Below are 41,633 nucleotides of genomic sequence, written 5' to 3'. Positions count from 1 at the left end.
GCGACGGCCGCGCCCGCCTTGGCGAGCTCGAGGGCGATTTCCTTGCCGATGCCGCTCGCGGCGCCCGTGACGACTGCGGTCTTGCCATTCAGGTTGCTCATGTTCGAATTCCCGTGATGAAAGGTTTGACAGGGAGAAAGGACTGCGGACGTGTTACTTGGCCAGGTAATCGTAGACGACTTCGCCGAGGCCCAGCGTCAAATCGGCGACCAGGTGCCGGGCCTCGACGATTTCGAGCACGGGCAGGTCGGCCACGGGCGCAAGCGCATGCGGCGCCAGTTCGAGCGACGCGGGGCCCGTCCACGCGCCCTTCATCTTGATGTCCTGCATGTAATAGCGCACGAGTTCGCAGACGCGCGCGGTGCCGTCGACGTGCGGGATGATCTTCAGCAGGAAATTGGGGCCGGCGAGCCGCTTCGTCTGCTCGTCGATGTCGAGTTCCTTGTGCTTGTAGCCCATCGTGCCGGTGGCGACGCGCACCTTGCCGTAGTCGAGCGTGCCGAGGATGTGATCGGTGTTCACGTGCAGCGTGGGCGACGCGAGCTTCTTCGGGAAGCCCCACAGCTCGCGGCCGCCGGCGATCGGCGGGTGATCGTCGAGATACATCGCGAGCGTATAGCCGCCCGGCTGGCCGTTGTATTCGACGGGGATGACTTGGCCGCTTTCGGTGTAGTCGCCGAAACCGGTCGAATCGGCCATGCGAATGAATTCGTAATGCACGAGCGGCTCGGTAACCTGCAGCGGCTCGGGGACAATTTCACGGAGACGGTCCGGATCGGTGCGATACGTGATGATCAGAAACTCACGATCGACGAAACGGTACGGACCCATCGGGAAGGCAGGGCTGGTCAACGGCATCGCAAACGCTTTCGATCGGACATCGCTGGCTTTCATGCGGACTCCTTGTTGTTGATCGCTTCGTGGATGAGTGCTCGTAATCGTATGCCTGTGCGTTGCCGTTGTGCGATGCCGCATCTGGAATTAATTGTTGCCGATTTCGAATGATTTGCGGCGTAAATATTGAGATGAACGATACCAACGGCGGGGAAGGCGCCCGGCGGTCCGATGGTCGCACGCGCCGATGACACCACGATGTGAAAAAGGTGAGCCTTTTCGGGAGGCGGGGTGAGCCTTTGCGGGAGACGGTCGCGCGGGAATATGACAATTGTGTGAACTTGTGTTGCGGTGCATGCTCTAAGTGCGTTCGCCGCGGCGGCCTTCGCCCCGGCGGCGAACGCATTAAGCATCGCTTAAGCGGGCGCGCCCTAGCATCGTTCGTATCAGGCCGGGCAACCGGTCGTTTTTTTGCCCCACGCAACCGGATTCATGCAGAACCTCAATCTCACCCTCTTTTCCGCCCTCAACGCCGGGGTTGCGCCGCAGCCGGGCGTCGCCCGCCTCGCGATCTTCGCTGCCGACTGGCTGGTCTATGTGCTGCCGGCGATGCTGCTGCTCACCTGGATCTTCGGCGCGCGCCCGACACGACGCCAGGCGATCGAAGCCGGCGTCGGCGTGTGCGTGGCGCTCGTGCTCGCGCAAGTGATCGGGCATGTCTGGTTCTCGCCGCGCCCGTTCATGGCCGGCGTCGGCACGCAACTGATTCCGCACGCGCCGGACAGCTCGTTTCCGAGCGATCACATGACGTTTGCGTGGAGCATGGCGGTCGGTCTGATGCTCGGCGGCACGACCCGCGTCACCGGGTTCGTGATGGTCGCGCTGGCCGTGGTGATTGCATGGGGGCGCGTGTATGCGGGTGTGCACTGGCCGTTCGACATGGCAGGCGGCGTGCTGGTCGGTACGGCCGGCGCGCTGGCCGCGCACCTGTGCGGGCAACGCGCGATCGCGCTGCTCGAACGGATCGGCGATTCGGTACACGCGGTCGTGATGGGGCGCCGGCACGCGCCCTGAATGAACGGAAATCGGGCAGGACGGCGTCAGCCGGGTGTCTTGGCCGAATCGGCCGACGCGGACGGGCCGCCGCCCGCATCGTGCAGTTCGGACGTATCGGTCGGGTGCTGAGCGGCATCGCGCTCGAGGGCGCTTTCCTTCAGGATCGCGCACATCGCGACGAACAGCGCGAGCACTACCGCGGCGAGGCCGCAATAGCCGACGATCTTCAGGTGGCGAAGGAAAGGCGAAGCGTGGCTTTCTTTTGTCATGACCGGGCGCTCCTGGGCGGGCTGCGGCGGCTGTCGCCTGACAGCGGCGTCGCAGATACAGATATATACCAGCCGCGATACCGGTGCCAAGCCCGCTGGTGCGCGGACGCCACGATTGTGTCATCCGCCGGTCGACCGGGTGCCCGTTTACCGGGTACCCGCCCCCGTCAGTCTTCCAGCGTTTCGTGCACGGCCGCCGCGCCGCGCTTCCAGTAGGCCGCCGCGCGGATGCGCGACTTGTCGACGCCGCGCTCGCCGGTCAGGTGCTGGCGGACTGCCCGCATCGACAGCGCTTCGCCGGCCGCCCACACGTAGCCGTCGCCGGACGACGGCAACGGCAGGTCGCGGACGGCATCCAACAGCGCATCGCCGTCCGCCGCGTCGGCTTCGGCGCGGAAGCGCCAGACTTCATGCACGTCGGCGCGCGTGTCGAACGAGATTTGCGCGGCACGATCGGCGACTTCCAGCACGACAGCCGCACGCGCACCGGCCGGCAATTCCTCGAGACGCCGCGCGACGGCCGGCAGCGCCGTATCGTCGCCGATCAGCAGATGCCAGTCGAAACCGGTCGGGATGACGAACGAACCGCGCGGGCCGCCGATGCCGAGCCATTGGCCGACACGTGCCTGCGCGGCCCATTGCGACGCGGGGCCCGGATGGTTCAGCACGAATTCCAGATCGAGCTCGCGGGCGGCGCGATCGAAGCGGCGCGGCGTGAAGTCGCGCGCGACCGGCTTCGGTTCGCCTTCCGGAAACTCGGGGCCGTTCGCGCCGAGCGTTGGCATCGCGGGCCGTTCCGCACCGGGCGGGGGAAAAACACCTTCACGTGATCGTCGAACGACGCGGACTCGAAATCCGCGAGATCGGGGCCGCCGAGCGTGACGCGCAGCAGGTGCGGCGTCACGGCACGCACGCGCAGGACCTGCAGCAGGCGGAACTTGAGGGTATGGCGCACGCGGGTCACGGTGCGTTCGGATGTGTTCTGCATCAATCCGTTCTCCTTGAGGTTTGACGGGGCGGCGCGGATCACGCGCCGGAGCCGCCTTCGATTTCGGCCGTCGCACGGCGCATGATGGCCGCGATGCGGCGTTGTTCGTCGGCGTCGGCTGCGCTCTTGTGCAGCAGCGCCCGCTTGAGCGCGAGGCGCGCCTCGACGAACTCCGGCAGCCAGCCGGCCTGCGATTCGTCCGGTGCTTCGTTGCCCGCCGATTCCCCGGCGAACGCGCGGCGCATGAATTCCATCTTGCGTGCGAGGTGCGTGAGGCGAGCGAACAGCGTGTCGACGCGTTCGCGCTGCGCATCGAGATGCGCGCGGCCGGCGTCGGTCAGCGCATAGCGCTTGCGGTTGCCTTCCGCCTGCGATGCGACGAAGCCGACTTCTTCCAGATACGTGAGCGCCGGATACACCATGCCGGGGCTCGGGCTGTAGAAACCGTTGGAACGCGTGTCGAGCGCCTTGATCAGCTCGTAGCCGTGGCTCGGCTGTTCGGCGACCAGCGCGAGCAGCAGCAACTGGAGATCGTCGGAGCTGAACTGGCGGCCGCGCGGCATACCGTCGTCGCCGAAATCGCCAAAGCCGCCGCGCCCGCCCCGGCCGCCGAACGGGCCGCCACCGAACATGTCGTGGCCGCGGCGGTGGCGGCCGATCGCGTACCAGAGACCGGCGAACCAGTCGGGGCGGGCATGCGCACCATGACCGTCGCAACGGTCATGGCCGCGGAAGTGATTGTGTCGCATGATCCTGTCCTATATATCGAAAAACATATCTAAAGATATATATCGAAAGATAGGGCGTCAAGGGGATTTATTTGGGGTTGGATTGGGTCGGTGAGGGGGACGCCGTGCATCGCGCGATGACCTCCCGCACCGTCGCCCATGTCAACAATGGTCAATTCCGATGCCGGTGTGTTGTGGTCCGTGCACTCAGTGGCGACAATCGGCGCGCTCGCCCGGACGAGCGCGCTTGAGAAGCGGCTCTCGCTTTCCGCGCCCTGGAAAATTCGAATGACGTTCATCCTGCCGCACAATCCACGCCAAGACCGGCGTCAACGCGCCGACGCGCTGCTGCTCGAGGCGGCCGCGGATGACGCATTCGTCCGCGAATCGTTGCGTATCGTCGCCGAGGCCAGGCAGCGCATCGAGGATTCGCGCGTGTTGACTACCGGTGCGGCGCCGCGTGACATGCACGACGGCGCCGATGTCTCGTAAGAGGTCGCCGACCATGGGATCGAAAGCCGCGAACCGTACGTGGCAGGTCGCGCTGGCGCTGGTTGCGCTGGCGGGCGTCGCATGGTTCGCGCTCGGCATGCGCATCCACTTCGGCTACTACGCCGACGACAGGCAGGCCGCGCTTCGGGCGGAAGCGTTGGTCGTGCAGCGCTTCAACGCGCAGGCGTTCGACGCGATCTACGACGACGCGGCCGACGCGATGCGCGCGACCGTATCACGCGCGCAGGCCGTCGACGCGATGCGTGCGATGCTGAAAGCGTACGGGACCATCGTCGAAGACAACGAAGGCGCGACGACCTGCTTTCCCGATCAGGTCCGCATGGTGCGCTGGCTGAGGTCGTCGAACGGGACCGACCTGACGCAGGTGAGCCTGTGGTCGACGCCGGGCGGCGATGCCAAGCTGGTGATGATGCGGATTTCGCCGGGGCGCGTGAGCGTCGATCCCGAGATCGTCCACCGGAATCGCTGCGGTGCGCGGTGAGCGGCAGCCGAACGACGCGCCGCGGGCCGGCGCGTGTGCCCGTTTCCTTCAGATGCCCATCCGCTCCGCCACCCCGTCGCGATCCACGAACTTGTGCTTCATCGCGGCGCCGACGTGCAGGGCCAGCAGCAGGCCGAGCGTCAGCACCAGCGCGCGATGCAGCGTATCGGTCAGGAGTCGCAACGGTTCGTCGCGGCCGACGAGCATCGGCAGGTCCGTGATGCCGAAGAAGCTGACCGCGTGCGCACCGGCGAGGCGGTGCACGTAGCCGGTCAGCGGCACGAGAAGCAGCAGCAGGTACAGCACGCCGTGCAACGCACCGGCGATCCGCGCCTGCCAGGCCGGGACGTTGTCCGGCAGCGGCGGCGGGGTGTGCGTCGCGCGCCAGGCGAGGCGCGGCACGGTCAGCATGAAGATCAGGCTGCCGATCGACGCGTGATAGAACAGGATGCCGTTGAACTGCGGCGAGTTGTGCGGAAACGTATCCATGTAGAGCCCGATCGAGAGGTTCAACAGGATCAGGATCGCGATCGACCCGTGCATGGCGATCGCGAAGCGTGCGTAGGCGGCGTGGTTGGGCTGTGACATGAGCGGTCTCGCAGATTCGGGTAGGGTGCCGCGCACCCGCGCGTCCGGCGCAGCGAACGGCGTGGCGACACCCGATGTACCGGGACCGGGCCGGATTTATTCCCGATGCATGCGTCGCTTGCCGTTGCACCGTATTTTCACGGCAGACGGAAGGGGCAGCTTCCCCCCTCCAGCCCCCGCTGTCAGAACCGCGTACTGAACCCGATCCGCGCGATCGACTGCTGGGCGCCGCTCGATGCGCCGTCCGCATCCATCACGCCGTTGATCTGCGCGTTGCTGCCGTGGCCGGTGCGCTGATGCACGCCGGCGACATACACCATCGTGCGCTTCGACAGCCAGTACTGGACGGCGGCCAGGAATTGATGCGCATGCGCGTTGTCGAGCGTGTCGTTGCCCTTCATGTAGGTATAGCTCGCGCCGACGACCCAGGCGGGCGACGGGTGCCATGCGGCACCGGCTTCCGCCGACCATGCGCCCGCGCCGTTCTGCGCGTTGTGCACGGTCGTGAAGAGCGCCTTCCCCGTGACCGTGCCGACCGTGTAATGCAGGCCCGCGCCCCAGTTGCGCACGCTGGTGGGCGGCAGTCCGCCGACGGCGCCGTATTTCTGGTTCGTATAGGCCGCGCCCGCGCCGAACGGGCCGTTGTCGTAGCTCGCACCGACGCTGACCGTGTTGTTCGCGCCGATCGACCCCGCGACGTTCCCGAAGCCGTACAGCGCACCGAAGGTCAGGCCCGACAGCGACGGGCTCGTGTACTTGACCGAATTCGCGACGCGATTGCTGCCCGCGACGCGGTCCCAGTCGAACGCGCCCGTCGGGTTGTTCGGCAGCGCGAGCTTGTCGAACGGTCCGTTGCGGAAGCCGTACAGGCCGACGAGATCCTGCGCGATCTCGTTGCCGCTGGCGGCCAGCGAATCGACCATGAACTCGTACTGGTTGCCCAGCGTCAGCGTGCCGTACCGGTCGTTCTGCAGCCCGACGTAGGCGGTGCGCGCGAACAGCCCGCCGCCGATGATCGAGCCGTTGCCGAGCGAATACTGGTTCACGAGCCGGAAGATCGCGCGCGTGCCCGCACCGAGATCCTCCTTGCCCTCGAAGCCGAGCAGGTTCGGAAAGAAGATGTTGTCGTCGAATTTCGCGGCGCCGTGGCCGCCTTGATTGCTGACATAGCTGATGCCGGCGTCCATCAGCCCGAACATCGTCACGCTGCTCTGTGCAAACGCCGCAGCCGGAAGCGTGCAGGCCGCGAGTGCCAGTAAGGTCTTTTTCGTCATCTCCAATGTGCTCCTCACATGTTTCCGATCGGATCGGATATTTTTTGATCGGACTACTGATTGATATGAACAAACCCGAACCGGGAGAATCCCGGTTCGGCGGCAACGGAAGAGAGCCGGCCGCGCGACGGGTATCGGCGGGTTTCGCGAATCCGCCGATGTCCCGCGCGCCGAGCGCTAGACCGTCGAGTACCCGCCGTCCACCGGCACGACCGCGCCGGTCACGAACGACGCGCCGGGCGAGCAGAGGAACAGGATCACTTCCGCGACCTCGTCGGCCGTGCCCCAGCGCCCGAGCGGCGTGCGCTCGAGGATGCGGCGCGACGCCTGCGCGTCGGCCTTCAGGCCGGTACTGAGCGGCGTGTCGATCCAGCCGGGCGCGACCGCGTTCACGCGGATGCCGCGATCGGCCCACGCCTGCGCGAGCGAGCGCGTGAGCTGCGCGATGCCGCCCTTGCTCGCGCTGTACGCGGGCCGGTCCTTGCTGCCGAAGTACGTGTACATCGACGCGATATTGACGATGCTGCCGCCGTGTGCCGACAGCGCCGGCCGGGCGGCGTCGGACGCGCGCATCACCGACGTCAGGTTCACGTTCAGCACGAGCTCGAACTGGTCCATCCGGTATTCGTCCGCGTGCCGGCTGATGCCGACGCCGTTGACGAGCACGTCGAGCCGCGGCAGCGCCGCGATCGTACGCGTGAGCGCATCGCTGTCGGTCACGTCGAGCGCCACGCAGCGGATGCCCGCATGCACGGGCGCATGCGGGCCGGCGGCGTCGAGCCCGAGTGCGACGACCGACGCGCCGGCTTGCGCGAACCGCAACGCGGTGCGCGCGCCGATGCCCGACGTGCCGCCCGTCACGACGACGGACTGGCCTTCAAACGCCCACTGACGACTCATGCTCGGCACTCCCGGTGAGATGGGCGCGACGGGCGGGCCGTTGCGCGGGTGAAACGAGAATCTTGATCTGCGTGCGGTCGGCGAGCAGCGCATCGAAGCCGTCGGCGACGGCGTCCTCGAGCGACACCGTGCGCGTGACGATCGACGTGAGATCGAGCGCGCCCGACGCGACGATGCGCAGCAGGTCTTCGTACGCGTGTCGGTAACCGACGCTCGCGGTGAACGTCAGCTCGTCGTTGACCGCGCGGAACGCGTCGAAGCCCGCATGCGGCATCAGGCCGACCATCACGAGGCGGCCGCCCTTGCGTAGCGCCTGCATCGCCGACTCGAACGTGGCCGGCAGCCCGGCCGCCTCGAAACTCGCATCGACGCCGAGCCCGCCTGTCGCCGTGCGGATTGCATCCTGCAACGTGCCGGCGTCGAGCGCACGCGCGTCGAACGCATGCGTCGCGCCCACGCGCGTGGCGGCCGCGAGCCGCTCGGGCGACACGTCGACAGCCACGATCGTCGTCGCACCCTGCAGCTTCGCGAGCATGATCAGCAGCAGGCCGATCGGTCCGAGCCCGAACACCGCGCAGGTCTCGCCGAGCCGCAGTGCGCCGCGCCGCAGCGCATGCAGCGCGACGGCGGCCGGCTCCATCACCGCGGCCTGCTCGAGGCTCACGCCGTCGGGCAGGCGATGCAGCATGTAGGCCGGCACGACCGCGAAGTCGGCCATCCCGCCGTCGCCCATCAGCCCGGCGAAGCCCATCGACACGCACAGGTTGTACGACCCGGCGCGACAGTACGCGCACTGGCTGCAGCGGTACTCGGGCTCGACCGCGACGCGGTCGCCCGCGCGCAGCGCCGTCACGCCTTCGCCGACTTCGACGACGGTGCCGCAGAACTCGTGGCCGAGCGTCAGCGGCGCGGTGCGGCGCGACAGCGGGTGCGGCGCGTCGACGGGAATCGCGTGGGGGCCGTCCGCATATTCGTGCAGGTCACTGCCGCAGATCCCGCAATACGCGATCGCGATGCGTACGTCGCCGGGGCCGACGCGCGGCGTGTCGATGTCGACGAGACGGACGTCGCGCGGGCCATGCCATTGGAGTGCCCGCATGTCAGCGTCCTCCGAGGTTTGGCGTGTCGAGGCGGCTGGCGGCGGCACCGGCGAGCGCGCGCTTGCGCAGCACGGCCGGCGCGGTTTCGACGAGGCCGAACGACAGCACGCACGCGAGGATCGCGCCGGTCGCCGACGTCCACATCGCGAACTGCAGGCCATACCTGTCCGCGGCAAAGCCTGCGACAGTGGGCGCGACGAAGCCGCCGATCAGCTCTCCGGCGCCCATGATCAGCCCGAGCGCGCTGGCGATCGCGCGCGGCGGCACCGTTTCGGCCGGGATCGTCGCCATGAACAGCGTGAAGCAGCCGAGGCCCGTATAGGTGACGAACACGAGCGCACCGAGCGCCCAGACCGACCCGACATGGATCATCACCAGCGGGCACACGGCCGCGATCAGCGCGAACACGATCATCGTCGGCTTGCGGCCGATCCGGTCGGAGATCGCCGGCACCGCGAAGCCCCAGAACACCCACGCGGCGCCGAGGCAGGTCATCACGATGCCCATGTCGGACGGCGACAGGTGGCGGCTTTCCACGAGGAAGACGGGCGCGAACGAGATGATCACGACGAACCACGTGAGGAAGAAGCAGCTGATCAGCACGCAGAGCAGGATGTTGCGTTCCTTCAGCAGCGCCCAGCGGTTGATCGCCGCGCCGCTCGCGGCCGGCGCGCCGGTGCCGTCGGCCTGCACGTGCCGCGCGCCGCCGGGCGGCACTTCGCGCACCCAGCGCCAGATGCAGAACGCGATCAGGAAGCCCGGGATGCACGACACGTAGAACGCCTCGCGCCAGCCGTACGCGGTGGCGATGCCGATCACGACCGGCGGGCCGATCATCGCGCCGAGCAGGCCGGCGGCCGAACCCTGCAGCAGGCCCATGTTCAAGCCGCGGCGGCTCGGCGTCGAGCTTTCGACCATCAGCGATTGCGACAGCGGCAGCACGGGGCCTTCCGCAATGCCCATCAGCGCGCGGAACGCGATCAGGCTCGCGAAGCCGCCGACGAGCCCGGAGAGTGCCGAGCACACGGAAAAGCCGAGCACGGCGGCGATCAGCAGCGGCTTGCGCGTGCCGCGCGCATCGGACCATGCGCCGGTCGCGGCGCCCGACAGCGCCCACGTGAGCGCCAGTGCGGACGACACCATGCCGAGCTGCGTGTTCGTCAGGTGCAGCTCGGCCGACATGAACGGGAACAGGAACGACAGCGCGAGGCGGTCGAAGAAGACGAAGCCGAACGTCATGAACAGGATCAGCAGCAGCCTGTTCTCGTACGTCCAGGGGGACCGGGAGGAAGACGGGGATGTCATGGGGCGCCTCGTCGTGCGTCAGCGGAACAGCTTCTCGATCGCTTGCGCGCCGAGGCCGACCTTCTCGTAATGCGCCTTGCACATCGCGATGTACGAATGCACGTCGAAGTAGCCGTCGGGGTTGCCTTCGTCGTCGAGCCAGATCAGCGGCCCCTTGACGATGAAGAACGCGCGCATCGGCTCGGGGTGATCGAACGCGACGAGCGTGTGGCCTTCGCCGGGCGTTTCGTACACGAAGTCGCCCTTCGTCGCGGTCCATTCGTGTTCCAGGTAGCCCCATTTGCCGGACAGCGTGTACGCGAACACCTCGTGCGGGTGATAGTGCCGGTTCACGAGCCCGGCTTCCTTGGCCATCAGGATGTCGCACCATTTGTTCTGCGACGGCGAGATCCACAGCGGCCGGGACGAAACCGTTTCGGTGAACGGAACGTAATAGCGTTCGTCGTCGGTGGCCGCGTTCGGGATGTACGCTTCGGGCAGCGCATCGGGCTTGAACGGATTGGCAATCGCCGGAATGTTTTGCCAGAATTCGGATACGGCTTGGTCGACCACGGTTTGTCTCCTTCTATGGGTTGTCGTGGGCTCGACTTTAGCCAGCCGGTGCGCGCCGCTCTTGACTGGGCTGGACGAATTGCTTGACCGCGCCGGACATTGCATCGCACCAAAATCCAGACGAACCATCCCCCAATCCGTGCCGCTCCGCGCGGCGGGCGCCCGCAGGAGGCGACGTGACGAATTCGACCGTTTTTTCACGCACGCGAGGCTCGACGGCCGACGTGCCGGCGCGCGACAGGATGGCGTACTGGGATGCGTTCAATGCGGCGACGCTGGTCGGGCTGCGCTGCTCGTCGCTGTCGCCGGCCGGGCTCGAGGTCGAGAAGACCGATATCGCGCTGCCGGGCCTCGGCATCGCCGACATCAGCGGTCAGGATCACGTGATCGAGCGCAGCCCCGCGCTGGTGCGCCAGCTGCCGAAGGAATCGCTGTTCGCGTGCCAGATCCTGAGCGGGCGCGCGTATTTCATCCAGCGCGACCGGTGCCTGCTCGCGGAAGCCGGCGATGTCGTCGTCTACGACACGCGCGTGCCCTATCTGTTCGGATTCCTGACGCCGATGCGGCAGCTGCTGATCGACATGCCGGTCACGTCGTTCGACGAGCGGCTCGACGCGGAGCTGGCCGCGCTGCCGCTGCGGATCGCGCCAAAACCGGGCGCGGGCGCGATGCTCGGCGCGACGTTGCGCGCGAGCGTCGAGCGTTTCATGAAGGATCCGGTGGCGCACGATGCCGCGCGGTTCGTCGAGCATACGCGCACGCTGATCGCGGAACTCATCGACACGGAAGTCAACGGCGCGGGCGCGTCGCGTGCGTCGCTGTCGTACCTGCTGACCGCGAAGCAGTACATCGCGACGCATCTCGGCGAGCCGGAACTCGGGCCACAGGCCGTCGCGGACGCGGTCGGGCTGTCGCTGCGGCATCTGGGCCGGCTCTTCGCGGCCGAAGGCGAGTCGATCACGCAGCACATCTGGTCGGAGCGGCTGTCGCACGCGCATCGCGAGCTGACCGACGCGCGGCTGCGCAAGACGAGCATCGGCGAGATCGCGTTTCGCTGGGGGTTTTCGAGCCAGGCGCACTTCAGCCGCGCGATCCGCGAGCGCTACGGCGCGTCGCCGATGGCGCTGCGCGATGCGGCGCGTGCGGCCGGGGGCTGAGGCCCGGCTTTCGCAGGTTCGGCGGCGCGTGGGTCACGCGCCGCTTTTGCTTTCGGCGCGGTGCCGCATGCCGCACGCGCGCCGCGTCACTCCGCCAGCATGAACTCGGCGCAGCGCTCCGCGATCATGATCGTCGGCGCGTTCGTGTTGCCGGACACGATGCGCGGCATCACCGAGGCATCGCAGATCCGCAATCCGTCGACGCCCCGCACGTTGAGGTGCGGCGTGACGACCGCCTCGTCGTCGTTCCCCATGCGGCACGTGCCGGCCGGGTGATAGACGGTTTTCGCGCGGCGCCGCACGTAATCGGCGAGCGTCGCGTCGCTCAACGTCTCGGCTTCGCGGACGATGCGCGAGAGCGACGGTGCGCGGATGATCCGCCGCGCGAGCGCGACACCGCGCACGAGGCCGTCGACATCGGCCGGATCCGACAGCGCACCGCTGTCGAACAGGATCGGCGCGGCCGGATCGTTGCCGCGCAGTTGCACGGAGCCGCGCGAGCGCGGCCTGAGCAGGCACGGGTTGATCGACAGTCCGTGGCCGGGCAGCGGCGCGCGGTCGACGTCGCCGACGAGCGTCGGCAGCACGTGGAACTGGATGTCCGGGCGGCCGCCGCCCGTCGTATCGACGAACGCGCCCGATTCGACCACGTTCGACGTCAGCAGGCCCGTGCGGCACAGCATCCACTGCAGCCCGTGCCGCAGCGCCTTCAGCCCGCGATCCTCGCCGAGCAGGCTGACCGGCGCGTGGCTGCGGCCGTAGATCGACACCTCGAGATGATCCTGATAGTTCGCGCCGACGTCACGGCTGTCGTGCAGCACGTCGATGCCGTGCGCGCGCAGGTGCGCGCCGGGCCCGATGCCCGACAGCATCAGCAGCTTCGGCGTGCTCAGCGCGCCGGCCGCGAGCACGACGTCGGCGCGTGCGGCGGCCGCGCCCGTTGCGCCGCCTTCGGTGCGCCATTCGACGCCGGCGGCACGCCGCCCGTCGAACCGGATGCGCGTCACGCGGCAGCCGGTCAGCACGCGCAGGTTCGGATGGCCGAGCGCCTCGGCGAGATAGGTGGCCGCGGTGCTGCCGCGCTGCCCGTCGAAGATCGTCGTGTGATAGAAGCCGACGCCGTGCTGCGCGGCGCCGTTGAAGTCGTCGTTGTACGCGATGCCGGTTTCCTGCGCCGCCTTCACGAACGCGAGGCTCAGCGGATGCCGGAAGCGCGTGTCGCCGACTTTCAACGGCCCGTCGGTGCCGTGGAACGGCTCGGACAGCCGCAGGTGCGATTCGGCGCGCTTGAACACGGGCAGCACGTCGTCCCAGCTCCAGCCCGTGCAGCCGAGCGCGGCCCAGTCGTCGTAGTCGTCGCGCGTGCCGCGCACGTACAGCATTGCGTTGACCGAACTGCCGCCGCCGAGCGTGCGGCCCTGCGGCACATAGGTCTTGCGGCCGGCCGCGCCGGGCTGCGGCTCGCTCTCGAACGTGACCGTGCGCCGTGTGCCGAGCACGCGGATGAACGTCGCCGGAATCCGGATGAACAGGCTGTCGTCCTTCGGGCCGTCCTCGAGCAGCAGTACGCGCCTGCCGGCCGTCACCAGCCGATGCGCGACCGTACAGCCGGCCGAACCGCCGCCGACGACGATGTGGTCGTACGTCTCCATCCCGCTTCTTCTCCTTGTTGTCGGGCGGCGGAACGCGTGCCGCCGCGCAGGAAGCCAGCTTAGCGAACGGGTTGCGGCCCCATTTGACCGGGACGGCCGCCGTGCTTGCCTCGCCCGGACACGGCGGCGGGTGGCGGCGCGCGAACGGGCGCTAGCGGGCGTCGGCGGGTGCGCGCGACGCGCTCGGCGTCTCGCCGAATCGCGCGCGGTAGCTGCGGCTGAAGTGCGCGCTGTTATTGAAGCCCCAGCGGAACGCGATTTCGCTGACCGTCAGGTGCTTCAGCGACCGGTCGCGCAGGTCGGCACGGCACCGTTCGAGCCGCCGCGCGAGGATGTAGCGCGTGAGCGGCATCCCTTCGATCTCGAACACGCGCGCAAGCTGGCGCGGCGACAGGTTGATCGCACGGCTCACCGATTGGCTGTCGAGATCGTCGTCGGCGAGATGGCTGTCGATGAAGGCCTTCGCGCGCGACAGCGTGTGGACGGTCGACTTGGTCGGCGACGTGTCGCCGTCGCGTAGCCGCAGCATCGACTGCACGAGATCGAGGAGCGCGGCGGCGCGCCGTTCGCGCGCGTCGGGCGTCGGCTCGTGCGGCGCGGCGAGCAGCCCGACCACCTGCCGCACGGCCCACGACGTCACGCCGTCGTCGCGATCGATCTTGACGAGGCTGCGGTAGCGCCACGGGCCGACGCGCGCTTCGAACACGTCGCGCGGCACGTCGAGCACGGTCATCGCCATGTCGGCCGGAAAGCCGTGACCGTACGGCATCGACGTGTCGTACAGCACGAGGTCGCCGGGCGCGTGCTGCATGCAGTCGACGTCCTGGAACGTATAGCCCTGCCCCGCGTGCATCAGGCAGATGAAGATGGCGTCGCGCTGATCCGTGTGGATGTTGTGCGGCGTGCGCACGACCGCATGCCGGTTCGCGACGATGTCGCATGCGCGGAACAGCCCGAGATCGCGCGTGCGCATCGACGCATCGATGCCTTCGGACGACTTTCCGCTGCATTCGATCCGCACGAGCGTGCGCGCGACATGGTCGACCCAGAAGTCGACGCGCTCGGCGCCGCGTACGGCGCGCGTCGAGACCGTGGCGATCTCCGTGCTGGTATCCGGCATGACGTTCTCCCAATGACCGCCCGAGCGGCGCAGTCTCGGGCACGTCGAACGGCGCGGTCAATCCGTGAAAGACCCGGGGCCGGCGCGTCACGCGCTTGCAGCGGGGCGCGGCGGGCGGTTGCGCGATCGATGTCCGGCCGAGTCAACGGAAGCGGCCGTACGAGTCAAGACACGGCCGTGATTTTCGGGCAGCCGGCGCGGGCTCACTTCGACGAAGACGAGGGCAGCCCGAGCGGCACGTCCCGCTCGTCACCCATCTTGCCGCCGCGGAACGCGACGCTCACGTAGCCGGCACGCCGTGCGTCGGTGACGTTCGCGTAGATCGACGTCATCAGCATCCCCGCGTCGCAGCCGAGCGCGATCGTGCGGTCGACGCGGCCGGTCGCGACGTTCACGGCGCGCAGCGACCGCATCGCGATGCCGCACGTGTCGGACAGCGCATAAACACCGACCAGCATGTGCGTCCTGGTGCGATACCACATGGGGATATCGACCACGCCGTCGAGCTGGAGATGATCCTGGTCGTTGTCGTTCAGCCGTCCGACTTCGTTCAGCGTGATCGGGAAGGTGTGGCGGCCGTCGTCCCACGTGCCGGTCACCGTTTTGCCGGCGAGGTTCAGCGCGATCGGGCAAGGCTTCGGCCGCGTGGGCGACGCGGCCGGCACGACCGGCGAGTCGGCCGTCGACGCGGGCTGCGATGCTTCGCACAGCGTCATGTGGCCGTCGGGCGTGCGCCGACCCTGCAACGGGATCGGCTTGCGGTGCGCGTCGTAGTAATAACTGCCGTCGACGCGCCAGCGGCCTGCGTCGTTGCGGTTGATGGCGTCGTAGGTCTGCAGCGATACGTGAACGGGTGCGTGGCCGATCGTGCCCGTGTAGTTCGCGATTTCGTACCAGCCGGCGACGGACAGGGCCGGCGCGCAGCCGAGCAGCGCGGCGATCGCCGCGGCGAGCGGGCGGGAGAATCGGGCGCGGCGCGGGATGCGGGTCATCGGCGGTCCGGGTGCGTGGGATGGGTTCGGGCGCGAGGGATGCGCGCCATTGTATCCATCCGTGATTCCGCGATTGTCCGTGTCCGCGCGGACGGTGATACCGGCGTACATATGTCACAGGCCGGCCGTGCAACCGCGCGAATCGCGCGACTTCTCCGGCCGGCCTGCTGCCGCCACGGGTCTCAGGGCGCGCTGGCCTCGTCGATCTGGCGGATATCGTCCTGATCGAGTTGCAGGCGGATCGCCTCGCCGAGCAGGTCGAGCTGCGCGAGCGACGTCGCGCTGGCGATCGGCGCGGTGATCGTCGGCCGCGCGATCTGCCACGCGAGCGCGATCGCGGCCGGCTGCGTGTGGTGCTTCGCCGACACGGCGTCGAGTGCCGCGAGGATGCGCAGGCCGCGTTCGTTCAGATAGCCGGCGACACGATCCCCGCGCACGCTCTTCTTCAGGTCGGCCTCGCTGCGGTACTTGCCCGACAGGAAGCCGCTCGCGAGCGCGTAGTAGTTGACGACGCCGAGCTTCAGGTCGCGCACGACCGGCTCGAGATCGCGTTCGTAGCCGGCGCGGTCGATCAGGTTGTACTCGGGCTGGATCACCTGGTATGCGGGCAGCCCGTCGCGCTGGCTGATCGCGGCGGCTTCGCGCAGGCGCGCGCCGCTGTAGTTCGACGCGCCGATGATGCGCACCTTGCCGGCGTCGATCAGCGTCTGATACGCGCCGAGCGTCTCCTCGAGCGGGGCCGTATCGGCGAGATCGCGATGCGAGAAATACAGGTCGATATGGTCGGTCTGCAGGCGGCCGAGCGAATCGTCGACGGCTTTCAGGATGTTGTCCTTCGTCAGCCCCGCGCGCGCGGCCAGCAGGCCGACCTTGGTGGCGATCACGACCTGCTCGCGCTTGCCGGAGCGCTTGAGCCACTTGCCGATGATGGTTTCCGATTCGCCGCCGCTGTTGCCGGGGACCCAGGCCGAATAGACGTCGGCCGTGTCGATGAAGTTGATGCCGGTGTCGGCGAGCGCGTCGAGCAGCGAAAACGACGTGCTTTCGTCGACGGTCCAGCCGAAGACGTTGCCGCCGAACGCGAGCGGCGAAACCTGGATGGTCGATGTGCCGAGGGTGCGGTATGCCATGTTCCTCTCCGATAACTGCGGGTGACGGGATTGAACTGCGGATGGGGCGATACGAATGCGGCGGGACGGCGGCGTGCGCGATGCGGTTCCGCCGTTGTCGCGGGACACCGGACATTCTCGCCGATCGCTCCGGTTCGTGCAGCCGGTGCGTCGCCGCGATGATGGATGGCTCGCGGCAGATGGCGGATGCGCCGTCCGTTACGTGAGCGTTTCGTGCGGCTGCGTTCGATCGGGAGCGAATTTTTTACGGCGGCGTGTGCGACGAGGAGGCAGGCTGCGCGGGCGGGGTGCCGGCGCGGTGGGAAAGACGGGCGGCAGTCGGCCGCCCGTCCGGGGGGAGCCGTCAGCGCAACTGCACCGCCGCGAGAAACAGCACCATGCTGCCGATCGCGCCGTCCAGCACGCGCCACGCAACGGCCTTGCGGAACCACGGCGCCAGCAGGCGCGCGCCGTAGCCGAGCCCGAGGAACCACACGACGCTGACCGTCATCGCGCCGATCGCGAACGCGAGCCGTGCGCCTTCCGGTTCGCGTGCGCTGGCCGTGCCGATCAGCAGGAACGTGTCGAGATACACGTGCGGGTTGAGCCACGTGAACGCGAGCGTCATCAGCACGATCGCGAGCCCGCCCTGCGACGGCGGCGCGACCGCGTCGCCGCGCACGTCGAGCGTGGCGTAGCCCGGCTTGAACGCGCGGCGCAGCGCGTTGATGCCGAACCAGGCGAGATACGCGAGCCCGACATACAGCACCGCATGGACGAAGGCCGGATAGCGTTCGACGAGCACCGATGCGCCGCCGACGCCCGCGCCGATCAGGATCATGTCGGACAGCGCGCACAGCAGCACGATCTTGCCGACGTGCGCGCGCATGATGCCCTGGCGGAGGACGAACGCGTTCTGCGCGCCGATGGTGACGATGAGCGATCCGCACAGGGCGGCGCCGTGGGAAAAAGCGAGCCAGTTCATGATGATGGGCAGCGGGATGGGCAGTAGACGAATGAATCGGGTAGCGCTAGTCTGCGGTCAGCATGAAGATAAGAGAAGCTAATTCACCTAATGCGGATTAAGGAAATCTAATGCTCGACTACGCGTTGCTCGATGCCCTCGCGGCCGTGATCCGGCATGGTTCGTTCGAACGGGCGGCCAAGGAGCTGAATGTCACGCCGTCGGCCGTGTCGCAGCGCGTGAAGCTGCTGGAGGAGCGCGTCGGCAGCGTGCTCGTCAAGCGCGGGCAGCCGTGCGTCGCGACGACGTCGGGCGCGCTGCTGTGCCGGCATACCGAACGCGTGCAGTTGCTCGAGGCCGAACTGGGCGGCCGGATGCCGGCGCTGCCGGGCCAGATCGCGAGTGCGTGGCCGACGCTGCGCGTGGCCGTCAACGACGACAGCGTCGCGACGTGGTTCATCGATGCGGTCGGGCCGTTCTGCACCGAGCGCGAGACGTTGCTCGACCTCGTGATCGACGACCAGGATTACACGGCGTCGCGCATTCGCGACGGCAGCGTGCAGGGCGCCGTGACCGCGCAGGCCGAGCCGATCCAGGGATGCCGGTCGGAACGGCTCGGCCGCATCCGTTATCGCGCGGTGTGCTCGCCGGCGTTTTACGACCGCTATTTCAACGCGGGCATCACGCGCGACGCGCTGCGCCGCGCGCCGTGCGTGATGTTCAATCCGAAGGACGGGCTGCAGGCGCGTTTCATCCGGCGCGTGACACGCGCGGATCTCGATCCGCCGCAGCACTGGATACCGCACGTGGCAGGCTATCTGCGCGCATGCGAAACGGGATTGGGATGGGGGATGTGCCCGGACCGGATGGTCGATCGCCAGCTGGCGGCGGGTGAGCTCGTGGACATGTCGCGCGGGCGCACCGTCGACATCGATCTCTACTGGCAGAGCTGGCGCCTGTCGATCGGCTGGCTCGACGATTTCAGCGCGGCGCTGAAGACGCGCGCCGCGCTGTTTCTCGATTGATTCGGCAGGCGATGCCGGCGGCGCGCGAGCCGTGCGCGCCGAGCGGGATCAGACGTGCTGCAGGCCGTCGAAGTCGACGATCTGCACGTGGCGGCCCTGCATTTCGATCAAGCCGCGCTTCTGGAACTTCGACAGCGTGCGGCTGACCGTTTCGAGCGTCATGCCGAGATAGCTGCCGATGTCTTCGCGCGTCATCCGCAGGTTGAATTCCGACGGCGAGTAGCCGCGCTTCAGGTAGCGCGACGACACGTCGAGCAGGAAGGCGGCGACGCGCTCTTCCGCATTCAGCGAACCGAGCAGCATCGTTTGCGACGTTTCGCGCACGATCTGTTCGCTCATCAGCTTGTGCATGCGCAGCTGCATCGAGCCGGCTTCCGAGCACAGTGCCTTGAGCGCGCTGTACGGGATCACGCAGACGGAGCTGTCTTCCAGCGCGACCGCGGTACGCGGGTGGGTATCGTCGCAGATGCCGTCGAGGCCGAGCGCTTCACCGGCGAGATGCAGGCCCGTGACCTGTTCGCGGCCGTCGTGGCGGGTCGCGACGGTTTTCAGCGAACCCGAGCGCACCGCGTACAGGTTGTCGAATGCGTCGCCTTCGCGGAACAGCGCTTCGCCGCGCTTGACGGGGCGTGCCGCGCAGATGACCGACTCGAGGCGGCTGAGTGCTTCGGGTGCCAGGCCCTGCGGCATGCACAGGTGCCGCATTGCGCACGACGAGCAGTGCGCGGCCTGGCGAGGCGCCCAGCTACCGGTGTGCGGCGTGGCGGCGGGACGTGTGGCGACGGGCGTCAGCATGATCGTTTACTCCGGCGTTGGATCGACGGAATCATTGTCCCACCGCAAGTTGCCGCTGTCGGGTGACAAAACGTCGCGACCGGCGGCGCGTGCCGGATACCGTTCAGGCAGGCTGTTCGTCGACGTTCGCGGCCGCGGGGATCAGCAGCACGGGCACGGTGGCGTGCCGCACGCATTGTTCGGCGATGCTGCCGAGCACGAGGCGGCGGAAGCCGCGGCGGCCATGCGTGCCGAGCACGAGCAGATCGGCGCCGAACGCCTTTGCACCATCGAGGATCAACGACGAGACATCGTTGAGCGACGTCGCTTCGTTCTGCCGTGTTTCGCCTTTCACGCCGGCGGCCTGCATCAGCTTCGTGAAATCCTGCGCGAGTGCGTTGCCCTGCGCGACGAGCTGATCGCGCAGCACGGACGGATCGTAGCCGGGCACGTTGTAGTAGATCGCGGCGTTCTCGACGACGTAGAACGGTTGCAGCTCGGCGCCGTGCGCTTTCGCAAGCGCCAGCGCGGCATCGAACGCGTGGCGGGACGTGTCGCTGCCGTCGACGGCAACCAGAATACGCTTGTACATAGTGTCTCCGAATGGCGGGTTGAAACGAAGTCGGCCGGATGGCCGATCGGGCTGGGCAATGCGCGATGCTGCGAGGCAGGGTAAACCAACGGCGGGGACTTTGCAGTGCGGCGCCCGCCGGGTCGCGCGGCCGCACGGCGCCTGCCGCTGCGGCGAACGGCCAGGCGCGCGGCGCATGCCGCACCGCGCGACGCGGGGTGCGTCGCGTGCGGCTCGGTCGTGGCCGCCGCGCGCGTCGGCGGCGGGAACGCATGAGGACATGCACCAGCCGGGCGCGACAGACACGTCGATGCACCGCCCGTGTCGCCATTCAATCGCAACCGGGCCGTTTCGACATGACTTCGATCAACGCATGGGCATTGGCACGATTCGCGGCATGCATGAAGCCGTGGATGCCGATGCGTGAAATCGTTCAATCGAGCATCGGTCGCGCACGCCGGTCCGCCGCCACCGGTCGCCGACCGGTGCCGTTGCGCAAACGAACGATCGATTCAAACGGCGCGCCGGCTATCGCGGTACGGCCGTCAGTTCGATGATGCGTTCCGGCCGCCGTCCGTGGCCGGGCCAGTACGCGCTGCCGTACATCCTGTGAACGGGGCCGAACGGCGCGTCGCCCGGAGCCGGCGCGTCGAAACCTTTCTCGATCACCATGTAGCCCGCGCGCAGCGCGAATGCCGGATGGTTGCCGCCGGGGCGGCTGTCGAACCCGGCGAAGCCGTCGCCGGCTTCCGGCATCGCGTTGACGAGCGACGCATTGCTGCGCGTGATCTGGTCGGGCGAGATCGGCCCGCCGCCGGCGAGGCGCGACGCCTCGCGGTTCTTGCCGTCGGTGTCGACCGTGCTGTCGTGCGTGTCGTCGTTGTCGAGCTCGATGCTGCGCGGATGCACACGACCTGTTTGACCGGATGATTCCATCGCGGCTCTCCTGGCGGCGAAACGCTCCGGATCGAAGCAAATCCCGTTCCGGGCACGACGGGAAAAGGCGCGCGAGCGACCGCCGCAGCCGCGCGGCGCGCACTGATTTGTCATGATTTATTTCAGCTAGAAGACACGTTTTCTACAGAGTATGATTCTTTTCCTGCGAAGCGGCGACAGGGGATGCAGACGCGCCGCCTCTGCCCGCGCCGGGGCGCCGCAGCACCCCTTGGAGACGGGTAGTGAACAACAAAGCAAGGGACTAGAGGTGGCGGATTCATGCAAGCGACTACTGCCTTCACGCACCGCGGTTATCTGTTGAATTGCGCGCCCGCGCGCGCCAGCGACGGGTCGTTCAAGCCCTACGTCGTGATCTCCCGATCGAGCGACGGGGAGCTCGTTGCGAACCGTTTTTTTCCGATCGAGCTCCAGTTCAACGACGAAGGCGACGCGATCGCGCACGCGCGCGACTGGGCCGTGCGATGGATCGACGCGAGCAGCGTCACGATGTGACGCCGCCGCGCCGGTGCAGCACTGGCCGTCCGGTCGAGCCCCGGTGTCCCGCTCCCGGACGAAAAACGCGGTAATCTTGCGGAACCCGTCACTTTATTAGCGGCCGTGCGACCGAGCGCGGCTGCGTGCATTGGCATATGTCGACATCACCCGCCCGTCAGTGGGGCCTCGAAGAAATCGTCGCCGGCTTGCGCGAGTCGCGCGAGGAACTCCATCGCACGCGTCATCCGCGCGGCATCCGCGAACTGCCGTCGCGCGATGCGATCTGCAAGATTGTGACCGGCCTGCGCGCGTCGATGTTTCCGACGCACTACGGCGCACCGGACCTGACCGACGAAAGCGTCGATTATTACGTCGGCCACACGCTCGAAAGCACGCTGCGCATCCTGGCCGAGCAGATTCGCCGTGCGCTGCCGTTCCTGCCCGAGCATGCCGATACGCCGTTCGCCGAGCTCGACGAACGCGCGTTCGAGATCGCGCGCGAATTCGGCCGGCAGTTGCCGGCGGTCCGCGCGCTGCTCGTCAGCGACATCCAGGCCGCGTATGCGGGCGATCCGGCCGCGCAGCACATCACCGAGATCCTGCTGTGCTACCCCGGCGTGTTCGCGATGATGCACCATCGGCTCGCCCACGCGCTGCACCGGCTTGGCGTGCCGCTGCTCGCGCGCTTCATCAATGAAATCGCGCACTCGGCCACCGGCATCGATATCCACCCGGGCGCGCAGATCGGCCCGAGCTTCTTCATCGACCACGGCACCGGCGTGGTGATCGGCGAAACCGCGATCATCGGCGAGCGCGTGCGCGTGTACCAGGCCGTCACGCTCGGCGCGAAGAGTTTCCCGGCCGATGGCGAAGGCGCGCTGGTGAAGGGCAATGCGCGGCACCCGATCGTCGAGGACGACGTGGTGATCTACGCGGGCGCGACGATTCTCGGCCGCGTGACGATCGGACGCGGCTCGGTGATCGGCGGCAACGTGTGGCTCACGCACAGCGTGCCGCCTGGCACCAGCGTCGCGCAGGGCAAGGTTCGCGAAGGCGGGAGCGCCGAGAAGCCGTAACGCGGCGGGCGGCGGCGCGCCCGCTTCGCACGGGCGCGCGCCGTGTGCGTCAGTGCTTGCCGTCCGGCGAGCGGTGCTTGTACAGCACGTCCTGGTCGACGCGGATCAGGTTCTGTCCCGCATCGACGACGAAATCCACGCCGTTGTACGCATTGCCGGTCAGCAGCAGGATCGCGCTCGCGACGTCGTCGGGGCCGGCGATGCGCGCGAGCGGCGTCGACGCGCGGCTCGCGTGTTCGAAATCGGCCTGCGTCTGGTCGTCGCTCGGCAGCATCAGCCCGGGGAACACCGCGTTCACGCGCAGCACCGGTGCGGACGACAGCGCGAGCATCTGCGTGAGGTTGCCGAGCGCGGCCTTCGCGACCGTGTAGCTGAAGTGGTCGCGGTGAAAGTTTTCCTTGATCTTCTGGTCGACCACGTTCACGACGACGCCCTGCGTGCCGGCGGCGCGCGCCCGTTCGTAGAATGCCCGCGTGAGCAGGATCGGCGCGCGGCAGTTGACGGCCCATGCCTGGTCGAACGCCGCGAGGTCGAAGCTCGGGAAATGGTCCTGCCAGAACACCGACGCGTTGTTGACCAGTACGTCGAGGCGCCCGAAGCGCGCATACACCTGGTCGATCAGCGCGGCGATCTGCGCGGCATCCGACAGGTCGGCCTGCAGCGCGACCGCATCGTGCCCGCTTTCGGCGATCGCGCGCGCGGTTGCCTGCGCCGCATCGGCCGAGCGGTCGTAATGCACCGCGGTGCGATAGCCGTGCTTCGCGAAATACTCGGCGAACGCGCGCCCGGCCCGGCGCGCGGCGCCGGTCACGAGCACGACGGGCGCGTGCGCCGCTTGCTTCGTCTGCGCCATCAGGTATTCGTGAGGTTGACTGAAGAAGGATTCGCGACGATCGACAGGAATTCGCGCCGCGTCGACGGATCGGTGCGGAACGTGCCGAGCATGCGCGACGTGACCATCTCGACGCCCGGCTTGTGCACGCCGCGCGTCGAGATGCACTGGTGCGCGGCTTCGAGGATCACGCCGACGCCCTTCGGCTGCAGCACGTCGAACAGCGTGTCGGCGATCTGCACGGTCATCTTTTCCTGGATCTGCAGGCGCTTCGCGAATGCGTCGACGAGGCGTGCGAGCTTCGAGATGCCGACCACGCGATGGTTCGGCAGATACGCGACGTGCGCGCGGCCGATGATCGGCACCATGTGGTGCTCGCAGTAGCTCTCGAAGCGGATGTCCTTCAGCACGATCATCTCGTCGTAGCCGTCGACTTCGCTGAACGTGCGCGCGAGGATGTCGCGCGGCTCCAGCGCGTAGCCGGCGAAGAACTGCTCGTACGCGCGCACGACGCGCGCGGGCGTATCGATCAGGCCTTCGCGTGCGGGATCGTCGCCGGCCCAGCGCAACAGCACGCGGACGGCGTCTTCCGCTTCTTCGCGGCTCGGCCGGGTGACGGCCGGCTCGGGCCGCACGGTTTTCTTTCCCTTACCCATGTAGTGGCTCCATCGAAGGCCGCCTCCGGCGGCCGATATCCGGCCATTGTTTCATGCTTTCGCGGGTCGTGCGTGCGGCCCCGCGCTCACCCTTCGTCACTTCGGCCATTCATCCTGCTCGTCGTTGAACAGCGACGCGACGACCCCGCGCAGCCAAGCGGTGCGCGGATCGTTGTGGTACTTGCGGTGCCAGTGCTGCTTCAGGTCGAAGCGCGGCAGCGCGAGCGGCGGCTCGACGGGCACGATGAACGCGTGCTCGGCCGCATACGCATAGCCGATCGCATGCGGCACCGTCGCGATCAGGTCGGTGCGGCTCAGGATGAACGGCAGGCTCATGAAGTGCGGCGTCTCGAGCACCGCGCGGCGCTGCATGCGCTGCTTCGCGAGATATTTCTCGAGCACCTCCTGGCTGCGGCCTTCGGCGCGCACCACCGCATGGCCGCAGGTGAGGAACTGCTCGACCGTGAACGGCGGCGTCTGCTCGAACGGATGGCCGCGCCGCATCAGGCACACGAACCGGTGCGTGAACAACCGCTGCTGGAAGAAGTTGTTGCCGTCGAGGTCGGGGAAGTAGCCGACCGCGAGATCGATCGACCCGGCTTCGAGGCCGCGCCCGACTTCGTCGTGCGCGAGCGAGACCGAACGCAGGTTCGCGTGCGGCGCGCGCGTCGCGAACGCCTGCAGCAGCTTCGGCAGGAACACGATCTCGCCGACGTCCGACAGCGCGATCGAGAACGTATGCGTGCTCGCGGCCGGGTCGAAGTCGTGCGGCGCGACGAGGCCGCGCTCGATCTGCGCGAGCGCGTCGCGAGCGGCCGGCAGCAGCGCGAGCGCGCGCGGCGTCGGCTCCATCCCGCGCGACGTGCGCACGAACAGCGGATCGCCGAAATACTCGCGCAGCCGCCCGAGCGCGGTGCTCACGCGCGGCTGGCTCACGCCGAGCAGGTCGCCCGCGCGGCTCACGTTGCGCGTGTCGTCGAGCGCGACGAGGTAGGGAATCAGGTTCAGATCGAGCGCTTCCATCGCCGGGCCAGTATCGTCAAAACGTATACAACATATCTCCTGAATCGCGTTGCCGCATAGTCGGGAAAGCGCTCAAATGCGTTCCATTACTCGAACCAATGTTCAGGAGACGAACAATGCGCACCCAGGTCGCCATCATCGGCGCCGGTCCGTCCGGCCTTTTGCTTTCCCATCTGCTGCGCCTGCAAGGCGTCGATTCCATCCTCGTCGAAGCGCGTTCGCGCGAATACTGCGAGAACCGCATCCGCGCCGGCGTGCTGGAGCAGGGGACGGTCGACACGCTGAACGAAGCCGGCCTCGGTGACCGGATGCGCCGCGAAGGGCTCGAACATCACGGCATCGAACTCCTGTTCGACGGCCGGCGCCATCGCATCGACCTGTCCGAGCTGACCGGCGGGCGCGCGATCACCGTCTACAGCCAGCACGAAGTCGTGCGCGACCTGATCGCGGCCGGCGTCGAGCACGGCCACCCGATGCACTTCGAGGTCAGCGATGTCGCGCTGCACGATGTCGAAGGCGAGCACCCGTTCGTCACGTTCAAGCATGCGGACGGCCGTGCGGACCGCATCGACTGCGACTACATCGCCGGCTGCGACGGCTTCCACGGCATCGCGCGCCAGACGATTCCCGCGGAGCGGCTGAAGACGTTCGAGCGTGTCTACCCGTTCGCGTGGCTCGGCATCCTCGCCGACGCCGCGCCGTCGCTCGACGAGCTCGTGTACGCCCATCATGACAACGGTTTCGCGCTGTTCTCGATGCGCTCGCCGACGGTCACGCGCCTGTACCTGCAATGCAAGCCCGACGAGGATCTCGCCGAATGGTCCGACGCGCGGATCTGGGACGAACTGCACACGCGCTTCTCGAACGACACGGGCTGGACGCCGACCGAGGGCCGGATCACGCAGAAGAGCGTGACGCCGATGCGCAGCTTCGTGTCGGAGACGATGCAGCACGGGCGCCTGTTTCTCGCCGGCGATGCCGCGCATATCGTGCCGCCGACCGGCGCGAAGGGGATGAACCTCGCGGTGGCCGACGTCCGCGCGCTGTCTCGCGCGCTCGGCGCACGCTACCGGACGGGCGACGCGACGCCGCTCGACACCTATTCGGCGACCTGCCTCGAACGCGTGTGGCGCGCCGAGCACTTCTCGTACTTCATGACGAACATGCTGCACGCGTCGCCGGACGACTCGCCGTTCGTCAATCGCCTGAAGTTTGCCGAACTGAAATATGTGACGCGCTCGCGGGCCGCCGCGCAGTCGCTCGCCGAAAACTACGTCGGATTGCCGTTCGACGACGCGACGGCCCCCGAGGGAACCCGCCTTGACAACGCGCTGTGCGCGCCTCTATGATCGGCCCATCGTTCGCTAATCGAATCTAGGTTCGATGAGCGAACAAATGCCGGGATCGACGTCGGCCCCGGCGCGGCACGCGGCACGCGCGTGTCCCCTCGACAGGCCGCGCATCGAGCCGCGGGTTCGTATCAGGAAGAGACATGGTCAACAAGATTTTCGAATCGCTCCAGTCGGCGGTGGCCGACATCCACGATGGCGCGACAATCATGATCGGCGGCTTCGGCACGGCCGGCATGCCGTCCGAGCTGATCGACGCGCTGATCGAGCAGGGCGCGCGCGACCTGACGATCGTCAACAACAACGCGGGCAACGGCGAGACCGGCCTCGCGGCGCTGCTGAAGGCGAAGCAGGTGCGCAAGATCATCTGCTCGTTCCCGCGCCAGAGCGATTCGCAGGTATTCGACGGGCTGTACCGGGCGGGCGAGATCGAGCTGGAGCTCGTGCCGCAGGGCAACCTCGCGGAGCGCATCCGCGCGGCAGGCGCCGGCATCGGCGGCTTCTTCACGCCGACGGGTTACGGCACCAAGCTCGCGGAAGGCAAGGAAACGCGTGTGATCGACGGCAAGCCGTACGTGTTCGAGACGCCGATCCACGCCGATTTCGCGCTCGTGAAGGCGTACAAGGGCGATCGCTGGGGCAACCTCGTGTACCGCAAGACCGCGCGCAACTTCGGGCCGATCATGGCCAGCGCCGCGAAGGTCGCGATCGTGCAGGTGTCGGAAGTCGTGCCGCTCGGCGCGCTGAACCCGGAACACATCGTGACGCCGGGCATTTTCGTCCAGCGCGTCGTCGAGGTGCCGCAGGCCGCGCACGCGGCCGAGCTGGCCGCCGAACACGCCGCTTCGCAAGCTGCCTGACCGAACTTTGTATGGGACCGGAGCAAGCGCTGAAGCGTCAGCCCCGGTCGCCAGGAGACCCGACATGAAACGACTGACCCGCGATGAAATGGCCAAGCGCGTCGCCCAGGACATCCCCGAAGGCGCGTACGTGAACCTCGGTATCGGCGTGCCGACGCTGGTGGCGAACCACCTCGACCCGAGCAAGGAAATCTTCCTGCACAGCGAGAACGGCCTGCTCGGCATGGGCCCCGCGCCCGCGCCGGGCGAGGAAGACGACGAACTGATCAACGCCGGCAAGCAGCACGTGACGCTGCTCACCGGCGGCGCGTATTTCCACCACGCCGATTCGTTCGCGATGATGCGCGGCGGCCATCTCGACTACTGCGTGCTCGGCGCGTTCCAGGTGTCGGCGACCGGCGACCTCGCGAACTGGCATACGGGCGCACCCGATGCGATTCCGGCCGTCGGCGGCGCGATGGATCTCGCGATCGGCGCGAAGCAGGTGTTCGTGATGATGGAGCACCTGACGAAGCAGGGCGAAAGCAAGATCGTCGCGCAGTGCTCGTATCCGGTCACCGGCGTGCAATGCGTAAGCCGTATCTATACGGATCTCGCGGTGCTCGACGTGACGGCCGACGGCCTCGCGGTGAGCGAGATCTTCACCGACCTGTCGTTCGACGAACTGCAGAAGCTGACCGGCGTGCCGCTGATCGACGCGACGCAGAAGGCGGCTGCCTGAACCGCCGGCGTGCCGGCGCGTGCGCTCGCGCGCAGGCCGGCCCGCTTGGGTGGACAATAGGCACACGCCGTTTCCCCAATCCGATGCCATGCTTGAAGACAGCGCCCGCCTGACCTCCCTCATCTGCGGCACCGAGCCGCTCAACCGGATCTGGTCGCCCCGCGCGACGATCCAGCGGATGCTCGACGTCGAGGCCGCGCTCGCGCGCGCGCTCGCCGCGCGGCAGGTGATTCCCGCCACCGCGGTCGCGCCGATCGAACGCGCATGCGACGCCGGCCGGCTCGACGCCGACGCGCTCGCGCATGGCGCGGCGCTCGGCGGCAATCTCGCGATTCCGCTCGTCAAGCAGCTCACCGCGCAGGTGAAGGCCGACGACCCCGAGGCCGCGAAGTTCGTGCATTGGGGCGCAACGAGCCAGGACATCATCGATACCGCGACCGTGCTGCAGCTGCGCGACACGCTCGACGTGCTCGAACCGATGCTCGACGAAGCGTGCGCGTCGCTCGCGGCGCTCGCGCGCACGCACCGCGCGACGCCGATGATCGGCCGCACGTGGCTGCAGCAGGCGCTGCCGATCACGCTCGGCCTGAAATTCGCCCAGTGGCTCGACGCGCTGCTGCGCCATCGCGCGCGCTTCGCCGAATTGCGCGCGCGGGCGCTCGTGCTGCAGTTCGGCGGCGCGGCCGGCACGCTCGCGAGCCTGCGCGAGCAGGCGAGCGGCGTCACTGCCGCGCTCGCGGCCGACCTGCGGCTTGAAGCGCCGGCCGTGCCGTGGCATACGCAGCGCGACCGCATCGCGGAAGCCGCGTCCTGCTTCGGGATGCTGACGGGCACGCTCGGCAAGATCGCGCGCGACGTGTCGCTGCAGATGCAGACCGAAGTCGGCGAGCTCGGCGAACCGGCGGCCGCCGGCAAGGGCGGCTCGTCGACGATGCCGCACAAGCGCAACCCGGTCGGCTGCGCGGCCGTACTGACCGCCGCGGTGCGCGCGCCGGGCCTCGTCGCGACCGTATTCGCGGGGATGGTGCAGGAGCACGAACGCGCGCTCGGCGGCTGGCAGGCCGAATGGGATGCGCTGCCCGACCTCGCGCGCCTGACGGGCGGCGCGCTCGCGCAGATCGCGCAGATCGTCGCGGGGCTCGACGTCAATACCGAACGCCTCGCCGCGAACCTCGACCTCACGCACGGGCTGATCCTCGGCGAAGCCGTGATGCTCGCGCTCGGCGACCGCATCGGCCGCCTCGATGCGCACCATGTCGTCGAGCATGCGTCGAAGGAAGCGGTGCGCACCGGCGCGACGCTGTTCGACGTGCTCGCCGCCGATGCGACCGTGTCGGCGCACCTGTCGCGCGACGCGCTCGCGCGGCTGCTCGATCCCGCACATTACGTCGGCGAGGCGCAGGCCTATGTCGACGCCGTGCTCGCGCTGCATGCGGGCGCGCAACAACCAGGAGAACATTGATGCCTTTCGCCACTGTCAACGGCGTGAAACTGCATTACCGGATCGACCGTGCCGCGCGCGCCGACGCGCCGTGGCTCGTCTTCTCGAACTCGCTCGGCGCCGACCTGCAGATGTGGGCGCCGCAGATCCGCCCGCTCACGCAGCACTTCAACATCCTGCGCTACGACACGCGCGGCCACGGTCATTCCGACGCGCCGGCCGGTTCGTACGCGATCGAGCAGCTCGCCGGCGACGTGATCGGCCTGCTCGACCACGTCGGCATCGACTGCGCGCATTTCTGCGGGATTTCGATGGGCGGGCTGACGGGCGCCGCGCTCGCCGCGCGCTACCCGTCACGCATCGTGCGCGCGGTGCTGTCGAATACCGCCGCGAAGATCGGTTCGCCGGAAGTGTGGGTGCCGCGTGCGCAGAAGGCGCGTGCCGAAGGCATGGCCGCGCTCGCCGACGCCGTGCTGCCGCGCTGGTTCACCGACGCATTCGTCGAACGCGAGCCGCGCCTGTTCGACGCGATCCGCGACACCTTCGTGCATACCGACAAGGACGGCTACGCGGCGAACTGCGACGCGCTGAACGCCGCCGACCTGCGCGAGGAGGTGAAGGGCATCACGCTGCCGGTGCTCGTCGTGACCGGCGCGAAGGACATGTCGACGCCGCCCGACCAGGGCCGCGCGCTTGCTGCCGCGATTCCCGGTGCGCTGCACGTCGAATTCGACGCCGCGCACATTTCGAACATCGAGTGCACCGACGGCTTCAACCGTGCGCTGCTCGATTTCCTGAACGCATGAGGTAACGACGATGGACGACCAGGAACGTTACGAAGCAGGGATGAAGGTGCGCCGCGCGGTGCTCGGCGACGCGCACGTCGACCGCTCGCTCGAGAACCGCACCGAGGTGACCGACGAATTCCAGAACCTGATCACGCGCTATGCATGGGGCGAGATCTGGACGCGCGACGGCCTGCCGCGCCATACGCGCAGCCTGCTGACCATCGCGATGATGGTCGCGCTGAACCGCGGCGAGGAACTGGCGCTGCACCTGCGCGCCGCGCGCAACAACGGCGTGACGCGCGACCAGATCAAGGAAGTGCTGCTGCAGACCGCGATCTATTGCGGCGTGCCGGCCGCGAATTCCGCGTTCCATCTCGCGGACAAGATCTTCAAGGAACAGGACGCGGCCGCGTAAGACGGCCGGTCAGGCGCGGCCGGCTGAGGGCGGCCGGCCGCCGTCGCGCGGCTTGCTGTCGCAAGCGGGTCGCGCGACGGGATCGATGAACGTGCCGGCAGAGCATCGGCACGCGGCGCACCGGATGGCCGGTGCGCGAACAAAGAAAGGGCACGGCTTCATGCCGTCTTGCTCGTACCTATATCCAGGAGACTCGCGATGAATCGCGCACCCGTGGTCGATGTCCAGACCTTCATCAACGAGCAGCCGTTCGGCGGCTTTCAATGGCTCGTGTTCCTCATGTGTTTCGTGATCGTGCTGCTCGACGGCTTCGATACGGCCGCGATCGGTTTCATCGCGCCGTCGCTGCTCGGCGAATGGAACCTGACCAAACCCGATCTCGCCCCGGTGCTGAGTGCCGCGTTGTTCGGCCTCGCGTGCGGCGCGCTCGTGTCGGGCCCGCTGTCCGACCGGCTCGGGCGCCGCTCGCTGCTGCTCGGCTCGGTGTTCCTGTTCGGCGTCGCGTGCCTGATGTCCGCCTTCTCGAACACGATCGGGCATCTGACGATCCTGCGTTTCATCACCGGCGTCGGGCTCGGCGCGGCGATGCCGAACGCGGTCACGATGATGGGCGAGTTCTGCCCGGACAAGCGCCGTGCGACCGTGATCAACCTGATGTTCTGCGGCTTCCCGCTTGGCGCCGCGTTCGGCGGCTTCCTGGCCGCGTGGATGATTCCGCATTTCGGCTGGCGCAGCGTGCTGGTGCTCGGCGGCGTGACGCCGCTGCTGCTCGGCGTGCTGTTGCTGCTGAAGATGCCGGAATCGGTGCGCTTCATGGTCGCGAGCGGTCAGTCCATCGACAGGATCCGCGCCACGCTCGCGCGCATCTCGCGCGACGCGCTGAACGCCGGCTCGTTCGCGATGACCGAAGCCGCGCCGCAAACCGGCAGCAAGGGCCTCGGCGTCGTGCTGTCGCGCTCGTACATCGTCGGCTCGGTGATGCTGTGGCTCGCGTACTTCATGGGCCTCGTGATCTTCTACGCGTCGATCAACTGGATGCCGATCCTGCTGAAGGATGCGGGGCTGACGCCGAAGAGCGCGACGCTGATCTCGGCACTGTTCCCGCTCGGCGGCGTGGGCGCCGTGCTGTGCGGCGTGCTGATGGACCGCTTCAACGCGAACCGCGTGATCGCCGTGTGTTACGCGCTGACGGCGGTGAGCGTGTACGCGATCGGGCAGGCGGCCGGCAACGTCGGGCTGCTCGTGCTGATCGTGTTCGTGGCCGGCGTGCTGATGAACACCGCGCAATCGTCGATGCCGGCGCTGGCCGCCGCGTTCTATCCGACCGAAGGGCGCGGCACGGGCGTCGCATGGATGCTCGGCGTCGGCCGCTTCGGCGGGATCGCGGGATCGTTCCTCGTCGCCGAACTGACGCGCCGGCACTTCTCGTTCGCGGGCGTGTTCGCGACGATCGCCGTTGCGGGCGTGCTCGCGTGCATCGCGTTGCTGATCAAGCAGACGGCGCGGCCGCATGGCGTCGCGCAGCCGGCCGGCAAGATCGAGTCGCTCGGGCATTGAGCGACGCAAGGGCCGGTGCGTTGCGCCGGCCCCGCTTCCAGCGGCACCGCTCGGGCCGCTATTCTTCCGCGTCGTGTTCCTTGACGAAATTGCGCAGATACGCGCGCAGTGCGGCCTCCCGGCCGCGATGATCGTCGTGGTTCGCGGCGCCCATCTCTTCCTCGTCGCCGAACAGTGTCGGCGGCGCGCAGTAAGTGCCGACTTCGATGTTCTCGCGCAGCACGCGGATATCGTGCGTGAGCGGGTGATACTCGGCGATCCAGTGCACGCCCTCGATGTGTTCGCCCGCCCTCAGCAGTGGCTTCATCGGCTTGTCTCCCGACAGCTGCGGCGCAACCGGCGAAGCGGTTGCGCGCGCCCGTACCAAAAGGGTACGCCTGCCTTGCGCGAATCTCAACGGGCGCGCCGTGAGCGCTTACTGCGGCAGCAGGTGCGCGACGAGCGGATACAGAGACAGGATCAGCAGCACGGCCATCGTCACGTTGAAGATGCGCAGCGCGCGGGGATTCGACAGGAAGCGGCGCAGGCCGAGGCCGAACGCGGCCCACAGGCAGATGCACGGGAAGCCGATCAGGATGAACACGACGGACATCCATGCGGCGTTCATCCCGTAGTCGGCGGACAGGCGGACCGTCGTCGCGGCGGTCAGCACCATCATCCAGGCTTTCGGGTTGACCCACTGGAACGCGGCGGCTTCGACGAACGTCATCGGCCGCGGCTTGGCGCCGTGCGCCTTCACCTCGCCCGACGTGCCGATGCGCCACGCGAGGTACAGCAGGTACGCGACGCTGGCGGCCTCGAGGATCGTATACAGCAGCGGCAGGCGCTTGAACGCCTCGCCGAGGCCGAAGCCGACGCTGAGCATCAGGATCGCGACGCCCATGCTGATGCCGAACAGGTGCGGCATCGTGCGGCGGAAACCGAAGTTGACGCCGGATGCGAGCAGCATCGTGTTGTTCGGGCCGGGCGTGATCGACGTGACGAGCGCGAACAGCATGCCGGCGGGCAACGCGCTGAGGGTGAGGAATTCCATCGCGGATTCTCCATTTCTGTTCTGGACTGGGATGGAGGTCAGTTTAGCGACGGTTTTCTGTACAGTACCGGTACAGTTATGTGGATGGATGCCGGTACGGGGGGGTGCTGCTTGGGGGCTCGGTGTGGTGCGTGTTGTTGTTTCTCAGAAAAGATGTCCGCAGTCTCGATATGTTGTCTTTGAATAAAAATTCATATCAATGTGGAATTTTCGTCGTATTCGCGAATTCACGCTGGTCCTGAGGTTTTTATTCTGAAATTCAATGAAGTGCGCAAACTTATCATTGCGTCGAAGTGGAAAAAGTGCGTCGCGAGCGATGTAAATGACGAGGGGTGGCTAACACCTGAATGCTCAAAATCAACCTCTCACAGCTTGTCATTCAACACGGTTACTCAGATCAACGTGACCAATCGAGGCGGTCCGCTGCACGCAGCTTTGCCAAGAGTACTTGGTGCAAGCAGTCCCAAACCTCGACGCTCGCCAGCATTCGCCCGGCATGAGCCTTCGGCCTATGGCCGAAGGCTCAGGAAAGCCCCGACACTGGCGCTCGGCACTTTCCGGGGGGATCCAGGCGGCTCAATTGCCGGGAGTGCGATTCACGGCGACCCGATCAGAGAGCCGGCTTTTCCCACAAATTGAGGGACGTGCCGATCTTCCTTTCCCGCGCGTTGTTATAGAGCTCCGTCCCCCAGCTGATGTCGAAAACCGCCATCCCGCATGCTATGAAGATGACACGCTCCTTCGTGCTCTCCCGGCCCGGCTTGTCGCCATTCACGACATGACCGAGGCTGGTCGAGTCAGGCAGGGCGGGCAGCTTGCCTGCATCGATCAGACGGAAGAACGGGCCGCCAATGACGCTGCTGTAGTAGCCTTCCTTGTTGCCCGATGCGATTGCGTCCTCGACATAGGCTTCCTGCAGCGGGGTATGGTCGTATACGATCCTGGCGCCGGTCAGGAACGACTCGTCGGTATTGAACGGGCCTGAGACGAGAATGGTCGCGCCCTCCTTGATCCATTCGTCCTTGAAATAAAGCGGCTTCAGACGCGACGCTGCCACGGTGATGACATCTGCATCACGGAAGCCTTTCTCGGCCTCATCGGTACCGGTGGCGGAAATCCCGTACGTTTGCTGAACCCAACCGGCGAACTCGTTCGCCTTGTCGAGGAAGACGTCGAAACAGACGACGTGCTGGATCGAGCCGAGCTGGGTCATGATCGCGGTGAAGCACGCCTTGTTGATCGGGCCGCAACCGATAACAGACATACTTCTCGCATCTTGGTTGGCTAGATACTTTGCCGCCACTCCCGGCACGGCTCCGGTTCGGGCCGCGCTCAACAAGTTCGCCGACATCAGCGCCAGCGGCGCGCCCGTGTCCTTGTCATTGAGCATCATGGTCAAGATCGAGCGCGGCAGGCCTTTCTCGGCATTGGCGTGATTCGATCCGTACCATTTGTTGCCGCACACGTCGAAGCGACCGCCCAGATAACCGGGCATTGCAGCAAAGCGGCGGTCCGGACCGGCAACCGGCATGTTCGGGAACTTCGTCTCTTTCGGGAAGACGATGTTCATTCCGTGGTTATTGTGATTGGCGCCACCCATCAGATAGTCGCCTCTGCCGAGGAGTCCGAATGTCTCCTCGCATACGGACACGCAGCGCGCGGCATCCAGCACGCCAACTGCGATCATGTCCGGCTCGGAAAGGTACAGAAAGTCGATTTTGGGATACATGGTGCAGACCTCGTCGAAAAAGGAAGATGTTGGGTGTCAAGCTTCGATCCCGACTCAGTGGTCAGAATCGGAGAAGTGGTGAAATGTCGTAGAGGCGGCAACCCGGGATTCGCGCATTTGCCCGCAACAGAAAGTTGAGCTTTTCGATCCGCTCGCCGGAACGGGGCGCGCCATTCTTCTGGAGCGGAACTTCGAGGCCGACCGAAAAATCCATCACGACGTCATCCACGACACCACCGGAGCGGCCCGAGGGCACCGCGATCATTCCGTGTTGCAGCGCAAATCGATAGGCGTCCATCGCCTCCGTGATCGTTCCGACCTGGTTCGGCTTCAACACGAACCCGTCCACGGCACGAGTCTCGAAAGCCCGCTCAAGTAACGGGAGACTGGTGACCGTGAGATCGTCGCCCAGAATGATCGATCGTCGAATTTCTCGAACCGCCGTGCTGTAACCTTCCCAGTCGTTTTCATCGAGCAAATCCTCGATGAAGACCAAATTGAATTTCTCGGTCAGGAAGCGGGCATAGGCAATGAGTTCGGAGGTGGACACCCGTTTGCCTTTCAGCAGATACGTGCGGGTTTCCTTGTCGTACATCTCGCTTGACGCGCAATCGAGCGCAAACGCGATCCGGCCTGTATAGCCACAGGCGTCGATGGCCTTTTGCATCAGCGTCAACACGACTTCCGGGTCATCCGAAGGGGCGGCGTAGCCATAGGAACTGGCGACTTGAGGTTTGTGGCCCAGATATTCGGTCAGTACATGGCCAAGCTTCTGAAACACGGCCACCGCCATTTCGATGGCGAAGTCGACACTGTCAGTGCCGTACGGCACGATCAGGAACTCGTTGAACGGCTGGGTGAGCCCATCGTATCGTCCGCCGTTGATCACGTTGAAGCATGGGACCGGCACGGTCCTGATGTCGCGGCCGGCGATGTGAGCGTACAGCGGAATCGATCGGGCATTCGCCGCCGTACGGAATGCCGCGATGGATACCGAGTAAATCGTGTTTCCGCCGAGGCGGGACTTATTGGGTGTGCCATCGAGCGCGATCATTTTTTCGTCGATCGCTCGCTGATCGAACACGTTCATGCCGATCAGCGCCGGACCAATTACATTGACCGCGTTGTCGACGGCGTTATGAACACTGAGCCCGTCGTAGGTCGCTGGATCGCCGTCCCGCAGGACGAACGATTCGTGCATCCCGACGGAAGTGCCGGTGGGTGCCGCACCTCGACCAACCGCACCGCTTTCGGTGCGCACCTCGACTTCGACTGCGGGCCGGCACTTGCAATCGATGATCTGAAGTGCCCGGACGGATGTGATCTTGTCTTCCATGTCACTTGCTCCCGTTCGGTTCAGGAACATAAAGGATGTTCAAGTCACACAGGTTGGTACCGGTGTTGCCGGTGAAAATGGCGGAGTCGATCGACTCGAGTGCTTCGAAGCAGCTGTGCTCGCGCAGTGCCTGATAGAGGTTGACTCCCTTTGCGGCAGCCGCGGTGAAGCTGGTCGAGTCCGTCATGCCTCCCGCCACCGTCGCCGTGCCGTCCGTGCCTTCGCTGTCGATCGACAGCAGGCAGGCGCCCGTCGTTTTGGCCGCCGCGATAGCGAAACTTGCGGCCATTTCCTGACCAGGCCCGCCGTGCCCCTTGATCACGCTGTTATCGTCGATAAGCGTCGTCACCTCACCGGAGCTGAGAAGCACGCAAGGGGGCTTGATCGGGTTGCCGTACGTCTGGATTTCGCGCGCCATCGACGCGAAGAAGGTGCCGGCGTCGCGACTTTCTCCTTCAAGGAACGACGACACGATCATTGCGGGGATACCCATCTCCTCGCAGACTGCCTTGGCGTAAATGCAGGAGTCGGGCAGCGTGTTGAGCAGGAAGTAGGTATTGTCCGGAAAGGCCTTCGGGGTCTCCGCGTCGGGGCCTGCGTTCATCAGATAGTCGACAACGCTTTTGGGCAGGCGATCGGCCACGTTGCGATTGATGATCGTGGCGCGAGCGTCGTCCAGGGTCGTCATGTCGGGACCGATCGGCGTGCTTTTGTAGGCGGCGTAGGGCACCGAAATGTCACTCGTGGCAGGCGATCCGACCGCGTCGCTGATGCCGAAACCGATCAGTTCGGCACCCGTGTCCTGTATGCGCTGCGCCAACATCCCGCCGTTCAAGGCCGAAATGTGGCGGCGCACGGCATTGATCTCGTAAATGCCTGCACCGGATTTCAGCAGCACATCCGTGGTATCGATCTCGTCCTGCAGGCTGATTCCTTCGATCGGACAGGACATGAGCGCCGAACTTCCGCCGCTGATCACCGCGATGAACAAGTCGTCTGGTCCGGCCTGATCGACGAGTTCGATGATTTGCTTCGATGCCCGATGGCCTTCTTCGTTCGGGAGGGGATGCCCGCCGACGAACACCTCGGTCTTGTTGAAACGGTCCGATTCTTCCCGGATTTTCACGATGGCGATACCGTGCGTCAGGCGATCACCCAACACATGGTCGACTGCCATTGCCATGTGGTTGCAAGCCTTGCCAGCGCCGACCAGATAGACGTTTCGCTTGCGCGAAAGGTCCCACGAGCGCGTTCCGATATGCAGTACGCTACCTTCCATGCGCATGATGCTTCGAATTCGCTGGTAGCTGTCGAGCCTGTCGAGTGTCCGGTCCGCGATCTCGAGTACGATCTGCCGTGACGAAACGACGCCATTCGAGAGGAGTGCTTCGTAATTTCGTATCTTTTTCATGCTGAAAATTGATCGGAGTTACCGCCGCATCGAAATCATGAACGACGTGTTGTCCGTCAATTTATGCAATCGAGCCAAACAGATACATGCACACTGCGGTGGATCGTCAGATAACTGTAGTGGCCTTGTTGCCTGCACACTTGGATCCGCGCACGGCGTGGACGCTAGCTCATGCGCGTGCCGACTCGAGTGGGTTCGAGAGATCACCGGTTCGTTGCGCGACGCCGATTCCCTGGCGGCTTCGTGACGAGACCGGGTCAGTGTGTAATGGCATGCGCCAGAAACGCATAAAGACGATCGAAGTTGCAGTGCGCAACATTGAATCGCAGCCAACTACTGGTTGGATTGGTGGCGTAGAAAAGATTGCCTGGCGCCAGAAGAATCTTGTGGTCGACCGCACGTACAGCGAGTTCGGCTGAATCGCAATTGATTCCCGCGGGCCGTGCCCATACGAACATTCCGGATCGAGGTTCGCAGAACACTTCAAAACCGATCGATTCAAGCCGGCGACAGGTCCGTTCCTGCGCGGTAGCGAGACGATCGCGCAATTGCTCGGCCTGCTTCCTGAAGTGTCCTTCGGACAGCACTGCATGTGCCAGTTGCTCCGTGATCGTCGGCGTCGACATTCCGGACACCAGCTTCTGGTAAAGCAAACCCTCGAGAAGCGCGGGCTCCGCGGCCACGAATCCCACGCGCAGGCCGGCACCGATGGTCTTTGAAAAGCTGCCGACGTAGACCACTCGTTTCAATTGATCCATGGACGCGAGCGCGACTGAATTTCCGGACACCAGACCGGCAGAGACGTCGTCCTCGACGATGATGCAGTCGTAGCGCTCGGCAAGCTTCAGGACCTTGAATGCCGATGCCGAGCTGTAGCTCGCACCGGTCGGATTATGCAGCCGCGTATTGGTGAAGAACACTTTGGGGCGATGAGTCTCGAACGCCTGCTCCATCGAAACGACGTCCGGACCGGTAGGTGTCATCGGAATCCCGACTGCCTTGATCCTGCGCAATCGCAATGCAACGAGCAGATCGCTGTAGCAGGGCTCGTCTACCAGCACGGTATCGCCCTCGCGCGTAAGATGACGAATGGCGAGATCCAGCGCCTGGTTGGCACCCAGCGTAGTGACGATGCCCGTGGAACTTGCCTCGATCTCGTGTTCCGCAAGTTGCCGCACGATTTGCTCACGCAACGGCTCATACCCCTTTGCGTGCCCGTACCCCAATAGAGATCGCGGCTGCGCCGCTACCTGTCTTAGCGCCCGCCCAAGGCCGTCCGCGTCGAACCATGCCTCTGGAATCCATCCCGAGCCCGCGTGAATCGTGCCTTCCGTTCCCTCCAGAACGTTACGCAGCGACCATCCGTTCGTGAATTCCTCGTTGAGTTTCTCGATGGTCGGAGGTATCTCGCTACGGCTTCGATCCGCGACATAAAAGCCGGATCCACGCCGTGCCATCAAGACGCCTTGCGCCACCAGGCGATCGTATGCTTCGACGACCGTAAATGTCGACACGCCATGTGCCTCGGCGAATACGCGGATGCTCGGAACCTTGGCCCCGGACCGCCAGGTTCTTTCGTTCACCGTTGCCGTCAGCCCGGCCACGATCTGTTGAACCAGGGACGATTCCCCCTGGGGATCGAGCGTCAGTATCGGTTTCATCGCCGCACCTATCACATCAAAAATACCGGCCCATATAACCGTGCAGGCGACGAACCCAATACAGTTAGTCACCCTCGTTTTAAAGTGTACATGTATCCGTGCAGGTTTGATTCACTACATTGAAGGGGAATCGCATACGCATACTTGCACTGGACGACCCCATGGCACACGCCACCGATTTTTTTCCTGGATCGAAGACCGATGAGCTCGCGAATGCTCGCGACGATCTGGCCGCGGCATTTCGCATCGCCGCGCGCCTCGGCTTCCACGAGGGCACATGCAACCATTTCAGTCTCTTGCTCCCGGGCAGTCGGGAAACGTATCTGATCAATCCGTTCGGACTCAGCTTCGAAGAGATCCGACCGGCTGATTTGCTGCTCGTCGATTCCGCCGGCTCGGTAATCGACGGAGTCGGACGAGTCGAGAAAACCGCGCTCAACATCCATTCCCGAGTTCATCGCGCCTCGCCTGATGCCGCATGCGTACTTCATACGCACATGCCTTATGCCACGGCACTGACGACGCTCGACGGCTTTCGCCTCGAAATGTGCCATCAGAACAGCCTTCGCTTTTTCGATCGCATTGCCTACGACCGTGATCATTCGGAATACGGAGGACTTGCACTCAGCGAACAGGAAGGAGACCGGATTGCCGCCGCGTTGTCTTCCAAGCGTGTCCTGATGCTCGAGCACCACGGCGTGATAGTCACGGGCCCTTCGATTGCCGCGGCACTCGACGATCTCTACTACCTCGAACGAGCCGCCCAGATCCAAATCCTCGCGATGTCGAGCGGGCGTCCGCTTAAGCGCGTGAGCGACGAACTGGCTCGTCGGACTTCTCGTGAATTCGACCGTGATCGAGATGAATATGCACGACTTCATTTTCGCTCGCTCAAGCGGCTTCTGGAATCTGCACAACCGCACTGGCGGGACTGACTATCCCACGTCAAGCGCAATCGGCCATCTCGTGCCCGCGCTCCTGACGCTGCAACCATGTCGACTACCCAATTTGCCCACGCCACGGAGGTTTCACATGAAGTACTGTCACAAACTCACCATCGCCACCCTGTTGCTCGGGGGAATCAGCCCCGCATTGATTTCTGCCGCGCATGCGGATCAGACTGTCAGGATCGGTGTCGCGGGCCCGTTGACGGGCGGCCAATCGAATTTCGGCAAGGACGATGAGCGAGGCGTGCGGCTGGCGATTGAAGAGCTGAATCGGACGCCGATCGTCGTCGACGGTCAATCCATCAAGTTCGAAATGCTGTCCGAGGACGATGCTGCAGATCCCAAAACGGGCGTCTCTGTCGCTCAGAAGCTCGTCGATTCGGGTGTGAAGGCGGTCATCGGCCACTACAACTCCGGCGTGACCATTCCCGCCTCCCGCATCTACAACAATGCGCGTGTTCCGATGATTACCGGCGCCGCTTCAAATCCGGCGATCACGCAGCAGAGCTTCCCGTATGTCTTCCGGCTTGCGGCCAATGACAACGTGATGGGCGCACGCATGGCCGAATATGCGGCAAAGGTATTGCATGCAAAACGCGTGGCGGTGATCGACGATCGCACGGCATACGGATCAGGCGTAGCTGACGTGTTTGCCGCGACGGCGAAGAAGAACGGTATCGACGTCGTCGCCAGGGAATATTCCAACGACAAGGCAACGGACTTCAACGCGATTCTGACGCACATCAAGGCTCAACGCCCGGACGCGATCTTCTACGGCGGGTACTACGCGCAGGCAGCCGCCATCGGGCGACAGTCCAAGCAGTTGGGTCTTGCGGTTCCGGTGCTAGGCGGGGACGGGATCTGCTCGGTCGATATGCCGAAGCTGGCTGCCGGAACGCTGAATGGGCGGGGGTATTGCGCCGAAGGCGGCGCACCGCTCGCGACGTTGCCCGGTGGTCCGGAATTCGCGGCACGGTATGAAAAGCAATTCGGTGTGAAGAACGATGTTTACTCGCCGGCATTCTATTCGGCCACGATGGTGGTCGCGCAGGCGATGAAGGCGGCGAATTCGACGGACCCCGAAAAGTTCGTTCCGATGCTCAAGCAAATCCAGTTCTCGACGCTGGTCGGAAAGGTCGCGTTCGACAAGAACGGTGAATGGATTGATGCGCCGGTGACCGTGTACAAAGTGTCGGGCGATAACCTCAGTCCGACGCAGTGATACTTCGAGCGAGAACGACGAGTAATCGGCGTTCTCGCATGCCGATCCAATAGTAATCAACTCTTGGGAGTGACATGGACATTTTTGTCCAACAAATTCTGAACGGGCTGGTGCTCGGCAGTGTCTACGCCATCATCGCGTTGGGCTACACGATGGTGTACGGCATTCTCGGCATCATCAACTTCGCGCACGG

At 66.0% G+C, this 41,633-nt stretch carries 45 protein-coding genes and 1 pseudogene; 18 read left to right on the top strand and 28 right to left on the bottom strand.

Features of this window, described 5'->3' with window-relative positions; all coding sequences use genetic code 11:
* The coding region (locus HWX00_RS35570; protein WP_143155811.1) for an SDR family NAD(P)-dependent oxidoreductase at positions 1–101 on the bottom strand (101 nt) is incomplete at its 3' end.
* Positions 102–153: 52 nt separating this feature from the next.
* Positions 154–894 carry an acetoacetate decarboxylase gene (locus tag HWX00_RS35565; RefSeq protein ID WP_034189773.1) on the bottom strand — a complete coding sequence of 247 codons (741 nt, stop codon included), beginning with the start codon at positions 892–894 and terminating at the stop codon, positions 154–156.
* 432 nt (positions 895–1,326) lie between these two features.
* On the opposite strand from HWX00_RS35565, the gene HWX00_RS35560 reads away from it, so the two are divergent.
* Positions 1,327–1,908 (top strand): undecaprenyl-diphosphatase, encoded by a 582-nt coding sequence (locus HWX00_RS35560; protein WP_049030290.1) that lies wholly within the window; start codon positions 1,327–1,329, stop codon positions 1,906–1,908.
* 26 nt (positions 1,909–1,934) lie between these two features.
* Here HWX00_RS35560 and HWX00_RS35555 read toward each other — a convergent pair whose 3' ends face one another.
* Both HWX00_RS35555 and HWX00_RS35550 read right to left on the bottom strand, forming a co-directional pair.
* Positions 1,935–2,159: a hypothetical protein gene (locus tag HWX00_RS35555; protein ID WP_034189771.1), complete on the bottom strand. Its 225-nt coding sequence runs from the start codon at positions 2,157–2,159 to the stop codon at positions 1,935–1,937.
* A 167-nt stretch (positions 2,160–2,326) separates the two neighbouring features.
* Positions 2,327–3,063, bottom strand: a pseudogene (locus tag HWX00_RS35550) (siderophore-interacting protein).
* On the opposite strand from HWX00_RS35550, the gene HWX00_RS37520 reads away from it, so the two are divergent.
* Entirely contained in the window at positions 2,986–3,171 is a 186-nt protein-coding gene (locus HWX00_RS37520; protein WP_244131214.1) for a hypothetical protein, read from the top strand. The pseudogene HWX00_RS35550 and the gene HWX00_RS37520 overlap by 78 nt on opposite strands.
* A gap of 14 nt (positions 3,172–3,185) precedes the next feature.
* Here the strand turns inward: HWX00_RS37520 and HWX00_RS35545 are convergent, their stop codons facing one another.
* Positions 3,186–3,896, bottom strand: coding sequence for a PadR family transcriptional regulator (locus HWX00_RS35545; protein WP_034189770.1), 711 nt, complete (start codon positions 3,894–3,896; stop codon positions 3,186–3,188).
* A 267-nt stretch (positions 3,897–4,163) separates the two neighbouring features.
* On the opposite strand from HWX00_RS35545, the gene HWX00_RS35540 reads away from it, so the two are divergent.
* Together HWX00_RS35540 and HWX00_RS35535 are read left to right on the top strand one after the other, a co-directional pair.
* The gene (locus HWX00_RS35540) at positions 4,164–4,367 is read left to right on the top strand and encodes a hypothetical protein (RefSeq protein WP_034189769.1); all 204 of its coding nucleotides are present in this window, start codon (positions 4,164–4,166) and stop codon (positions 4,365–4,367) included.
* 13 nt (positions 4,368–4,380) lie between these two features.
* Positions 4,381–4,869, top strand: a complete 489-nt coding sequence (locus HWX00_RS35535) for a hypothetical protein (protein WP_175028886.1) — start codon at positions 4,381–4,383, stop codon at positions 4,867–4,869.
* Positions 4,870–4,917: 48 nt separating this feature from the next.
* On the opposite strand, the gene HWX00_RS35530 is transcribed toward HWX00_RS35535, so the two are convergent.
* The 6 genes from HWX00_RS35530 to HWX00_RS35505 form a co-directional block, all read right to left on the bottom strand.
* Positions 4,918–5,457, bottom strand: a complete 540-nt coding sequence (locus tag HWX00_RS35530; protein WP_034189768.1) for a cytochrome b — start codon at positions 5,455–5,457, stop codon at positions 4,918–4,920.
* Positions 5,458–5,639: 182 nt separating this feature from the next.
* Positions 5,640–6,731 carry a porin gene (locus HWX00_RS35525; protein ID WP_175028887.1) on the bottom strand — a complete coding sequence of 364 codons (1,092 nt, stop codon included), beginning with the start codon at positions 6,729–6,731 and terminating at the stop codon, positions 5,640–5,642.
* A 177-nt stretch (positions 6,732–6,908) separates the two neighbouring features.
* Positions 6,909–7,631 (bottom strand): SDR family NAD(P)-dependent oxidoreductase, encoded by a 723-nt coding sequence (locus HWX00_RS35520; protein WP_175028888.1) that lies wholly within the window; start codon positions 7,629–7,631, stop codon positions 6,909–6,911.
* Entirely contained in the window at positions 7,609–8,730 is a 1,122-nt protein-coding gene (locus HWX00_RS35515) for a 2,3-butanediol dehydrogenase (RefSeq protein WP_059556393.1), read from the bottom strand. Before HWX00_RS35515 ends, HWX00_RS35520 begins: the two co-directional genes overlap by 23 nt.
* Before the next feature lies 1 nt (position 8,731).
* The gene (locus HWX00_RS35510; RefSeq protein WP_175028889.1) at positions 8,732–10,036 is read right to left on the bottom strand and encodes an MFS transporter; all 1,305 of its coding nucleotides are present in this window, start codon (positions 10,034–10,036) and stop codon (positions 8,732–8,734) included.
* 18 nt (positions 10,037–10,054) lie between these two features.
* A complete protein-coding gene (locus HWX00_RS35505) occupies positions 10,055–10,588 on the bottom strand; it encodes a 2,4'-dihydroxyacetophenone dioxygenase family protein (RefSeq protein WP_034189763.1) in 534 nt (177 codons plus the stop codon).
* Between the two features lie 176 nt (positions 10,589–10,764).
* On the opposite strand from HWX00_RS35505, the gene HWX00_RS35500 reads away from it, so the two are divergent.
* The gene (locus HWX00_RS35500; RefSeq protein ID WP_034189762.1) at positions 10,765–11,745 is read left to right on the top strand and encodes a helix-turn-helix domain-containing protein; all 981 of its coding nucleotides are present in this window, start codon (positions 10,765–10,767) and stop codon (positions 11,743–11,745) included.
* An 86-nt stretch (positions 11,746–11,831) separates the two neighbouring features.
* On the opposite strand, the gene HWX00_RS35495 is transcribed toward HWX00_RS35500, so the two are convergent.
* From HWX00_RS35495 to HWX00_RS35475, 5 genes are all read right to left on the bottom strand, one after another.
* Positions 11,832–13,397: a GMC family oxidoreductase gene (locus HWX00_RS35495; RefSeq protein WP_175028890.1), complete on the bottom strand. Its 1,566-nt coding sequence runs from the start codon at positions 13,395–13,397 to the stop codon at positions 11,832–11,834.
* A 151-nt stretch (positions 13,398–13,548) separates the two neighbouring features.
* On the bottom strand, positions 13,549–14,517 hold the full coding sequence (locus tag HWX00_RS35490; RefSeq protein WP_034189760.1) for a helix-turn-helix domain-containing protein: 969 nt from the start codon (positions 14,515–14,517) through the stop codon (positions 13,549–13,551).
* Positions 14,518–14,720: 203 nt separating this feature from the next.
* On the bottom strand, positions 14,721–15,509 hold the full coding sequence (locus HWX00_RS35485) for a hypothetical protein (protein WP_175028891.1): 789 nt from the start codon (positions 15,507–15,509) through the stop codon (positions 14,721–14,723).
* 182 nt (positions 15,510–15,691) lie between these two features.
* Positions 15,692–16,639, bottom strand: coding sequence for an aldo/keto reductase (locus HWX00_RS35480; protein WP_175028892.1), 948 nt, complete (start codon positions 16,637–16,639; stop codon positions 15,692–15,694).
* 343 nt (positions 16,640–16,982) lie between these two features.
* A complete protein-coding gene (locus HWX00_RS35475) occupies positions 16,983–17,603 on the bottom strand; it encodes a LysE/ArgO family amino acid transporter (RefSeq protein ID WP_175028893.1) in 621 nt (206 codons plus the stop codon).
* Positions 17,604–17,713: 110 nt separating this feature from the next.
* On the opposite strand from HWX00_RS35475, the gene HWX00_RS35470 reads away from it, so the two are divergent.
* Positions 17,714–18,607, top strand: a complete 894-nt coding sequence (locus HWX00_RS35470) for a LysR family transcriptional regulator ArgP (RefSeq protein WP_175028894.1) — start codon at positions 17,714–17,716, stop codon at positions 18,605–18,607.
* A 48-nt stretch (positions 18,608–18,655) separates the two neighbouring features.
* Here the strand turns inward: HWX00_RS35470 and fnr are convergent, their stop codons facing one another.
* The 3 genes from fnr to HWX00_RS35455 form a co-directional block, all read right to left on the bottom strand.
* Entirely contained in the window at positions 18,656–19,402 is a 747-nt protein-coding gene (fnr, locus tag HWX00_RS35465; RefSeq protein WP_034189756.1) for a fumarate/nitrate reduction transcriptional regulator Fnr, read from the bottom strand.
* Positions 19,403–19,505: 103 nt separating this feature from the next.
* Positions 19,506–19,973, bottom strand: coding sequence for a universal stress protein (locus HWX00_RS35460; protein WP_034189755.1), 468 nt, complete (start codon positions 19,971–19,973; stop codon positions 19,506–19,508).
* A gap of 507 nt (positions 19,974–20,480) precedes the next feature.
* The gene (locus HWX00_RS35455; RefSeq protein WP_034189754.1) at positions 20,481–20,888 is read right to left on the bottom strand and encodes a DUF3005 domain-containing protein; all 408 of its coding nucleotides are present in this window, start codon (positions 20,886–20,888) and stop codon (positions 20,481–20,483) included.
* Positions 20,889–21,167: 279 nt separating this feature from the next.
* On the opposite strand from HWX00_RS35455, the gene HWX00_RS35450 reads away from it, so the two are divergent.
* Positions 21,168–21,401 carry a hypothetical protein gene (locus HWX00_RS35450; protein WP_034189753.1) on the top strand — a complete coding sequence of 78 codons (234 nt, stop codon included), beginning with the start codon at positions 21,168–21,170 and terminating at the stop codon, positions 21,399–21,401.
* Between the two features lie 137 nt (positions 21,402–21,538).
* Positions 21,539–22,459 (top strand): serine O-acetyltransferase EpsC, encoded by a 921-nt coding sequence (gene epsC / locus HWX00_RS35445; protein WP_034189752.1) that lies wholly within the window; start codon positions 21,539–21,541, stop codon positions 22,457–22,459.
* A gap of 49 nt (positions 22,460–22,508) precedes the next feature.
* Here epsC and HWX00_RS35440 read toward each other — a convergent pair whose 3' ends face one another.
* The 3 genes from HWX00_RS35440 to HWX00_RS35430 all read right to left on the bottom strand — a co-directional run bounded on the left by HWX00_RS35440 (position 22,509) and on the right by HWX00_RS35430 (position 24,970).
* A complete protein-coding gene (locus HWX00_RS35440; protein ID WP_034189751.1) occupies positions 22,509–23,312 on the bottom strand; it encodes an SDR family oxidoreductase in 804 nt (267 codons plus the stop codon).
* Positions 23,312–23,947 (bottom strand): GTP cyclohydrolase I FolE, encoded by a 636-nt coding sequence (folE, locus tag HWX00_RS35435; protein WP_034189750.1) that lies wholly within the window; start codon positions 23,945–23,947, stop codon positions 23,312–23,314. Before folE ends, HWX00_RS35440 begins: the two co-directional genes overlap by 1 nt.
* A gap of 96 nt (positions 23,948–24,043) precedes the next feature.
* Complete coding sequence (locus tag HWX00_RS35430; RefSeq protein ID WP_049030913.1) at positions 24,044–24,970, bottom strand: LysR family transcriptional regulator; 927 nt, start codon at positions 24,968–24,970, stop codon at positions 24,044–24,046.
* A 116-nt stretch (positions 24,971–25,086) separates the two neighbouring features.
* Here HWX00_RS35430 and pobA point away from each other — a divergent pair, with 116 nt between their 5' ends.
* The 7 genes from pobA to HWX00_RS35395 all read left to right on the top strand — a co-directional run bounded on the left by pobA (position 25,087) and on the right by HWX00_RS35395 (position 32,101).
* Positions 25,087–26,319, top strand: coding sequence for a 4-hydroxybenzoate 3-monooxygenase (gene pobA, locus HWX00_RS35425; RefSeq protein WP_034189748.1), 1,233 nt, complete (start codon positions 25,087–25,089; stop codon positions 26,317–26,319).
* 143 nt (positions 26,320–26,462) lie between these two features.
* A complete protein-coding gene (locus HWX00_RS35420; RefSeq protein WP_021157587.1) occupies positions 26,463–27,179 on the top strand; it encodes a 3-oxoacid CoA-transferase subunit A in 717 nt (238 codons plus the stop codon).
* A 64-nt stretch (positions 27,180–27,243) separates the two neighbouring features.
* Complete coding sequence (locus HWX00_RS35415) at positions 27,244–27,900, top strand: CoA transferase subunit B (protein WP_034189746.1); 657 nt, start codon at positions 27,244–27,246, stop codon at positions 27,898–27,900.
* Positions 27,901–27,988: 88 nt separating this feature from the next.
* A complete protein-coding gene (locus HWX00_RS35410) occupies positions 27,989–29,362 on the top strand; it encodes a 3-carboxy-cis,cis-muconate cycloisomerase (protein WP_059556390.1) in 1,374 nt (457 codons plus the stop codon).
* On the top strand, positions 29,362–30,147 hold the full coding sequence (gene pcaD, locus HWX00_RS35405) for a 3-oxoadipate enol-lactonase (RefSeq protein WP_175028895.1): 786 nt from the start codon (positions 29,362–29,364) through the stop codon (positions 30,145–30,147). The genes HWX00_RS35410 and pcaD overlap by 1 nt, the downstream gene beginning before the upstream one ends.
* Positions 30,148–30,157: 10 nt before the next feature.
* Positions 30,158–30,544 (top strand): 4-carboxymuconolactone decarboxylase, encoded by a 387-nt coding sequence (pcaC, locus tag HWX00_RS35400; protein ID WP_034189743.1) that lies wholly within the window; start codon positions 30,158–30,160, stop codon positions 30,542–30,544.
* A gap of 198 nt (positions 30,545–30,742) precedes the next feature.
* A complete protein-coding gene (locus HWX00_RS35395; RefSeq protein WP_034189742.1) occupies positions 30,743–32,101 on the top strand; it encodes an MFS transporter in 1,359 nt (452 codons plus the stop codon).
* Positions 32,102–32,159: 58 nt separating this feature from the next.
* Here the strand turns inward: HWX00_RS35395 and HWX00_RS35390 are convergent, their stop codons facing one another.
* The 6 genes from HWX00_RS35390 to HWX00_RS35365 form a co-directional block, all read right to left on the bottom strand.
* On the bottom strand, positions 32,160–32,408 hold the full coding sequence (locus HWX00_RS35390; RefSeq protein ID WP_034189741.1) for a hypothetical protein: 249 nt from the start codon (positions 32,406–32,408) through the stop codon (positions 32,160–32,162).
* A 108-nt stretch (positions 32,409–32,516) separates the two neighbouring features.
* Positions 32,517–33,134, bottom strand: a complete 618-nt coding sequence (locus tag HWX00_RS35385; RefSeq protein WP_049029386.1) for a LysE family translocator — start codon at positions 33,132–33,134, stop codon at positions 32,517–32,519.
* 610 nt (positions 33,135–33,744) lie between these two features.
* Positions 33,745–34,863 carry a tyramine oxidase subunit B gene (locus HWX00_RS35380; protein WP_175028896.1) on the bottom strand — a complete coding sequence of 373 codons (1,119 nt, stop codon included), beginning with the start codon at positions 34,861–34,863 and terminating at the stop codon, positions 33,745–33,747.
* Positions 34,864–34,924: 61 nt separating this feature from the next.
* Complete coding sequence (gene eno, locus HWX00_RS35375; protein WP_175028897.1) at positions 34,925–36,199, bottom strand: phosphopyruvate hydratase; 1,275 nt, start codon at positions 36,197–36,199, stop codon at positions 34,925–34,927.
* Position 36,200: 1 nt separating this feature from the next.
* Positions 36,201–37,610, bottom strand: coding sequence for a glycerate kinase type-2 family protein (locus HWX00_RS35370; RefSeq protein ID WP_175028898.1), 1,410 nt, complete (start codon positions 37,608–37,610; stop codon positions 36,201–36,203).
* Between the two features lie 257 nt (positions 37,611–37,867).
* Positions 37,868–39,271, bottom strand: a complete 1,404-nt coding sequence (locus HWX00_RS35365) for an aminotransferase-like domain-containing protein (protein WP_175028899.1) — start codon at positions 39,269–39,271, stop codon at positions 37,868–37,870.
* A 161-nt stretch (positions 39,272–39,432) separates the two neighbouring features.
* Between HWX00_RS35365 and HWX00_RS35360 the strand changes: the two genes are divergently transcribed.
* From HWX00_RS35360 to HWX00_RS35350, 3 genes are all read left to right on the top strand, one after another.
* Positions 39,433–40,206, top strand: coding sequence for an aldolase (locus HWX00_RS35360; RefSeq protein WP_175028900.1), 774 nt, complete (start codon positions 39,433–39,435; stop codon positions 40,204–40,206).
* Between the two features lie 97 nt (positions 40,207–40,303).
* The gene (locus tag HWX00_RS35355; protein WP_059620791.1) at positions 40,304–41,440 is read left to right on the top strand and encodes a branched-chain amino acid ABC transporter substrate-binding protein; all 1,137 of its coding nucleotides are present in this window, start codon (positions 40,304–40,306) and stop codon (positions 41,438–41,440) included.
* Positions 41,441–41,514: 74 nt separating this feature from the next.
* On the top strand, positions 41,515–41,633 hold a 119-nt coding region (locus HWX00_RS35350), incomplete at its 3' end, for an ABC transporter permease subunit (RefSeq protein WP_425129260.1).

Origin of the sequence: Burkholderia seminalis DSM 23518, assembly GCF_902832885.1 — a bacterium.
Taxonomy (GTDB): Bacteria; Pseudomonadota; Gammaproteobacteria; order Burkholderiales; family Burkholderiaceae; genus Burkholderia; species Burkholderia seminalis.
Note: the sequence above shows the minus strand (reverse complement) of the source record. Positions and strands in the feature narration are given on the sequence as shown.

What these genes read in the sequence shown, in the direction of transcription:
- HWX00_RS35565 (WP_034189773.1), bottom strand. Translation starts at nt 894, where the DNA reads ATGAAAGCCAGCGATGTCCGATCGAAAGCGTTTGCGATGCCGTTGACC.
- HWX00_RS35560 (WP_049030290.1), top strand. Translation starts at nt 1,327, where the DNA reads ATGCAGAACCTCAATCTCACCCTCTTTTCCGCCCTCAACGCCGGGGTT.
- HWX00_RS35555 (WP_034189771.1), bottom strand. Translation starts at nt 2,159, where the DNA reads ATGACAAAAGAAAGCCACGCTTCGCCTTTCCTTCGCCACCTGAAGATC.
- HWX00_RS35545 (WP_034189770.1), bottom strand. Translation starts at nt 3,896, where the DNA reads ATGCGACACAATCACTTCCGCGGCCATGACCGTTGCGACGGTCATGGT.
- HWX00_RS35540 (WP_034189769.1), top strand. Translation starts at nt 4,164, where the DNA reads ATGACGTTCATCCTGCCGCACAATCCACGCCAAGACCGGCGTCAACGC.
- HWX00_RS35535 (WP_175028886.1), top strand. Translation starts at nt 4,381, where the DNA reads ATGGGATCGAAAGCCGCGAACCGTACGTGGCAGGTCGCGCTGGCGCTG.
- HWX00_RS35530 (WP_034189768.1), bottom strand. Translation starts at nt 5,457, where the DNA reads ATGTCACAGCCCAACCACGCCGCCTACGCACGCTTCGCGATCGCCATG.
- HWX00_RS35525 (WP_175028887.1), bottom strand. Translation starts at nt 6,731, where the DNA reads ATGACGAAAAAGACCTTACTGGCACTCGCGGCCTGCACGCTTCCGGCT.
- HWX00_RS35520 (WP_175028888.1), bottom strand. Translation starts at nt 7,631, where the DNA reads ATGAGTCGTCAGTGGGCGTTTGAAGGCCAGTCCGTCGTCGTGACGGGC.
- HWX00_RS35515 (WP_059556393.1), bottom strand. Translation starts at nt 8,730, where the DNA reads ATGCGGGCACTCCAATGGCATGGCCCGCGCGACGTCCGTCTCGTCGAC.
- HWX00_RS35510 (WP_175028889.1), bottom strand. Translation starts at nt 10,036, where the DNA reads ATGACATCCCCGTCTTCCTCCCGGTCCCCCTGGACGTACGAGAACAGG.
- HWX00_RS35495 (WP_175028890.1), bottom strand. Translation starts at nt 13,397, where the DNA reads ATGGAGACGTACGACCACATCGTCGTCGGCGGCGGTTCGGCCGGCTGT.
- HWX00_RS35490 (WP_034189760.1), bottom strand. Translation starts at nt 14,517, where the DNA reads ATGCCGGATACCAGCACGGAGATCGCCACGGTCTCGACGCGCGCCGTA.
- HWX00_RS35485 (WP_175028891.1), bottom strand. Translation starts at nt 15,509, where the DNA reads ATGACCCGCATCCCGCGCCGCGCCCGATTCTCCCGCCCGCTCGCCGCG.
- HWX00_RS35480 (WP_175028892.1), bottom strand. Translation starts at nt 16,639, where the DNA reads ATGGCATACCGCACCCTCGGCACATCGACCATCCAGGTTTCGCCGCTC.
- HWX00_RS35475 (WP_175028893.1), bottom strand. Translation starts at nt 17,603, where the DNA reads ATGAACTGGCTCGCTTTTTCCCACGGCGCCGCCCTGTGCGGATCGCTC.
- HWX00_RS35470 (WP_175028894.1), top strand. Translation starts at nt 17,714, where the DNA reads ATGCTCGACTACGCGTTGCTCGATGCCCTCGCGGCCGTGATCCGGCAT.
- fnr (WP_034189756.1), bottom strand. Translation starts at nt 19,402, where the DNA reads ATGCTGACGCCCGTCGCCACACGTCCCGCCGCCACGCCGCACACCGGT.
- HWX00_RS35460 (WP_034189755.1), bottom strand. Translation starts at nt 19,973, where the DNA reads ATGTACAAGCGTATTCTGGTTGCCGTCGACGGCAGCGACACGTCCCGC.
- HWX00_RS35455 (WP_034189754.1), bottom strand. Translation starts at nt 20,888, where the DNA reads ATGGAATCATCCGGTCAAACAGGTCGTGTGCATCCGCGCAGCATCGAG.
- HWX00_RS35450 (WP_034189753.1), top strand. Translation starts at nt 21,168, where the DNA reads ATGCAAGCGACTACTGCCTTCACGCACCGCGGTTATCTGTTGAATTGC.
- epsC (WP_034189752.1), top strand. Translation starts at nt 21,539, where the DNA reads ATGTCGACATCACCCGCCCGTCAGTGGGGCCTCGAAGAAATCGTCGCC.
- HWX00_RS35440 (WP_034189751.1), bottom strand. Translation starts at nt 23,312, where the DNA reads ATGGCGCAGACGAAGCAAGCGGCGCACGCGCCCGTCGTGCTCGTGACC.
- folE (WP_034189750.1), bottom strand. Translation starts at nt 23,947, where the DNA reads ATGGGTAAGGGAAAGAAAACCGTGCGGCCCGAGCCGGCCGTCACCCGG.
- HWX00_RS35430 (WP_049030913.1), bottom strand. Translation starts at nt 24,970, where the DNA reads ATGGAAGCGCTCGATCTGAACCTGATTCCCTACCTCGTCGCGCTCGAC.
- pobA (WP_034189748.1), top strand. Translation starts at nt 25,087, where the DNA reads ATGCGCACCCAGGTCGCCATCATCGGCGCCGGTCCGTCCGGCCTTTTG.
- HWX00_RS35420 (WP_021157587.1), top strand. Translation starts at nt 26,463, where the DNA reads ATGGTCAACAAGATTTTCGAATCGCTCCAGTCGGCGGTGGCCGACATC.
- HWX00_RS35415 (WP_034189746.1), top strand. Translation starts at nt 27,244, where the DNA reads ATGAAACGACTGACCCGCGATGAAATGGCCAAGCGCGTCGCCCAGGAC.
- HWX00_RS35410 (WP_059556390.1), top strand. Translation starts at nt 27,989, where the DNA reads ATGCTTGAAGACAGCGCCCGCCTGACCTCCCTCATCTGCGGCACCGAG.
- pcaD (WP_175028895.1), top strand. Translation starts at nt 29,362, where the DNA reads ATGCCTTTCGCCACTGTCAACGGCGTGAAACTGCATTACCGGATCGAC.
- pcaC (WP_034189743.1), top strand. Translation starts at nt 30,158, where the DNA reads ATGGACGACCAGGAACGTTACGAAGCAGGGATGAAGGTGCGCCGCGCG.
- HWX00_RS35395 (WP_034189742.1), top strand. Translation starts at nt 30,743, where the DNA reads ATGAATCGCGCACCCGTGGTCGATGTCCAGACCTTCATCAACGAGCAG.
- HWX00_RS35390 (WP_034189741.1), bottom strand. Translation starts at nt 32,408, where the DNA reads ATGAAGCCACTGCTGAGGGCGGGCGAACACATCGAGGGCGTGCACTGG.
- HWX00_RS35385 (WP_049029386.1), bottom strand. Translation starts at nt 33,134, where the DNA reads ATGGAATTCCTCACCCTCAGCGCGTTGCCCGCCGGCATGCTGTTCGCG.
- HWX00_RS35380 (WP_175028896.1), bottom strand. Translation starts at nt 34,863, where the DNA reads ATGTATCCCAAAATCGACTTTCTGTACCTTTCCGAGCCGGACATGATC.
- eno (WP_175028897.1), bottom strand. Translation starts at nt 36,199, where the DNA reads ATGGAAGACAAGATCACATCCGTCCGGGCACTTCAGATCATCGATTGC.
- HWX00_RS35370 (WP_175028898.1), bottom strand. Translation starts at nt 37,610, where the DNA reads ATGAAAAAGATACGAAATTACGAAGCACTCCTCTCGAATGGCGTCGTT.
- HWX00_RS35365 (WP_175028899.1), bottom strand. Translation starts at nt 39,271, where the DNA reads ATGAAACCGATACTGACGCTCGATCCCCAGGGGGAATCGTCCCTGGTT.
- HWX00_RS35360 (WP_175028900.1), top strand. Translation starts at nt 39,433, where the DNA reads ATGGCACACGCCACCGATTTTTTTCCTGGATCGAAGACCGATGAGCTC.
- HWX00_RS35355 (WP_059620791.1), top strand. Translation starts at nt 40,304, where the DNA reads ATGAAGTACTGTCACAAACTCACCATCGCCACCCTGTTGCTCGGGGGA.